Genomic DNA, 57,671 nt, shown 5'->3' on the forward strand with positions numbered 1-57,671 from the left:
CGAAGTCGAAGCGCAGACGCAGCAGCAGGCCGCGCTCCAGGACACCGCTGGGGACGCTGGGGTCGCCGACGGCGCCCAGGAGGATCGCCTCGTGTCCGCGCAGTTCCTCCTGGACCGGCTGCGGCAGGGTCTCGCCGGTGCGGTGCCACAGCTTCGCGCCCAGTTCGTACTCGGTGGTCTCGAAGGCGAGGTCGTACTGGGAGGCCGCGGCCTCCAGGACCTTGAGCCCCTCCCCGACCACCTCGGGGCCGATCCCGTCGCCGGGGATGACGGCCAGTTTCACCGTGCGCGCTGCCATACGGACTCACTTCAACTCGGATGCGACCTCGCACGTCTCACATGGCGAGATCTGAATGAACAGTGGATGAGACAAGACTAGGGCATACGCGATGGCGGCCGGCCTGGTCCCCCGACCCGGCCACACGGGTGGTCCGGGCCGACACCGTTCAGAACCGCATCGGGTCGCTGTTGTCTCGGCGGTCCAGTGCAGCCTGGAGCGCACGGCGGACCTCGTCCTCGGAGTCGGGCGTGGACGGGTACTCGACCATGTCGTACATGTGATCCTCCGGTTGCGGCCGGTGACGCCGGGAGGCCCGGTCCGTCACGAACGTCGGTGCGAATACGCGGCGCGGGAACGGCGGCGCGGGCCCGGGCGCTCGGGGGCGCCGGGCGGTGCGAGCGGCGGTGGCCGCGGAAGGAAGGAGCGGGGCGCCCCGGCGGGATCGCCTGCCGGGTGGCCGCCCGCGCGGCAGGGCGGTCGACCCCGGTCCGCACGACTCCTAGGACGACAGAATATCGGAAGTCCAACTATACGGCCAGGATTTCTCAGTATCTGAGAAACACGGGTGTCCTCACCGCTCAGCGGCGGTACGCGCAAAGCCCCGGGAGACGACGAAGGGGGCGCGGGCACTCCGCAGTGCCCGCGCCCCCTGAGCCTGCCGTGAGGGGCTCAGACCTCCAGGTCCGTCTGGCGGGTGATGTCGGCGTCGATCTCCGAGGAGATCGAGGCCAGCGTGCCGTCGGGCACCGCGGAGTCGACCGTGAGCGCGATCAGCGCCTTGCCGCCCTCGGTGTCCCGGCTGACCTGCATGCCCGCGATGTTGACCCCGGCCTCGCCCAGCAGCGCGCCGACCTTGCCCACGATGCCCGGCCGGTCCTCGTAGGAGAGGAAGACCATGTGCTCGCTGAGGCCGATCTCCATGGTGTAGCCGTTGATCTCCACCAGCTTCTCCAACTGGCGGGGGCCGGTCAGCGTACCCGACGCCGACACGCGCGTGCCGTCGGCCAGGACGCCGCGCACGGTGATGAGGTTGCGCCAGTCGCCGCTCTCCTCGCTGGTGGTGAGGTTGACCTCGACACCGCGCTCCTTGGCGAGCAGCGGCGCGTTCACGAAGGTCACGGTCTCCTCGACCACATCGGCGAACACGCCCTTGAGCGCGGCCAGCTCCAGCACCTTGACGTCGTGGGCGGCGATCTCGCCGCGCACCTCGACGTCGATACGGCTGGCGATCGCCCCGGCCAGGGAGGTGAACACCCGGCCCAGCTTCTCCGTGAGCGGCAGACCCGGCTTGATCTCCTCGGCCACACCGGTGCCCTGGACGTTCACCGCGTCGGGCACGAACTCGCCGGACAACGCCAGCTTGACCGAGCGCGCCACCTGCGTGCCCGCCTTCTCCTGCGCCTCGGCGGTGCTGGCGCCCAGGTGCGGTGCCACCACCACGTTCTCGAACTCGAACAGGGGGCTGTCCGTGCAGGGCTCCTTGGCGAACACGTCGATGCCCGCACCGGCCACCCGGCCGTCCTTGAGGGCCCGGTACAGAGCGTCCTCGTCGAGGATGCCGCCGCGCGCGGCGTTGATGATCCGCACGCTGGGCTTCACCTTGCCGAGCGCCTCGTCGCCGATCAGCCCCAGGGTGTCCTTGTTCTTGGGCAGGTGGATGGTGATGAAGTCGCTGCGCTCCAGCAGCTCGTCCAGCGTGGCCAGCTCCACGCCCATCTGCGCGGCCCGCGCGGGCTGCACGAACGGGTCGTAGGCGATGACCTTCGTGCCGAACGCCAGCAGGCGCTGGGAGACCAGCGCCCCGATCCGGCCCAGGCCGACCACTCCGACGACCTTCTCGTACAGCTCCACACCCGTGTACTTGGAGCGCTTCCACTCACCGTTGATCAGCGCGTTGTGGGCGGGGGCGGTGTTGCGCGCGCTGGCCAGCAGCAGGTTGATCGCCTGCTCGGCGGCACTGACGATGTTGGACGTGGGAGCGTTGACCACCAGGACGCCGGCCTTGGTCGCCGCGTCCACGTCCACGTTGTCCAGTCCGACACCGGCACGGGCCACAACCTGGAGGCGGTTCGCGGCGGCGATGGCCTCGGCGTCGATCCTGGTGGCGCTGCGCACGATCACGGCGTCGACGTCAGCGATGGCCGACAGCAGCTGGGACCGGTCGGCCCCGTCGGCACGGCGCACCTCGAAGTCCTCTTCGAGCAGAGCGATTCCGGCGGGCGAGAGTTCTTCCGCGACGAGTACGGCGGGTTTGGACACGAGGGTTCCTTTTCGGGTGGTGCGCAACCCGGTCGAACGGGCGGACGAGTGGTCCCGGACCGGGTGTGATGGCCGATCAAAAGTCTACCGCCGAGGTAGGGAAGCCCGCTGGCGAGTCGTGGACGAAAACCCCGCCCCGGCCGTGGTCGCGCGTGTCGGGGGACGGCTGCGCACCGCCCCCCGACACGCCCGGGGTCAGGCCTTCAGCCAGCTCATGAGCGGGCGCAGCTCGGCGCCCACCTTCTCGATCTTCTCGTTCTGCTCGGCCTCGCGGCGCTTGGTGAAGGTCGGCTGGCCCGCGTCGAACTCGTTCATGAGCTCCTTCGCGTAGCTGCCGTCCTGGATCTCACCCAGGATCTTGCGCATCTCCTCACGGGTCTGCTCGGTGATCAGGCGCGGGCCGCGGGTGTAGCCGCCGTACTCGGCGTTGTCCGACACCGACCAGTTCATCTTGGAGATGCCGCCCTCGTACATGAGGTCGACGATGAGCTTGAGCTCGTGCAGGCACTCGAAGTAGGCGATCTCCGGCTGGTAGCCCGCCTCCACCAGGGTGGCGAACCCGGCCTTGACCAGCTCCTCGGTGCCGCCGCACAGCACGGCCTGCTCACCGAACAGGTCGGTCTCGGTCTCCTCCTTGAACGTGGTCTTGATGACCCCGGCCCTGGTGCCGCCGATGCCCTTGGCCCACGACAGCGCCAGGTCCCAGGCCTGCCCGCTGGCGTCCTTCTCGACCGCGACCAGGCAGGGCACGCCGCGCCCGGCCTCGTACTGGCGGCGCACCAGGTGGCCCGGCCCCTTGGGGGCGACCATGGCCACGTCCACGCCCTCGGGCGGGGTGACGAGGCCGTAGCGGATGCTGAAGCCGTGCCCGAAGAACAGGGCGTTGCCCGGCTCCAGGTGGGGCGCGATCTCCGAGGCGTACAGGTCGCGGTGGATGTGGTCGGGGACCAGGATCATCACCACGTCGGCCTCGCGGGCGGCCTCGGCCGGGGCCGTGACCCGCAGCCCCTCCTCCTCGGCCTTCGCGCGGCTCTTCGACCCCTCAGCGAGACCGATCCGCACGTCGACGCCCGAGTCCCGCAGCGACAGCGCGTGCGCGTGTCCCTGGCTGCCGTAACCGATCACGGCGACCTTCTTGCCCTGGATGAGCGCGAGGTCCGCGGCGTCGTCGTAGTACATCTGTGCTGCCACTTGGCGTTACTCCTTGCTTCTTGCGTTCGTGGCCGCGGGACGGTGCCGAGGTCCCGTCCCCACGGCCGGCTCAGGCGCTGCGGTCGACGGCACGCAGGGAGCGGTCGGTGATCGAGCGGGGCCCCCGGCCCATGGCCACGACCCCCGACTTGACGAGCTCCCTGATGCCGAACGGCTCCAGGTTCTTGACGAGGGCATCGAGTTTGCCGGGGTCTCCGGTGGCCTCGATGACGACGATGTCCGGGCTGACGTCCACGACGGAGGCGCGGAAGAGCTCGGCGGTCTGGAGCACGTGGGTGCGGCTGTTGGCGTCGGCCCTGACCTTGACGAGCAGGAGCTCGCGCTGGACCGACGCGGGGGTGTCCATCTCCACGATCTTGACGACGTTGACCAGCTTGTTCAACTGTTTGGTCACCTGCTCCAAGGGATGGAGGTCGCAGTTGACCACGATCGTCATCCGGGACAGGCCCGGGTACTCAGTGGTGCTGACACTGAGCGAGTCGATGTTGAAGCCACGGCGGGAGAACAGGGCCGAGGCGCGCGCGAGGATCCCCGGAGTGTTCTCCACCAGAACGGAAAGCGTGTGACGGCTCATGGCGGGTAGGGCCTCTCCTAGTCCTCGTGCTCCCAGTCCGGCGCCATGTCGCGCGCGTACTGGATGTTGTCGTTGCTGATACCGGGGCCGACCATCGGCCAGACCATGGCGTCATGGCTCACGGAGAAGTCCACGACGACCGGGACGTCGTTGATCGCCATGGCCTTCTCGATGGTGGCGTCGATGTCCTCCGGACGCTCACAGCGCAGACCGACACAACCGTACGCCTCCGCGAGGCGGACGAAGTCCGGGACCCGGACCTTCTCGTCCTTGGGCGCGGTCTGCAGGTCGGTGTTGGAGTAGCGCCGGTCGTAGTAGAGGGTCTGCCACTGGCGGACCATGCCCAGGTTGCCGTTGTTGACCACGGCAACCTTGATGGGGATGCCCTCGACCGCACAGGTGGCGAGCTCCTGGTTGGTCATCTGGAAGCAGCCGTCGCCGTCGATCGACCAGACCACGCGGTCGGGGTCGCCGACCTTGGCACCGAGCGCCGCCGGGACGGAGAAGCCCATGGTGCCCAGGCCTCCGGAGTTGACGAAGGCGCCGGGGCGCTCGTAGTCGATGAACTGGGCCGCCCACATCTGGTGCTGGCCGACTCCTGCGACGTAGGTGGCCTCGGGGCCGGCGATCCTGCCCAGGCGCTGGATGACGCCCTGCGGGGAGAGGTGGCCGTCGTCGGGCTCGTCGAAGCCCTTGGGGTAGGTGGTACGCAGGCGGTTGAGCTGCTTCCACCAGGCCCCGTAGTCGCCCTCGCGGCCCTTCTCCTGGTCGGCGCGGACGGCGACGACGAGGTCGGCGAGCACCTCGCGGCAGTCACCGACGATCGGAACGTCCGCGTGGCGGTTCTTGGAGATCTCCGCGGGGTCGATGTCGGCGTGGACGATCTTGGCGTCCGGGGCGAAGCTGTCCAGGCGGCCGGTGACGCGGTCGTCGAAGCGCGCGCCCAGGGCGACGATGAGGTCGGCCTTCTGGAGCGCGCCGACCGCGGAGACGTCGCCGTGCATGCCCGGCATGCCGACGAACAGGGGGTGGCCGTCGGGGAAGACGCCCCGCGCCATGAGCGTGGTGACGACGGGGACGCCGGTGAGCTCGGCCAGGACCCGCAGTTCGGCGGAGGCCCCGGCGCGCAGGACACCGCCGCCGACGTAGAAGACGGGGCGTTTGGCCTCGGCGATCATCCGGGCGGCCTCGCGGACCTGCTTACCGTGCGGCTTGGTCACCGGGCGGTAGCCGGGCAGGTCGATGCGCTCGGGCCAGCGGAAGTCCGCCATGCTCTGGAGGGCGTCCTTGGAGATGTCGACGAGCACGGGGCCGGGGCGGCCGGTACTGGCGATGTGGAACGCCTCGGCGATGGTCTTGGGGATCTCCCGGGCGTCCCTGACCAGGAAGTTGTGCTTGGTGATCGGCATCGTGATGCCGCAGATGTCGGCTTCCTGGAAGGCGTCGGTGCCGATCATCGGGGAAGCCACCTGGCCGGTGATGGCGACCATGGGGACCGAGTCCATGTGGGCGTCAGCGAGGGGGGTCACGAGGTTGGTGGCACCGGGTCCGCTGGTGGCCATGCACACGCCGGGGCGGCCGGTGGCGTAGGCGTATCCTTCCGCCGCGTGCCCCGCTCCCTGCTCGTGGCGCATCAGGATGTGGCGCACCTTGGCCGAGTCGTAGAGAGGGTCGTAGGCAGGAAGGATGGCACCGCCGGGAATCCCGAAGACTGTGTCAACGCCGACGTGCTCCAGCGACCTGATCAGCGATTGTGCGCCGGTCATCTGCTCGGTCATCTCAAGATCCTTCAGCGAGGTCCCAGAGCCGCTGCGCGCGCTCTGGTCTGGTGGGTCTGACTCAAGGCCTGGTGTGGCAATAAAAAAACCCCCACCGCCAGTGCGGTTGAGGGGTGGCGCGCAGCAAAACCAGGTCAGCTGGCTGCGCGCCGACCAAGTACGAGAATCAGGGAGTTGCTCTGCACGATGACAACACTGGCGGACGGGGTGGGCGTACGTCAACAAGATCGCAACATTGTCCCACCATGTGGGATGACCGTGTCAGCATCCGGCCCGCAGCGGGGCCCACTGCGGCGTTGATCGGGACGGACACGACAGAGACCCCCGATCCGTGTAACACAGAACACGTTGGCGGGCCCCCGGGCCCGGGGGAGAACGTGGTTGATCTTGCCACCAGTGCAGGCGTCGGCCACCCCTCGGCTTTCGTGGTTTTTGGAGTTCTGTTCGGTTTCACATGCTTTGACATGAATCTGGACAGGCCCCCGCCCCAGGCATGACACAGGGAGCATCGACCAGTCCCGTCTCAAGGCCCGCTGATGCTCCCACACGCCACCGCACCCCCTACCCTGCAACGCCTACTCACCCACTTCTGGCCCTGCTTCACCCGCCCGACCTTCACCACCTTCGCCGCTCTGATCACCGGACTCATCACCCGCACCGGGCCACGCACCGTGTGCGGCATGCTCACCGGATCCGGCCTGGCCCGCACCCGGCCCCACGACCGCGCCCACACCTTCTTCTCCCGCCACCGGTGGAACCCCCACCACCCCGGCCAGATCATGGCCCGCCTCATCGTCGACCTGTGCACCACCCCCGGCCAGGACCTGACCCTGGCCGGCACCCTGATCAAACGCTCCGTGCGCCACGTCCGCCACCACGACGGAGCACGCCCTGCCCGCGAACATGACCTGGACTTTCAGGCTCATGTCCACCGCGGTGCCGTCCGAGGCGCCGCCGACCCCACCGGCTGGGTCGGCGACCCGGCCCGGCCGACCCGCCTGCAGCGGTCAGAAACCGGGCACCCCCGCGCAGACCGCCGGGTCCGCGGACTTCGTCCCCACCGGCGACACCGATGGTCAGGAGATGGCCGCCGTCGACACTCCAAGAACCACGAAAGCCGAGGGGGAGCTGAGCCCTGTGCCGGTAGCAAGGTCAACCACCCATGGAGCCGGTGAGTGCTGGCCAGGAAGGCACGCCACTCGCCGGCGCCGAGGAAGAGCGCGCCCAGCTCGCGGTGCCGGGTGCCGGCCCCAGCCCGTCCACGGCGATGCCGTAGCGGCCCGTGCGGGTCACGAACGGCGTGGAGTCAGTGGACCTTCTCCTTCGCCGCCTGAGCCCCGTACAGGCACGGACGGAGTGCCCTCACTCCAGAATTCCCGGCCTTTCACTACTCTGCCGCCTCCTCCGAGTGCTGACGCAGCCAGTCGGGAATGTGCTCATCGTCCCGGGGGAACATCCGGAGGCCGTGAGCGAAGGTGGCCCGGCCCGGGGCAAAGGCGAAGTCGGGCTGACCGTCGTAGTCGCAGCCGGCCTTGGCCCTACCCGGGCGAACGATGGTGCAGGCAAGGGTGCGCCAGGCCCCCTTTCCCTCTTGGCACATGCCCGCACGAAGCTGTCCAGCCCTTCCGAAAGTGCCATCAGGAGCGCCATGCGTTTCGGTCGTTCCATCCGAGCGCGTCTCGATAAGTCGAGAAGATGCGTAAGCGGCAAGGAGTCAAGCCGTGCAGGTGACGTTCTCCCAGCCATCGCCGACCGCCGCGGCAGTTCCCTGCCGATTCCTGCAAGGATCTCTTTCCACCCTTAGGGGCTAAGACGGGTTTTCTCCCCTGGCTGCACCATACGCCTCCCTTTCGCCCAACGGTTGATGTTCGGAATATTCGGATAAGAAATCGGGTCCCGTTTCACTCCGTTGGAGGACCATTTCACTATGGCCTCTCCAGGAGGCTGACATAGGAGACCGACCGCTTCACCCTGATCATTCTCGACCTCAACAGGCCGGCACCGGGAACGTGGCCGGGCCGATCCTGCCCTGGCCATCGGTGAGCAGGCCTCTCTGCTCCTGGACGGCCAGCCGCGGACCGAGCGGCATCACGGAGGGGGCACCGGGCAGCACCGGAGTTCCAGGAGCCGCGGCCGACGTCCTCCTCTGCGGCTTGCGGGGGCCGGGTGCGGGCCGCCGTTCTCTTCCCCGGGGGCGGAGAGCACGACGTCGAACTTCACGCTCCACCGTCTCATCGGCAGGTCGATCGCCGGGCACGCGGACCCACCCCGTCGAGGGGTGGAACCGTACGTGTGAGTCCTGCTCGATTCTGTCAGGTTTTCAGGTGGTTTCTCATGGGTCGATAGTCCCGAACAGGGCGGCCCACACCGCCCACCACGGTCCGTCACCCCAGGTCAGAAGGGGCGCACGGTGCCCATTGGGCACCCGGGCCGGAACCGGCCACGTTCTACAGGGTGACGTCGGCTTCTCCGCCGACGAGCGCCTCCACCCCGGCGGCGGGCATGGGCCGCGCCACCAAGAACCCCTGGCCGTAGTCGCAGCCCATCGCGCGCAACTGCTCCAGTTGCTCCGGCCGCTCGATGCCCTCGGCGACCACCTGCACGCCCAGCTCGCGGCCGAGCCGGACGATGGTGCGGGTGATGAGCGTGACCGTGTCGTCGCGGCCCAGGTCGGCGGTGAAGGACGGGTCCACCTTGATCTCGTCCACGCTCAGCTCTCGCAGGTGGGCCAGGGAGGCATAACCCATCCCGTAGTCGTCGATGGCCAGCCGCACGCCCAGGGAGCGCAGCTCGCGCAGGCGCCGCACCGCCTCCTCGCCGTCGTCGAGCAGGAGTTCCTCGTCGACCTCCAGGGTGAGCACCTCGGAGGACAGGCCCGTCTCCAGGAGCACGGTCTCCACCGTCTCCACGAAACGCGGCGACAGCACCTGTGTCGCCGACAGGTTCACCGACAGGCCGATGTCCCAGTCCGACACCCGCCACACGGCGACCTTCTCGCACGCCTCCCGGAGGATCCACTCCCCCAGCGGCACGATCAGTCCCGACTCCTCGGCCGCGCCGAGGAAGGCGTCCGGCCCGGCCTCCTCGCCGTCGCGGTCCCACCGCACCAGCGCCTCGACCGCGGTGACACGGGAGGTGCCCAGGTCCACGATCGGCTGGTACTCCAGGAAGAACTCGCCCTCCTCCAAGGCACGGCGCAGCCGGATCTGCAGCTCCACACGGGAGACGACCATGTCGTGCATGTGGGCGGCGAACACCTCCACGTGGCCCGAACCGCGCTCCTTGGCCCGGGTCATGGCCACGTCGGCGTTGCGCAGGAGTTCCCCGCTGTCGCCACCGGGCTCGGCGAAGGCCACCCCGATGCTCGCGGTCAGGACGATCTCCCGGTCCGCCACGTGGAAGGGCTGCGAGGCGATCGACCTCCCCAGGCGCTCGGCCAGGTCAACCGCCTTCTGAGCGTGCGGCATCCCCTCGACCAGCACCGCGAACTCGTCCCCGCCCCAGCGCGCGAGCAGGGCCGAGGAGTCCAGTTCGCCGCGGAGCCGGAGCGCCGCCTGTCCGAGCAGGTGGTCGCCGCGCACGTGTCCGGCCGTGTCGTTGACCGCCGTGAAGCCGTCCAGGTCGAGGAAGACCACAGCGACGTCGTCGGTGGGCTCGTCACTGATCGCCCGGTGGGCGAGCACGTCGCTGGTGCGCTCCTCCAGGTAGGACCGGTTGGGCAGACCCGTGACACCGTCGTGGAAGGTGAGGTGCTTGACCTCGTCCTCTAGGGCCACCTGCGCGCTGATGTCGCGGGTGGTGACCAGCAGGCGCGGCGGGTCTCCCGGCTGTTCGTACAAGGAGACGGTCGACTCGGTGTGCCGCCAGGTGCCGTCCGCCGCCCGCACACGCAGCCGCAGGTGGACGCCCTGGCCGCCGCGTTCGGTGAACAGGTCGTCGACGGCCCGGGTGTGCGCCACGTCCTCGGGGTGGATGAGTGCGGTGACCGGTGCGGCCAGCACGTCCTCCATCCGGTAGCCGAACGCCCCCGCGGTCCCCTGGCTGACGTGGTGCACGGTGCCGTCGCGGTCCAGGATGAGGATGACGTCACCGCTGTTGCGCGCGAGTTCGTGGAAGTGCCCCTCGCGATTGTGCACCATGCGCGAGAGCGTGGCGTTCTCCTCCAGCATCCCCAGCACGCGTACCAGCAGCACGACGACGGCGGTCCCCGCGGCCAGCGGCAGAACAGGGGCCGTACCGGGCGTGCCGAGCGCGGCGCCGGTCAGGACGACGGTGGCCGTGAACAGGGCGCCGATCGCGAAGAGTTCGGGGGCGAACCGGTACAGGCCCTGACCGGTGATCCGCGCCGCCGTCCACCGGCGCTGCGCCAGCCACGGCAGGGCACCCAGCAGGGCCGTCCCCGCGAAGGTGACCACGTATCCGATGCCTCCGGCGACGGGTTGTCCGGTGAGCCTGCCGACCGCGTCGAACAGGTCGGCACCGGTGATGAGGGCCAGCGCCCCGATCGCGGGCAGGACCGCGCGCCGCACACCGGGCGACGCCATGAAGGCCAGGGGGATCACCAGGCACAGCACGGCGATGTCGGCGACCGGGTAGACCAGGGCGAAGCCCAGGGAGCCCGCGCCCTCCCCCAGCTCCTCGTAGAGGGGTGAGAAGACCAGCTGCCACACCAGGGAGAACACGGCGGCGGCGCAGACATAACTATCGGTGATGTGGCGCGTGGCGGTCCTGATGCCCCCCGGCCACGGGGCAAGCCGGGTGAAGCCGACCACGAACAGCGGTAGTGCCGCCAGCGTGAACAGGTCACCGAGTGTGAGGGAGACGACCGAACCCGGTCCCAGGAAACCGGTGACCCCGTAGGCCAGGGCACCCGCGCACCAGGCGAAGGCGGCCCAGGCCAGGTTGCGCAGTGCCGAGCGGACGTCGGGTCCGCCCTCGGCCGGTGCGTCACCGTCGTCGGGGCCGGTGCGGCGGTAGGCGGCCCACAGCAGGGAGCCGCCCGCGGTGCCCGCGGCCAGCGCGATGGGCCACTCGCCCAGAAGCACCGTGAGTGTGGACCCGCCCACGGGGATGAGGACGGTGGCGGCGTAGACCAGGAACAGGGCTCCCATCACCGCCACCCACACCCGGCGTGCCCTGCCGTCCATCACCAACCTCCCAGGGCGCGGTCCGGCGCTTCGTCGCCGTCGCGCTCTCTCCTCGAACATGGGGGCACCGGCTCGATCACGGGTGCGACCGCGGCGCGCTGCCCGCCCGCGGCCACTCTACGCAACCAAGGTCACACACCGATTGAGGACCGGCTGAGAGTTGACGTCGAGACGGTGGCCCCCGGTGAGAGGCGGTTCCCGGCACCGGGATCAGCCCGCGCCCAGCCGCTCCAGGATGAGTTCGCGGGCGCGGCCCGCGTCGGCCTGGCCGCGGGTGGCCTTCATCACGGCGCCGACCAGCGCACCGGCCGCCGCGACCTTGCCGCCGCGCACCTTTTCCGCGATGTCGGCGTTGTTGGCGATCGCCTCGTCCACGGCGGCGCCGAGCGCGCCGTCGTCGCTGACCACCTTCAGGCCGCGGGCCTCCACGACGGCATCGGGTTCGCCCTCACCGGCCAGAACCCCCTCGACGACCTGCCGGGCCAGCTTGTTGGTGAGCGTGCCCTCGGCGACGAGCGCGATGATCCGGGCCACCTGGACCGGGGTGATGTGCAGGGCGGCCAGGTCGGTCTCCTGCTCGGTGGCGCGGCGGGACAGCTCGTTCAGCCACAGCTTGCGGGCCTCCGCCGAGGGAGCGCCCGCCTGGACGGTCGCCTCGACCAGGTCGATGGCATCGGCGTTCACGAGGTCGCGCATCTCGGTGTCGGTGAGCTCCCACTCGGCGCGGATCCGGGCGCGCTTGGCCGCGGGCAGCTCAGGCAGGGTCGTCCGCAGCCGCTCGATCCACTCCTGCGACGGGGCGACGGGGACCAGGTCGGGGTCGGGGAAGTACCGGTAGTCCTGGGCCTCCTCCTTGCTGCGGCCGGAGGTACTGCGGCCGAGGTCCTCCCTGAAGTGGCGGGTCTCCTGCACGACCCGCCGCCCGGCGTCCAGGACGGCGGCCTGGCGCTCGATCTCGGAGCGCACGGCGCGCTCGACCGAGCGCAGGGAGTTGACGTTCTTGGTCTCACTGCGGGTGCCCCACGTGTCGGCACCGCGCTCGTTGACGGAGACGTTCACGTCGCAGCGCATGGAGCCCTCCTCCATGCGCACGTCGGAGATCCCCAGCGATCGGGCCAGGTCGCGCAGTTCGGCGGCGTAGGCGCGGGCGACCAGGGGGGCGAGGCCGCCGGTGCCGGTGATCGGCCTGGTGACGATCTCCAGCAGAGGAATGCCGGCGCGGTTGTAGTCGACGATGGAGTGGTCGGCGCCGTGGATGCGGCCGGTGGCACCACCCACGTGGGAGGTCTTGCCCGTGTCCTCCTCCATGTGGACGCGCTCGATGTCCACCCGGAACACCCGCGGGCCGTCGGGGGTGTCGACGGTGACGTCGAGGTGGCCGTCCACACAGATCGGCTCGTCGTACTGCGAGATCTGGTAGTTCTTCGGCATGTCCGGGTAGAAGTAGTTCTTCCGGGCGAACCGGCCCCAGGGGGCGATGGAGCAGCCCAGGGCCAGCCCCAGCCGGATGGCGCTCTCGACCGCCGTGCGGTTGACGACCGGCAGCGAACCGGGCAGCGCCAGACAGACCGGGCACACCTGCGTGTTGGGCTCGGCGCCGAACGCGGTGGGGCAGGAGCAGAACATCTTGGAGGCGGTTCCCAGCTCGATGTGGGTCTCCAGACCGAGCACGGGCTCGTACCGGTCCAGGGCCCGATCGAAGGGCACCGGGTCGAGGGTGCCGCTGTCGGTGCTGGGAGTTACCGCGTGGGACATCGCCGCAAACCCGTTTCAGTAGAGGACGTGCATTCGTGCCCCAGCCTACCGAGGGCCGGGGGCTGTGCCGTCCCGCGCTGCCCGGATGTCACGGCGCGCACACGATTGGGTCGCTATCACAGGGGTTCGGCGCTCCGCACGGGTCCCCGGCGGTTACGCTGAGGGGTCCGAGACCTCAGGTCCGGCGCACCGCCGCGCCGACCGCCGCCCGACCTTCTGGGAGCGAGCATGTGGAGCATCCCGCACCGGTGCGCCGCCGTGCTGGCGTCGGCCGCCCTGGTGGTGGGCGGACTCGGCGGAGCCCCCGCGGCGTGGGCCGACGACTTCTCCCGGGTGGACCGGGAGCCCGTGGAGGGTGTCGACGTGGTCCTCACCGACGGGAGCGAGGAGGGCACCGCACTCTTCAGCCTCCGTGTGGCCGACAGCCAGTCCGTGGCGGCCTACCGGGCGACCCCCGAGGAGGAAGTGCTTCCGCGCGCAGCATACGTGGAATCACCGTGGAGCGACACCCCCCAATGGAACGAATCCCGTGACGCGGACTCCGCCGGACCGGCGGGCCGGGCCGCCTGGATCGTTGCCCACTCCTACCCGAACGCCGATCCCGCGGAGCTGTCGCTGGCCGCGGAGGTCCTGCTCCTGAGCGAGGGTCAGGCCATCGCCGCCACCCAGACCGCACTGTGGCACGTGCTACACGGGAGCGAACTGGACGAGCGGAGCAACGACGCCGCGGTGGTCGCCCTCTACGAGTACCTGGTGTCCGAGAGCGCCGAGGCGGATCCCGGTTCCACCGTGCGCTCCCTGGAGATCACGCCCGCCCAGATCGACGCCATCGCCCCCGAAGAGCCGCTCGGACCCGTGACCGTGACCGCCTCGGGCACCTCCCCGGTACGCGTCTCGTTGCAGGGCGCCCCTGCCTCCTGGCTCGTGGACGCCGGGGGCGAGCAGGTCAACCAGGTGACGGACGGCGACTCGGTCTACCTGGACGTCGACCCGTCGGTCCCGGCCGGGGTGGTCACCCTCCAGGCGCAGGGCAGCGACGTCCCCCTGCCGGAGGGGCGCCTGTTCACCGGGCGGGACGGGGTACGCACCGAGCCGCTGGTCACCGCGGAGCCGGGGACGACCGCACGCTCCACCACGGCGACCTTCACCTGGAACCCGGAGGAGCCGCTGTCCGCGGCCGGCCCCGAGGCGGCGGCGGCCGCCGCCGAGCCCGAGGAGCCCGAGGAGGCCGAGCCGCGTGCTCCGAGCACCGGCCCCGGCGAGGAGTCCGGGCAGGAGTCCGGGGAGCGGGCCCCGGAAGGCGGGAACGGCGACGGGGGTCTGGCGCTGACTGGAACCTGGGTGTCGGGACTGCTGACCATCGCCGGGGCCCTAGTGGTCTCCGGTCTGCTCATCCTCACTCTGGGTCGCAAACACCGCCGCTGATCAGGTCGTTTCCTTAATAGGGACAGGTCCTGACCCGGTTCCCGGACAGCCGATTTTGACCACATTTTCCGGAGTACCGGTTGGAAGTGCGCCCGGGGATCGCTAGTATCAGCCGCACAGCGGACATTCCAGGCGGTCCTCTCTCGCCACCACCGCGGCACGATCCACCGATGGCGCCCGATCCTCGGCGTACGCGCACCGCGTTCCCCTCATCGGTTCCGCACCCCACGTGGCGACCCGCACAACCTCCGTGGAAGGTTCCCCTCACGCCCCGCTCCGCGTGAGCCGCTCGCAGCATCTCAACGTCCATTCGAGGGTGCCCTCACACAGACACCCTCCGCACACCATGGGACACGGCTTTGACCAACCACATCTCCTCCCCCCGACGCGCCGTACGCGGCGGCCTCGCGGCCACCGCCGCCGCCCTCCTGGCCCTCGGCCTCGCCGCGGCGCCCGCCGCCGCCGACCCCGAGGAGGGGGACAGCGCGGTCCGCGCGCAGTACACCGGCGCTGCCGAGACCGGCTCCTCCGTCAAGATGGACGGCGACAAGGTCGGGACCGTGCTCTTCGAACTCACCCTCGAAGGCGGCGAGACCCTCACCACGTACTGCATCGACCTCGAGACGGGTATCGACTCCCACGCGTGGTACCTGGAGGACGACTGGAGCACCTACCCGGGCCAGGGCCACTTCTCCGACCCGCCGCTGGTCCACTGGGTGCTCCAGAACAGCTACCCCAAGGTGAGCGCCGCTGACCTGTCCGAGGACGCCGGCCTGGCCTCTCCCGCCTCCGACAAGGACGCCCTCGCCGCCACCCAGGCCGCCATCTGGCACTTCAGCAACGGCGCCGACCTGACCGACGCCGACGCCGACGTCGAGGCGATCTACGACTACCTCGTCGAGAACGCCGAGGTGCTGGCCCAGGACGAGGAGCCCGAGGCCACCCTGAGCATCACGCCCGCCGAGGCCTCCGGCGAGGCCGGTGAGACCGTCGGCGAGTTCCTCGTGGAGACCAGCGTCGAGGGCGCCCTCGCCGTCGAGGTGCCCGCGGGCAACCCCGAGGGCGTCGTCCTGGTCGACGCTGAGACCGGCGACCCCGTGACCGAGGTGGAGAACGGCGACACCGTCGGCTTCGAGGTTCCCGAGGGCACCGAAGCGGGCTCGGCCTCCTTCGGCCTGTCCGTGACCGGTATCGTCCAGACCGGCCGCCTGTTCCGCGGTGAGGACGAGAACGACCCCACCCAGACCCTCATCACCGCCACGAGCGAGGAGGTCTCGGTGGAGGCCTCCGCCACCGCCTCCTGGACCGTGCCCACCGACGAGCCCAGCGACGAGCCCTCTGACGAGCCCAGCAACACGCCCAGCCCGTCCGACGAGCCCTCTGACGAGCCCAGCGACGAGCCGTCGGAGGAGCCCTCCGACGAGCCCGACGACCAGAACGAGCCGGAGCTGCCGCTCACCGGTAGCGCTCTGACCGGTCTGATCGTCGCCGGTGTCGCCGTGGTCGGTGCCGGTGCCGGTGCGATCTACCTGAGCCGCAAGCGCAAGAGCGCCGAGTAGGCCGCCCGTAGGTCGAACGGCCCGCACACCGCGGAGCGGTAGGGAACACGGCGAGGGCCCGTCCACCGGACGGGCCCTCGTTTCGTGCGCGGTGGGCGGGAGAGGCCGGTTCAGCCCACGGCGTAGGGGCTGCGGGCGAGCAGCGCGCCCTCGCGCTCGGCCAGGGCCCGCTCCACCGCCGCCGCCACCCGGTAGGTGCGGTCGTCTGCCAGCGGCGGGGCCATGACCTGGAAGCCCACCGGCAGGCCGTCCTCGGGTGCCAGGCCGCACGGCACCGACAGCGAGGCGTTGCCCGCCAGGTTGGACGGGATGGTACACAGGTCCGCCAGGTACATCGCCATCGGGTCCCCGGAGCGCTCACCGATGGGGAAGGCAGTGGTCGGCGTGGTCGGGGAGACCAGCACGTCCACGTTCTCGAAGGCAGCGTCGAAGTCGCGCTTGATGAGCGTGCGCACCTGCTGGGCACTGCCGTAGTAGGCGTCGTAGTACCCGCTGGACAGGGCGTAGGTACCGAGCATGATGCGGCGCTTGACCTCGGGGCCGAAGCCCTTGGCGCGGGTCAGCGACATGACCTCTTCGGCACTGCGCGTGCCGTCGTCGCCCTCGCGCAGGCCGTAGCGCATGGCGTCGAAGCGCGCCAGGTTGGAGGAGCACTCGCTGGGCGCGATGAGGTAGTAGGCCGACAGCGCGGCGTCGAAGCTCGGGCAGGACAGTTCCACGACCTTGGCGCCCAGGGACTCCAGGAGTTCGACGGTCTCCTGGAAGCGCTGTCGCACACCCTCCTGATAGCCCTCCCCACCCAGCTCCTTCACCACGCCCACGCGCAGGCCCTCGACGCCGCCCGCGCGGGCGGCGTCCACGACCTGGGGCACCGCGGCGTCGATGGAGGTGGAGTCGCGGGGGTCATGGCCGGAGAACGCCTCGTGGAGCAGGGCGGCGTCGAGCACGTTGCGCGCGAACGGGCCGGGTGTGTCCAGCGAGGAGGCGAACGCGATGAGCCCGAAGCGCGACGAGCCGCCGTAGGTGGGCTTGGCGCCGACCAGGCCGCACACGGCGGCCGGCTGGCGGATGGAGCCGCCGGTGTCGGTGCCGGTGGCCAGGGGCGCCTCGAACGCGGCCACGGCCGCGGAGGAGCCGCCGGAGGAGCCGCCGGGGATGCGGTCGGTGTCCCACGGGTTGCGGGTCACCTGGTAGGCGGAGTTCTCCGTGGAGGAGCCCATCGCGAACTCGTCCATGTTGGTCTTGCCCAGGATGACGAGCCCGGCCTCGCGCAGGCGCGCGGTGACAGTGGCGTCGTAGGGGGGGTGCCAGCCCTCCAGGATCCTGGAGGCGGCGGTGGTGGGCATGTCCTTGGTGGTGAACACGTCCTTGTGGGCGATCGGGACCCCGGCGAGCGGGCCGAGCTCCTCACCGGCGGCCCGGCGGGCGTCCACGGCTCGTGCCTGCTCCAGGGCGGACTCCCGGGCCACGTGCAGGAACGCGCCGATATCCCCGTCCACGGCCTCGATGCGGTCGAGGTAAGCGGTGGCGGCCTCCTCCGCGGACACCTCGCCGGAGCGGACGGCCGCGCCGAGGCCTGCGGCGGTCAGGCTGACGATGTCGCTCATCGCTACTCCTCCTCCCCGAGGATCCGCGGGACCCGGAAGCGCTGGTCCTCCACCGCGGGGGCCCCGGACAGGGCCTGCTCCGGGGTGAGGCAGGGCCGGGCCTCGTCGGGACGGTAGACGTTGGTCAGCGGCAGGGCGTGCGAGCTGGGCGGGATGTCGCCCTGGGCGACCTCCTGCACCTTGGCCACGGCGGTGAGGATGTCACCGAGCTGGACGGCGAGCGTGTCGAGCTCGCTCTCGTCGAGCGCCAGCCGCGACAGCCGGGCGAGGTGTGCGACCTCATCGCGGGTGATGGCGGTCATCGTGTGTGAACCGTTTCTTCGGCGGACTGGATTTACCGCACCAATCCTAGGGCTCCGCGGCCGCTCCCGGCGCCGGTGGCGGCGCGGGGCGGGCCTCACGGGCTGGTGAGGGTGCCGTGTTCGCGGGCGGCGATCCACCCGGCGACATCGCGCGGGGAGAGAGGAGGGGAGAAGAAGTGGCCCTGGGCCGCGTGGCACCCGGTGTCGCGTGCGGCCGCGGTGAGCTCGCCGGACTGGACGCCCTCGGCGGTGGCCCGCATCCCCATGGCCCTGACCAGGGTGATGGCGGCGGAGACGACGGTGCGGCCGCCGTTGTCGTCAGCGAGGCGGGCGGTGAACGACTCGTGGATCTTGACCTCGTCCAGCGGGAGACCGGCGAGCGCCGCGAGGGTGAAGTGGCCGGTCCCGAAGTCGTCCAGGGCCAGACCGACCCCGAGGTCGCGGAGGCGTTCGACAGCGGCGGCCGCGGCGTTGGCGTCGGCGATGAGGGCCTGTTCGCCGATCTCCAGGACGAGGTCGCGGGAGGAGACGCCGTGTTCTCGCAAGGCGGTGGCCACGGTGGAGGGCAGTTCGGGGTCGAGGAGTTCACGCATGCACAGGTTGACGGCGACCGGCAGGTCGATCTTCTGCTCGCGCCACTCGGCGACGCGGGCGAGGGTGGTGTGCAGGACCTGCCCGGTGAAGGCGCGGAAGAGGTTGGACTGCTCCACGACCGGGATGAACTCGTCGGGTGTGAGCAGGCCGCGAGTGGGGTGGCGCCAGCGGGCCAGGGCCTCCAGACCAACGGGGCGGCCGTCGGCGAGGGAGACCTTGGGCTGGTAGTACATCTCCAGCGCGCCCTCGGCCAGGCCGCGGCGGAGTTCGCTGTACAGGCTCAGGCGGGCGGTGGAGTTGCGGTCCTTGCCGGGGTCGTAGGACTCCACGCCGGTCCGGCCGCCCTTGGCCACGTACATGGCGACGTCGGCGCGCTGCATGAGCAGGGCGAAGTCGGGGGCGTCGTCGGGGAAGAGCGCGATGCCCATGCTGGCCTCCAGGTCGAAGTCCATGCCCTCCAGGCGCACGGGTTCGGCGAGGGCGCAGCGCAGGCGTTCGGCCACCTCCCGGGCGGCTTCGGTGTCGCGGACCTTGGGCAGCAGGACGGCGAACTCGTCGCCGCCGAGCCGAGAGACGAGGTCACCAGGGCGCACGCTGTGGGAGAGGCGCCGGGCGACGGTCTGGAGGAGGCGGTCGCCGGTGGGGTGGCCGAGGGTGTCGTTGACCTCCTTGAACCGGTCCAGGTCGAGCAGGATCAGACCGACCCTGCCGTCCCGCTGACGGGCGTGGGCGATCTCCTCGCGGGCGCGGACGGTGAGGAGCTTGCGGTTGGCCAGGCCGGTGAGTTCGTCGTGGTTGGCCTGGTGGTCGCGTTTGACTGAGAGCAGTGCGCTGGTGTGGAGCGCGGCCAGTGGGACGGCGAACAGCGGTACGTACAGCACCGAGTGGGTCATGGCGGTGACGACCAGCGGAGCGAGGCTGAGCAGGACGGCGTTGACGTAGGCCTGCTGGCCGATCCCCTTGAACAGGACCTGGGCGAGGGGGACGCGTTCGTGCATGGCCACGGCGCAGATGATCAGTACGCGGTTGACGACGAAGTAGGCGGTCCCGGCCAGGGCCATGGCGAGGAGCTCGCCTGCCGCGGAGGGCCAGGGGGCCTGGAGCAGGTACGGCAGGGACAGCCGCAGGACGGCGTCGGTGACACCGAGGGAGAGGGTGTACTGGGCGGCGTTGAACGCGGTGCGGTGCGGTGCGTGGCCGCAGACGGTGCCGCCAACCGCGGTGGCGGCGGCCTGCAGGACAGCGGCGACCGGAAGCCCGAAGAACACCACGACCGCGAAGGAGAAGGGCAGCGAGGTGGGCGTGCCGCTGCTGCGCGGCTGCCCGGGCGAGTAGACGGGCCTGAGCTCCCCCAGGACGATCATGCACAGCAGGACCCAGATGAGCGGCTCGGCGGCCAGACCGCGGAGTTCGGCCAGGCCGATCTCCAGGCTGGCGGACACGAGCAGGACGGTCCCGGCGAGCATGGTGCTCGCCGTGTACCACCATAGGGGTGTCCCCGCCCGGGGACCGATGTCCCGTGAGCTGCTGGGATCCTTCATTCAGGTCCTCTTGAGGGGGCCGCGGAGCGGTCCGGCCCGGGCGGCTGGCGCTCCTGTGTGTCACTGTCCCCGGCCCGGTCGCCCCTCCACGACCGAATCGGGGGTTGGGATGCGTCCGCATCCTCGGTGGTGTCCAGCTTACGCCGTGACATCACCAAACGTCGCATACTCGGGACTATCCGTGAAATACGGTGTGTAACAGGGGCAGGCATCACGGGTACGGCCGACAAAGGCCGGCGTACCCGCGAGGCCCGGGAGGCGTCAGTCGGCGCTCTTTTCGGCGGGCGGGTTGAGGCGCTCCCGCAGCGCGGCCTCGGGCCCCGCCTCCAGCAGGACGCCGAAGCCCCGTTCGTCGAGGATCGGCACACCGAGGGTGACCGCCTTGTCGTACTTGGAGCCGGGCGCCTGCCCCGCCACCACGAACCCGGTCTTCTTGGAGACCGACGAGGCGGCCTTGCCCCCGCGTTCGACGATGGCCTCCTTGGCGCTGTCTCGGGTGAAGCCCTCCAGACCGCCGGTGACCACCACGGTGACACCCGCGAGCGCGTCCAACCGGTGCTCGGGCTCCTCGTCCTCCATCCGCACCCCGGCCGCACGCCACTTGCGGACGATCTCGCGGTGCCAGTCCACCTCGAACCACTCGCGGATGGACCGGGCGATGGTCGGGCCGATGCCGTCCACGGAGGCCAGTTCCTCCTCATCGGCCTCCCGGATAGCGTCCAGCGAGCGGAAGTGGCGTGCCAGGTCCTCGGCCGCGCTGGGGCCCACGTGCCGGATGGACAGCGCGACCAGCACCCGCGACAGCGGGCGGCTCTTGACCTCCTCCAGCTGTTCGAGGAGCTTGTCGACCGTCTTCTTCGGCCCGCCCTCCTTGTTGGCGAAGAAGGACACCACCTTGGGCTCGCCCGTGGCGGGGTCGGTTTTGGGCTCGGTGGTGCCCGGATCGAGCACGTGGGTGCGGATGGGCAGCAGTTGGTCGACGGTGAGGTCGAACAGGTCGCCCTCGTCCCTGAGGGGCGCCTGGGCGGGCTCCAGCGGCTGGGTGAGCGCGGTGGCGGCCACGTACCCGAGCGCCTCGATGTCCAGCGCCTTGCGTCCGGCGATGAAGGCGACCCGCTCGCGCAACTGGCCGGGACAGGAGCGGGCGTTGGGACAGCGCAGGTCGACGTCGCCCTCCTTCTGCTGGCCGAGCCGGGAGCCGCACTCGGGGCAGTGCTCGGGCATGGTGAACGCGCGCTCGGTGCCGTCCCTCTTGTCCAGGACCGGGCCGAGGATCTCGGGGATGACGTCACCCGCCTTGCGCAGCACCACGGTGTCGCCGATGAGCACGCCCTTGCGGGCGACCTCCTGGGCGTTGTGGAGCGTGGCGAACTCGACCTCGGACCCGGCGACGGTCACCGGCTCCATCACGCCGTAGGGGGTGACCCGGCCGGTGCGGCCCACGCCCACCTTGATGTCGACGAGCCTGGTCGTGACCTCCTCGGGCGGGTACTTGTAGGCGATTGCCCACCGGGGCGCGCGGCTGGTGGAGCCCAGTCGGCGCTGCAGCCCGAAGTCGTCGACCTTGACGACGATGCCGTCGATCTCGTAGGCGGGCACGTGGCGGTCGCGCTCGTATCGGGCGACGTAGGCGCGGACCTTCTCCACCGAGTCCACGACCTCGTAGCGGTCGCTGAGCGGCAGCCCCCACGCACCGAGGAGCTCGTAGGTCCGGGACTGGCTGGTGAGAGCGGGGCCGCCGTCCGCCGGTTCGTAGGCCCCCACGCCGTGCACGATCATCGACAGCGGCCGGGCGGCGGCCACCCGCGGGTCCTTCTGCCGCAGCGAACCGGCGGCGGCGTTGCGCGGGTTGGCGAACACGTGCTCGCCCGCGTCGGCCATGCGCTTGTTGAGCTCGGCGAACCCCTGGACGGGGATGAACACCTCGCCGCGTACCTCCAGCAGCACGGGAGCGGGGTGCCCGGACTCGTCGAGGCGCTCGGGCACGGCCTCGATGGTGCGCACGTTGAGGGTGATGTCCTCTCCCACGCGCCCGTCGCCGCGGGTGGCGGCGCGCACGAGGCGGCCCCGCTCGTAGACCAGGTCCACGGCCAGGCCGTCGATCTTGAGCTCGCACAGGTAGGCGTCCACCGGCACCTCGGCGCTCGCACGGCCGGCCCAGGCGCCGAGTTCGTCGAAGTCGAAGGCGTTGTCCAGGCTCTCCATCCGGACCAGGTGCTCGACCTCGGCGAACTCGCCGCTGATGGGGGTGCCGACCTTCTGCGTGGGCGAGTCCTGGGTGACGAGGAGGGGGAAGTCCTCCTCGATACCGCGCAGTTCCCGCATGAGGGCGTCGTACTCGGCGTCGGAGACGACGGGCCTGCCGAGGTAGTAGCGGTAGCTGTGGCCGTCGAGTTCCAGGCACAGCTCCTGGTAGCGGTCACGAACCCCGTCGGGGATGTGGGTGGTGCTCTCGTGGGCGCTCAAGGGCCGCCTTCCTCCTGCTCTCGTGCTCACCTGCTGCGGTCGCGGACGGCGGCACGCCCGCGGGGATCGTCCCGCAGGACGCGGGCTCCGGCCCGCACTGTCTCCAGAGCGGCCCGGGCGTAACCGGGCGAAGCGCCCGCCAGCCCGCACGCGGGCGTGGTGACCACCGCGCGGGAGAGCAGGTCAGGGGTGATGCCCAGCCGATTCCACAACTCGCGTACGGGATCGACGGTAGCGGCGGGGTCGGACACTCCGGGACCTCCGGGGGCCGTCCCCGCGGGCGGCGGGTCGATCCCCGGAACCACCCCGAGGAGCAGCCCGGTGCCCGCCTCCACGGCGGTGCCGAGCGCCTCGTCGTGGTCACGGGTGAGCAGGCGCGCGTCCAGGCCGAGGGCACGCGCGCCGCTGCGCCGCATCAGGTCGACGGGGGCTCCCGGGGCGCAGCAGTGGACGGCGGGGACCGTGTCCGCCTCCTCCAGTGCGGAGAGGAGCAGGCGCAGCACGGCTTCCGCGTCCACGCGGTCGACGGCGGGCAGGCGGCCGTAGCCGCTGGCCGTGGGCAGGGAGCCGAGCAGGACGGCGGGCAGGGAGGGTTCGTCGATCTGCACGAGGAGCCGTGCGCCCGGAACGCGCTTGCGGACGTCGGCGACGTGCGCGAGGACGCCCTCCAGGTGGGACTCGGCCAGATCGCGGCGGGCTCCGGGATCGGAGACCAGGCGCTGCCCGCCGCGCAGTTCGACCGAGGCGGCCATGGTCCAGGGGCCGGCTGCCTGGATCTTGAGGGTCCCCTCGAAACCGTGGGCGTGCTCGGTCAGGGCGTCCAGGTCGTAGGACATGAGGCTGTGCGCCCGTGCCAGGTCCCGGCCGGGGCTGTCGGCCACCCGCCACCCGCTGGGCTGGACCTCGACGGGCAGGTCCACCAGGAGTCCGGCGGTGCGGCCGACCATGTCGGCACCGACACCGCGACCGGGAAGTTCCGGCAGGTGGGGCAGGTCGGGGAGTTCGCCGAGGACGGTGCGCACGGCCTCGTGGGGGTCCTCCCCCGGCCAGGACCCGACCCCGGTGGAGGAGGCGTCGGGCCAGGGATGGGAATGCTGTTCGCTCACGACGCCCAAGGTTAGGGCACCTGCGGTCCGCTCACACGGGACGCGCGGGTTCCGCCTCCTCGGAGGGCTCGGTGCCCGCGTCCTGGCCCCGGGCGGCCCGGAGGCGGGCGCGCACCACCAGCGCACCGACCCCGGCGACGGCGGCCGCGGCCACCCCGGCCGCGGTCCAGGGGGAACGCAGGAACAGCGTCCACCAGGCACCGACCATCCCGGACAGGACCACGCCCCACACGCCGGCCCAGATGAGGGAGCCGACGAACATGGCGGGGAGGTAGACACCGAAGCGCATGCGCATCGCCCCGGCGGCGAGGTTGACCGCCGTCTGCACGCCCACGGTGAGGAAGCTCAGCGTGACGACGGGGGCACCGTAGCGGTCGATGCGGGCCTTGGCGGTGTCGAGTCTGGTACCGAGGCGGCGCCCCATCGGGCTCAGGGACACCCCCGCGCCCAGGCCGCGGCCGACCCAGTAGGTGGCCTGCACACGGCAGAGGATGACCGCGAGCAGCACGAGATAGACGATCCAGAAGGGCCGCCCCTCCAGGAAAACGAACTCAGGCATGGACCAGGTCCCCTCTTCTCGCCTTCAACCATGGTGTGCCTTACCTAAATCTGGCAAGAGCGAAGGTGAAGAAGACACCGCTTCGTCCCTATCCGGCCACCACTGGGCCTTCCACCCTGGCACGCTCCGAGATCGTCGCCGACCCCAGCACGGTGTCGCCGTCGTAGACCACCACGGCCTGCCCCGGGGCCACACCCGACGCGGGCTCGGCCAGTTCCACGTGCAACTCCGGGCCGCCCTCCGCATCCCGCTGCACGACGGTCGCCGGGTACACCTCGCCGTGGGCGCGCAACTGGACGTGGCAGCGGATCGGCTCGACCGGCGGCGCGGCGCCGCTCCACACCGGCCGCACCCCCGTGATCCGGTCCACCCGCAGCGACGCGCGCGGCCCCACGGTCACGGTGTTGTCCACCGGCTCGATCGAGAGCACGTAGCGCGGGTGCGGGGAACCGCCCAGCCCCAGCCCCTTGCGCTGGCCCACGGTGAACGTGTGCGCGCCCTCGTGCCGCCCCACCTCGTTGCCGTCCTCGTCCCGGATCGAACCCGGCCGGGCGCCGATCCTGCCCTGGAGGAACCCTGCGGTGTCGCCGTCAGCGATGAAGCAGATGTCGTGGCTGTCGGGCTTGTCCGCCACCGACAGCCCCCGCCGCTCGGCCTCCTCGCGCACCTCGTCCTTGGTGCAGTCGCCGAGGGGGAACACCGCGTGCGCCAACTGCTCGGCCGTCAGCACGCCGAGCACGTAGGACTGGTCCTTGCGCCCGTCGACGCTGCGCACCAGGCGCCCGTCGACCTTGCGGACGTGGTGCCCGGTGGCCACGGCGTCGAAGCCCAGGGCCACCGCCCGGTCCAGGACCGCCTCGAACTTGATCTTCTCGTTGCAGCGCAGGCACGGGTTGGGCGTGTGTCCCGCCTCGTACTCGGCGACGAAGTCCTGCACGACCTCGCGGTCGAACTCCTCCGACATGTCCCACACGTAGAAGGGGATGCCGATGACGTCGGCGGCGCGCCGGGCGTCGTGGGAGTCCTCCACCGTGCAACAGCCCCGCGCGCCCGTCCGGTAGGACCGCGGGTTCTTGGAGAGCGCCAGGTGGACACCGGTGACGTCGTGGCCGGCCTCGGCCACCCGGGCCGCGGCCACCGCGGAGTCGACCCCGCCGGACATGGCTGCCAGTACACGCAAAGTCATAGTGCGCTCCAGCGTATGCGCCGTGCGGGGGTCCGCGCCACGGGGATACCGGGCGAGGGTGGTCACGCGCTTCTGCGAAAATCAGGGTATGGCTCTGTTCCGTCGTCGCCGCTCCACCGCCGACACCACCACCGCAGTGACCGCCTTCTGGGACGCCTGGCCCGAGCTCCGCGACGCGCTCGCGAGCGCGGTGGAGGCCGGCCGGCCCGCGCCCCCCGATATCGGCGACCGGGTCACCGTCCTGGTCGAGGCGGTCCACGGCGACCTGGACTGGGAGATCGGGCGCGCACCCGAGCACAGGCCCGGCACGGTCGAGGACATCGACCTGTCCCCGGACGTGGACCCGGGCAAGCTCCTCGAACAACTGGCGGCGCTCGACGACCCCTCCCAGCTCACCGGCGGCCCCGCCTACGCGTTCACCCTCCGCCCGGGCACCTCCGACGAAGCACGGGTCATGTCGGAGCGCTGGTCGCGGTCGGCCCCCGACGACGAGCAGTGGGTCTTCCGGCCCGCCCTGCCCGCCGACCACGGGAGGCTGTCCTCCGTCCTGACCCTGGACGACCACGAACTCGACCTGTCGCACACCTCCGTCTCCCTGCGGGTGGACCAGGCCTCCGGCAAGATCGAGGCCGGCGTGTACCACCCCGACAACATGTTCCTGCCCGACGAGGTCCGCCACAAGCTGGCTGAACACGTCACCATGCTGGCCCTGGGCGAGGACGACACCGTGCGGTGGATCGGGAAGGTGGAAGCGCTGGAGGAACGCCCGCTGGACCCGCTCCCGCCCACGTCGATGCCGGCGGTGGCCCGGCAGATGGCGGACATGCTCGGCGGTGTCGACGGCTGGGTGACGCTGGAGGGCGCGCACCCGCTGTTCGGTTCGGTGCGCATCCGGCTCCGGCACCCGCTGACACGCCGCGACTTCCCTGCGTTCTCGCTGTACGTGCAGGTGGTGGTGCCGTTCGCGACGATGGACGCGGACAAGCGCCCGGTCGACGCCTCCGAGGCCGCGCTGGCCGACCTGGAGTCGCGTCTGGAGGAGACACTCGGGGACGACGGCGCGCTCTTCGCGCAGAAGACCGAGCGCGGTGAGCGCCACTACCACTACTACCTCGACCCGGAGTCCGGGGTGCTGCCCTCCTTCGAGGAGCAGTTGCTGGGGTGGCCGGAGGGCAAGGTCAAGCTGCGCAGCCAGCTCGACCCCGAGTGGACCTGGTTCGAGGCGTTCAAGCGGCCCTACCGCCGCACCCTCGGCTCCTGACCGCGGGGCGGGTGCCCCGGCCGATCCGGCCGGGGCCCGCGCCCCGGGGACGAGCGGTCGGACGGCCTCCGGCCGGTGCGCGGGGACCGGCCACTACCCTGGTGCGTCACGGCTCCCGAGGGCAGGAGCGACCTTTGCACCCATGCCGCACTCCTTGCCGTCCGGGCACGGAGCACGATCCCTGTCCCTGGCCGGCGCTGCTCCACTCGCCCTACGCGCGTACCGCCGCCGGCCCCGAGACCCACCTGTGGGAGACCCTGGTCGGCAGAGCCCCCGTCCTCGTCCTGGCCCGCACCTTTACCTCCGCCGTACGTGCCGTCGAGGGCCTGGCCGTCTTCCGGGGCGACGACCGCGTCAAGATCGTCTTCGCCCTCAGCGACAGCACCGCCTTCAACGCCGGGACACGGGATCTGCTCGAATCCCTCCAAGCGGCCCTCGTCCCCTGGAAGCTGCGCCACTGCGTCCGTCCGCGCCTGGTCCTCACCGCGTCCGAGAACGTGGACCTCACCGGTTTCACCTGCCCGGTCGCGGTCCTTCCGCACGGCATCGGATTCCAGAAACTCGTCCCCGACCACCGGACCGGCGGGCGCCGCCTGTCGGGGCTCGTCAGGGAGGAGTCCCAGAGCGCCGGCAACATCCACCTGGTGCTCTCCCACCCGGCACAGCTCGCGCAACTGCGAGAGGCGCGGGTCCCGCAGGCCCTGCTGGACCGCGCCCGCGTCGTCGGCGACCCGGCGCGCGACCGCCTCGTGGACGCCCGGCGCCTGCGTCACGGCTACCGCGCCCGGCTCGGGCTGCACCCCGGCCAGCGCCTGCTCCTGCTCACCTCCACCTGGGGGCCCGAAGGTGTCATCGGCTCCCGCCCCGACCTGCCCGGGGCCCTGCTCGGCTCCCTTCCCCACGACCTCTACCGGGTAGCGGCCGTCCTGCACCCCAACATCTGGTTCGCGCACAGCCCCTGGTCGGTACGGCACATGCTCGCCGACGCACTGGACGCCGGACTGCTGCTGATCCCTCCGCACGCGGGCTGGGGCGCTGCCATGGTCGCCGCCGACTGCGTGGTCGGCGACCACGGCAGCGTCACCCTCTACGGTGCCTCCCTCGGCCTGCCCGTCCTCCTCGCGGCGTTCGGGGAGGAGTCGGTACCCGGCACAGCCGCGGGCGCGCTGGCCCGCAGCGCCGTCCGGCTCACCACGGAGGACCTGCGCGGCCAGGTGGAGTCGGCCATCGAAAACCACACCCCGGAGCGGCACCGCGCCGCCGCGGACCTCGCCTTCGGCCGCCCCGGGCAGGGCGGCCGCGCGCTCGCCGAACTCCTCTACGGGTTCCTGGACCTCCTCCCCCCGGACGAGGACGGCACCGCGCGGACGCTCCCGTACCCCGTCCAGGACGGTTCCGGCACCCCGCCCCGCGCCTTCGAGGTCCACGGCCGGCTGGAGGGGCAGGGGGAGATCGCACTCGAACGCTTTCCCGCGGCCTCCCGACACACACCCGCGCCGCGCCCCGGATCCGTCCGCCACCTGTCGGTCCTCGAAACCGAGGAGCGGCACTCCCTAGCGCGCTCGGCTTCGGTGGTCTGCCGGGACACCGATGCCCACGACACCCCCGAGGCGTGGGCCGAGGAGGCCCTCGAGCTGCTACCGGGCGCCCTGATCGCCGCCTCGCCGACCGGCGACGGCACGCTCGTGGCGATCCGCGGCCGCCGTCCCCTGCTCGTTCGCACCAGCCTGCCCCTGGACCCGGTCCTGGCCTCCGGCGCGGTGTACACCCTCCTGCGCACGGTGGACCGCGCCGAGGGCACCTGGAAGCTACACGTGGGCAGCCCGCCGAGGGAGTGCTCGGTGGAGGCGCTGCCCGTCACCCCTCCTCGGACTCGTCCTCCAGAGTCCGTGTGAGCGCCCTGGCGCGCGGGCTGCCCGCGTCCAGGTAGAGGTCCCGGGCCCGCTCCAGGTGCTCGCGCCGCCCGCGGGGGTCCCCCAGCCGGCCGAGGACGTCGGCGACTTCAGCGTGCGCCTCGGCCGCGTAGTACCCGAGCCCCTGCGAGGTGAGCTCCTCCAGCGCCTCCGACAGGACGCCCGCGGCGTCCCGGTCGCGGCCGGCGTCCGCGCAGGCGCGCCCCAGCATCACCCGGGCGCGCGCCGCCATCCGGCGGTCGGGCCCCTGGGGGAGGGCGAGCAGCGCCCCCAGAGCGGCCTCGATGTCGGCGACGGCCTGCTCCGTGCGGCCCGCCGTGGCCAGGGCCCCGCCCCGGAAGAGCAGGGCGAGCGCCGCGCCGCGCTCGGACTCGGGGGCGTCACTGGCTTTGTTGTGGCCCAGGGAGCGGTCGAAGGCGGCGATCGCCCCCTCCGGGTCCTCCTGCTCCAGGTAGCGCCCGTAGAACTCCCAGACCGAGCCGCGCAGCAACTCGTCATCGACCGGCTCCACCAGTTCGAGAGCCCGCGTGATCCGGGCCCGTGCCCGCTCCCGGCCCTTCCCGTCACGGGCCAGGTCCCGCAGCGGCCGGGACACCAGGGAGGACAGGCGGGCCTCCGCGGCGGCCTCGCCCGCCATCCGCGCGGCGTCGGCACCCGTCTCGCCGGTCACCGCCCAGTCATGCACGAAACGCTGGTCGAGGTAGAGGGCCGAGGCGAGTTCGGCCAACCGCCACGTGTGCCCCCACAGACCGGCGTCGTGACTGCCCAGCACGACCGCCATGAGCGTGGCGCGCTGTCGCAGCAGCCACACCCTGGCCCGTTCGGCACTCCCGGCGAAGGGGTCCTCGGTTCCGTCGAGCAGGGCATCCAGGTCGACCACACGCAGCCGCGGCCCGCGCACCAGGAGTTCGGCGTGTCCGAGCGCAGTCATGTAGGCGTCGAGCATCCGGCGCAGCCAGCCACCGCGCTCCTCCCCCTCCTCGTCCTCGACGCGCTCGCGGGCGTGGGCGCGGATCAGCTCGTGCCGGAACCGCAGGGCGCCGTGTCCGTCATGCGTGATCAGGTTGGCGGCGACGAGTTCGTCGACCAGCCCCTCCTCACCGACGGCCCCGACCACCGAGCGGTCCAGATCCGGCCCCGGCCACACGCCCAGTGCCCGGTACAGTCCGGCGGCCCCGGAGGAGAGCTGGCCGTAGGCGTCCTGGAAGACCAGGGAGAGGTTGCCGCGTCCGTCACCGATGGCGCGCAGCCCGGTCCTGGCGTCCCGCACCCGGGCGGCGAGGGACCCGGCACCGCCCGGGCCCATGCGTGCGAGCTGGGCGGCGACGAGCACCAGCGCGAGCGGCAGCCCGCCGCACACCTCCAGCAGCCGCGCCACGGCCGCAGGGTCCTCCGCGGACAGGTCGCGGTCGGCCAGCTTTCCCAGCAGTGTGCGCGCGGCCCCATCCTGGAGGGGTTCGAGGTCGCGGATCCGGGCCTGGGCGTCGATCGTCAGCTCCCCGAGATCGGGGCCGTCCCCGGAGACGAGGACGAGGCTCCCCGGTCCGCTCGGGATCAGCGCACGGACCTGGGCCGGCTCCCAGGCGCCCTCGACCACGACGAGCAGGCGCAGGCCGCGGGTGCGTGTGCGGTACTCCCCGGGCCAGTCCCCGGGGTCGGCGGGCAGCGCCTCCTTGGCGACCCCCAGGGAACGGAGGAACTGGGCGAGCGCGGCGGCGCTGTCCTCCTGGACTCCGCGCCCGTACTCGAAGGTGAGCTGTCCCCCAGTGAAGTGGGACTCGGTGGCGTAGGCGATCTTGCGCAGCAGGGAGCTCTTGCCGATACCCAGCGGGCCCTCCCACACGACGACCCGGGGCGGGGCGTCGGGGTCCAGGAGGCCGCGGACCCATCCGACGGCGGCCTCGTGGTTGACGAAGTCCGCCGGCGGCGACGGCACCTCCAGCGGCCGGGGAGGTCCGGCCGCAACGTGTTGGTGCAGCTCATCGATCCGCCCGGCCTGGATGACCGGACCGCGGACGCCCCCGTCGAGGGTGTTGTGGGTTCCGCCAAACCTGGGGGTCCTGCCGCTCATACGTCTCCTGGGGATGGGGGGCGGAAGATCCGGATCGACCGCTCCCACGGTACGGGAAGGCGGCCGTCGGTGTCCGGACAGGCGGCCTATGCGGCGCACGCATGAGGGGGCGGGGCGGGCGGTCAGGGGCTCGGGGCCGGACGGGACCCGGCGGGCGGGGAAGGGCGGGCGTCGACGCCGCCCTCGGCAAGGACCAGGTGCCGTCGACCCGGCACGGTCTGAACGGTCTCCATGATGTGGATGAGCAGGAGCGACATCGCCGCCCGCAGGTGCGGCAGCGCGCGGCCCAGGGCCTCCTCCGCGTCGGGCTCCAAGACGCGCAGGTGACGGCCGATCCGCTCGGGGCCGCCGTGGAGGACGAGAGGCGGGTCGAACCGCTCCGACTGCTCCTCGCCGAAGGCCCAGCCGGTGTGGATCAGGATCGAGGTGCGGTCCGGCCCCGGTGTGGCGCGGACCCCCTCGGCGGCCAGTGAGGCGATCAACTCGTCGTACAACTCCTCGTCGGTGAGGTCGTCCATGACTCCCCCCGTGGCCGAAGAAGCCTGCTTGAAGGCCGGTTTCCCCTGGTCTGCCCGGTAGAGCGCCCCGCCAACCCGGGGCCGTCGGCACGGATCAGTTCGGCGGATCGATGGTGAAGTGCCGGCCGGGTTTGGTCTCGACGGCCGCCATGATGTGCACGAGGAAGAGGGACATGGCCGCACCCAGCGGCGACAGCGCCTGTCCCAGTGCGTCCTGGGCCTCCGGCGCGATCGCACGCAGATGACGGCCAAGCATCTGCGGACTCACCGCGAGTTCGAGCGGCGGGTCGAAGCGTTCCGGCGCCTCGTCACCCAGGGCCCAGTCGTTGTGGATCAGGATCGAGGCACGGTCCAGCCCCGGTGTGGCGCGGACCCCCTCGGCCGCCAGTGAGGCGATCAACTCGTCGTACAACTCCTCATCGGTGAGGTCGTCCATGACTCCCCCTGCGCCCGGTGGGGCATGTGAGTTACCCGTGCTCACTGGTGTTCCCTCTGGTCAGGGCACCTGAACACACGCGCACGGGCCGCGGGCGATGCACGTTTCGTCTTTCTCACCCCCTCGCGGAAGGGGGCCGCAGACGAATCGGCGTGGCGTTTCCCGAAGTGCCACCCGCGAGGCGCATAGGGGCAGTACTGTTGGTCATCAGATCCCGACGGGAGCGCTCCACGCCGGAACAGGCGGAGGACCCGTGCGGGATCGGGACCGGCGCGGTGGCCTCGCCGCCGTCCCGGCCCACACGAACCACTCCCGGAAAACCGGTGCGCCGCCGTGAGCGCCGCGCACCGGGGGAACGCCCTCGAGCGGTGAAGCAGGGGTGCCGCTCGATGGATTCCCAGGAACCGGGGGCCGGACGGCATGGGGGTACGTCCGGCCCCCGGAATCACTCCTGGCGATCGAATGGACACATGGAGTCGTGCCGGGGGCCCGAGGGCCCTGCCCCCTCGGTCAGCGCCCCGGCTCGGCGGCCCCCTCCGACACGACCGGCCCGACGGTCGGCGGGCGGTCCCCCTCGCGCTCCCGCAGCAGGTGCTCCAGGCGCTCCACCTGCCGCCCCAGTTCGGCCATCCGCTCCATCACCTCCCGGTGCTGGACCTCCTCCAGCCGCTGGTCCTCGTCCCAGCGGTTGCGGTCGACCTCCTCCTTCATCGACGCGACGATCACACCGATCACCAGGTTCAGGACGATGAAGGCGGTCACCACGATGTAGAGGACGAAGAAGATCCAGCCGCCCGAGTGGTGGGCGGTCACGGCGTCGGCCACGTCCGGCCAGTTCTCGGTGGTCATGACCTGGAAGAGCGTGTACAGCGACGTCCCGAGGTCTCCGAAGTATTGCGGCACGCTCGCGCCGAACAGCAGTTGGCCGAGGATCGCCGCCGTGTAGACGATGACCAGGAGGAGGGCGATGACCGTCCCCATTCCCGGGAAGGAGCGGAACAGCGCGGAGACGATCATCCGCATCTCGGGGACGGCGGTAATGATCCGCAGGATCCGCAGCACGCGCAGGACCCGGAAGACGGAGAACGGGCCGGCCACCGGGATGACGGAGACCAGGACCACGGCGAAGTCGAACCAGTTCCACGGGTCACGGAAGAAACCCCGGCGCCACGCGTAGATCTTGAGCGCCATCTCGACGACGAAGAAGACGACGAGAACGTGCTCCACCGCAAGGAGATAGGGAAGAGCAGAACCGCCATAAGTGGCCCATCCTAAAATAACCGCGTTGGCCAGGATGACCAGAAGTATCGCGGTGGAGAACCGTCGGCTCTCGACCAGCCGGGCGACCCGATCACGCCGCAACGTCCCGTCCCCTTTCAAGCCGCCCTCGATTCGGTCGGGCGGCGACCCACTTATACCGGAATGTCGGCCAACGCGGTCACGTGCCCTATCCCACACCGGCTCAGCCGAGCAGAATGACTTTCCGGAAACCGGACCGTCGAAACCCCGTGTGAGGATGGAGCACCGGGGAGGCGGCCGACGCGGTGCGCGGAGCGACCGGCTCCGCTGGTACCTTCGCTGTCGGCCGAGGCGAGGACCCCGAACGGCCGGAGCACGCCCGCGATCGAGGAAGAGGCATGGCGGAGCTGAAGTACTTCACCGGGTCGATGAACTCGGGCAAGAGCACCATGGCCCTCCAGGAGCACCACTCTCGGGGCGGCGAGGGCGTGCTGTACACGAAACAGGACCGGGCCGGAGAGGGCATCATCTCCTCACGACTGGGCCTGGAGTCACCCGCCGTCGAGGTCGGCGACGGCCTGGACCTGTACGACGACATCGCCGAGCGCAAGGCCCGGTACGTGATCGTGGACGAGGCGCAGTTCCTCTCAGCCAAGCAGGTGGGGCAGTTGGCCGGCGTCGTCGACGGGATGCGGATCGACGTGTACTGCTACGGCATCCTGACGGACTTCCAGGGACGACTGTTCCCAGGCTCCCAGCGGCTGGTGGAACTGGCGGACCGGATCGAGGTCCTACCGGTGTACGCGCGCTGCTGGTGCGGCGACCGCGCCACCCACAACGCCAGGGTGGTCGACGGGGTGATGGTCTACCAGGGCGAGCAGGTGCACATCGGCGGGAACGAGTCCTACACCACCCTGTGCCGACACCACTTCATGGCCGGCGTGGCCTGAGCCAGACCAGGTTCACTCAGGAACGAGCACTTGAAGACTCGTCTCAAAATAAGAAGCCACATGCCTTGCCTCACCAGAAAATCGCTCCTTAGTTATTTCACCATTGGATGCAGGAGAAAAGAAAGACATCACATAAACCGTACTCCTAGTTTTACCTACCAAGAAATAAGCATACCCCCCAGAAGGACTCTTCTCATAAAAGAAGTGCGACCTCTCACTTAAACTTCCTTCACCAGAGTCAATCACTTCACCCCTACTTGAAGAAAGTTCTTCAACGAGCTCGTCGAACCTCTCTCTGGCAAGATGATCGGGATCTAATTCCCCCGGGGAATCGATCACAGATTCATAAGAGTATGAGAATTCCCAGGGCTCGAACTGGCCAGGCGCAGATCCAGTTGGCATGATTTCCCAGACGCACCGATCCCGAACAGTGCGGTCCTCCCAATTTCCATCCAAGGCCGGATCTTCATAGTTTCCACTATAGTAATCACTATCCACTGGAGGATACGCATGCTGAACATCCTGGACGCAAAGATTCATCTCACCCGGGTCCAGATCTGGAATTGGATCACCTGTCAAAACAGCTTGCGGATGATTCGACGAACCATCGATTCCGCTAGATAGGCTAGAAAGCACCATGTTTGCTACTCCCAGCAGCACACCAAAGGTGCCGAAGGCCGCAAGTGTTCCGCAGCCGAAGACCGCACCTGCGGCCTTCCATCCGTGCAGCCCCTGCTTCTTCTGAGGCGGTTCCTTCACATCAGCCACGGCTATCCAGCGCCTCCAACTGGGCGATCACATCCGGGTGCTGCAAGGGACGTGTGAACCCCACGATGTCCGAACGATTGGGGTCATCGTACTCACGGACCGCGATCGGACCACAGTTGGTGCACCAGGCCTCGACCATCAGCCCGTTGCCGACCACCATTCCCACATGGCCGGGGCTCGCTTGTCCTCGCGGCCTCGTGTCGAAGAACACCAGGTCACCCGGCTGTTCCTCACCCATCGGAATCTCAGGGCCGAACTTCCACTGGGTCTGAGACACCCGGGGAATGGCCGCACCGATGCTCTCGTAGGCCTTGTACATCAGTCCTGAGCAGTCGAAGCCACTCGGGCCTGTTCCGCCCCAGACATAGGGCTTCCCACGCTGGGCCAATGCCCAGTCAACCACCGCCTGGGTCAGATCGTCCGGCGCACGCCCGATGAGCATTCCGTCCTCGTTCAACTGGCACAGCACCGCGGTACGCACCGAGCCCGAGGTGTCGAAATCACCGTCGGCGTACTGACCAGCCCATTCCAGTACGTCGTCCACATACCACCAAGCGTGGTTGTACCCGTAGATCGCCTGGCGCACGTCGTCCCGCAGTCCGTGCGCGATGAGGTAGTCCGCCGCCGCCGGGATCGCGTCCCCGGGATCGTAGACGTTGACGATGCCGTCACCATTGCCGTCGAGCCCGTATCCATCGTCGGGGCGGTCCCCCACCGGCTGGATGGGTTCGCCGCCCCAACTGTTTCCCGCAGCGGAACCGTCGAGAGCACCGAACTGCATCGGTCCGGCGGCACCCCAGTCATTGTGCCCTTCGGTAATCCCCGGGCCGTCCCATCGACCGTGGTGGGACTCCACCTGTCCGACCCCGGCGAGGATGTTCCAGGGGATGTCACGGTCCTTCCCGACCTCCTGGTACAGCTCCAGATAGTTCTCCGGGATGGAGTCCATCGCGTAGCCGCTGGCGTCGGGCTGCTGGGCGTCGGCGTTGGGTCCGCAGACGAGTCCACTGGAGAGCAGGCTGCCGAGTTGTTGCGTCGAGTTCGAGACCAGGGGGACGACGACCATCGTCACCAGGATCGTCAGAGCGGCCAGGCCAGCGGCGATCATGGCGACCCAGAATCCGGACGCGCCTCTGTCCGAGAACCTCAACGAGAAAACGGGGGTGGGGGCGGGGTGTGGGTTCAAGCTCTATTCCTCCCCGAACTGTCCTACGTCCGCGGGCTGGAAGTCGAAGACGCGCCATGTGCCACCGCCGCGGACCACGGTGATGGCGAACTCACCGAGTTCCTCGTCGAATTCGGCGTTCCCGGTCTCGGTGATGGACTGCGCCGTCACCACGAAGGTGACGGAGTCCTCGCCGAAGCTTCGGATGGTGTCGATCTCGGCGCGCCCCTCGGCGACGGCCTCCGCCTCCGACATCTCCTGCCAGAATGCCCCGACCCGACTCGGGTCGGAGAGCACATCCGCGTACTCGTCGGTGGCCAGGCCCTCCAGCGCGGCGAAGTAGGACTCGGGCGACCGGGTGTAGTCGATGGTCCCGTAGGACTCTGAGAAGGCCTGGGCGGTCGCACCCGCCGCACGGAGTTCGTCCTCCGTGAACGGAAACCATGTGAGGACGTCCGTGTCCTGGACGTCGCTGGTCTCGATCGGGCTCGGCGCGACCGTGGACAGGACGTCCGGTCCGGACCGGGGGGCAGGGTCCTCTGTCGTTCCCGTTCCGGTCTCAGCGGGGGCGGCCACGGATTCCTCCGTCTCCTCACCACCCCCGAAACCGCCGAGGCTGAGGTAGATCCCGAATCCCACCAGGATCACGATCAGGCTGGCGAAGATGAGCCTCTGGGCACGTTCGGGCAGTGAGTTCGGCATCGCTCGGGGCTTTCGTCAATCAGTCGTCGTTCAGCCAGAACGGGACGTCGCGTCGGCGGTCCCTGTTCCTGGAGGAACTGCTCTCGCCCCAGAACGGGGTGATAGGTGCGTCGTTCCCGCGTCGACCGGGCCCGGAGAGCCAACTGCCCTCACCGTCTCCACGGCGGCTCGTGCTGTCGGCCGGTGCCGGCCGCTGGGGGGCGGTGCGGTCCCGGCGATCCCTCGGTGCGCCCCACCGCGAACCCCGGTCACCCACGCTCCCCCTGGGCGGGGTGGCTTCACGCCCGCCGAAGATACCGCGACCTGTACTGGAATCCGGGCGCTCGGTACTGGCGGCCCGGCCACCCCCGAAGAGGGAGCCGCCACCGCCACCGCCGTGGTCGTCTCGCCGAACGGTGGCCCCGCCACTGCCTGAAGCGGTGCCGAACACGGAGGCCCAGCCGCTGTCCCCGGTTCCGGTGTAACCACCGCTCGGCCGGGGCGGGATGGAGCCCCCGCCACCGCCCAGACTCGGTGCTTCGTCGACGCTCCTGCTCTTCTCCGCAGGGCGTGTTCCACCAGTGGTGGACGACGAAGGGGTTCTGGTGACGTTGAGCGGAGGCGGTGCGCCGTCGCCACGGACCCGGCCGTACCCGACCTGTCCACGGGCACGTGCAGGGCCACCCTCACCGACGTTCTCCTCACCGGTGACGCTCTCGATGGCGGTGCCGTTCGCACCGCCCCCTCCAGCGGGAACCCCCGAAGCGACCGAGGCGATCTGCGAAGACCTGCGCAGCCCCCACGCCTGTGCCCTGAGGTTGGCGATCGGGGGCAGCACCGCCGCGCTTCTTCCGAGGGTCTGGCTCTGAGCGGCGTCGCTGACGATTCGCGAGGTGAAGGTGTTGGCGTTGACCGAGGAGAACAGGTAGGCGAAAGGCTTGCGGTAGATGAACAGGGCCAGGGTGAACAGGGCCAGCAGAATCATCTGGAGACCCCAGCCGAGGGTGCTCGACATGACCAGCCCGTAGCACATGACCAACAGGGCGATCAGCAGCACGACGAAAATCTGTTTGAGCAGGAATCCGACCATCAGTTCCACCCACCGGAGCAAGACCATACGCCCGTATCCGGGGTGGATTCCGATGAGCAGGAAAATCGGCGATAGAAGAAAGAGAAGAATAAATGCAATCTTCAGAACTATAAGGGCCACAGATCCAGCAAGAATCAGACCACCTGCAAAGATTGCCGCAAAAAGAGCCAAGGTTGCTACACCCAGGCGACTCCCTTGATCCTGCCCAGAAAACAACGGATAGACGCTAGGGTAAGAAGATTCCATCCGAACTGCTATTTCTTCGTAAGAATCTTGCTTCGCAGCTATCAGTTCATTCGCATCAACTTCACCATCTGCGATCTGCTGCTGTTCGATACGACTGATTCCCTGTGCCGCAATGATTTCCTCAGCATGACGGCGAGCAGCATTCTGACCCGTGGAATCGTTCCCAAACTGCCCTGCTACCCAGGGCTGGCACACCAGGCTGGACCACAGCATGTCCGCGTTGCGCCGCACCTGGAAGTCCGACTCCGACTCCCAGTCGGCCCTTTCCGGTGCCTGGGCCCCCGCTGGACAGGCACCCGACCCTCCGCCGTAGGGCACCTGGCCGACCGTGCTCGTCACCAACTGGGTGCCGGAGTTCACCAGTCCGCTCGCCAACCCCATGACCTGGGCGGGGTTGACCAGGATCCACATGCCCAACGCGGTGGCGGCGACCATCCACACGGCGGACTCGATCGTGAGCGTCACCCGCTTGCGGATGAGCCCGTACCAGCCGAGCCACACCGCGCCGAGGATGACCACGGTGGGGATGAGCGGACGCCAGATGCCTTCCCGCAAGGTGACCACGACGTTGGTGACGAGCTCGTTGAAGCTCGCGAGCAAGCCGTCGGAGGTGGCCGCCTGGTAGACGGTGATCGTCGACTGGTTGATGGTCTTGGACAGGTCCCACACCGTGTTGGCGAGGGTGGCCTGGGCTCCGTTGGAGATACCGTCGACGCACGACTCGGTGATCATGTGCCACTGGGTTCCGGCCGTGCCGTACTGCCCGTACATGCTGGCGTCGGGCGGGAGGCCGTCGGGCGAGCCCTCGATCGCCGACTGCGACCTGGGGGGTACCAGCAGACCGTCCGAGCCGCTCCCCGCCGACTCCGGCAGCGGTGCGGGCTCCCCCGGGCACAGGGTGTTGGCGTGCGCGGTGGTCGGGAGCAGGACCATGAACCCGACGAGCAGGAGCAGCATCATCAGGGGCCGTCGCCATCCCGGCCGTCGGACATGCTGATGCGTCATCGGATGGGCTCCTACGTCGTGGTCGGCGCCGTGGGTCGTGCTGCGTGGCGGACGGTCGGAGGGGGCCGTCCGCGCACACCCTCTCCCGGCGTACGCGAACCCAGGCCCCCGCATGTCTTTACCCCATCCTCTATGGTGCTCCACCAAAGACCCGCCAGATGGGTGCAACGCCCGGAGATTTCCGATTCCTGCCTCTCTCATGCCACAACGCAGGCATGCAAAGCGGCCGTAGTCCTACGTTTCCGCAGCTAGTGGACATCAACGGCCCTTCCGGAACTCCCATAATCCAGCAGTCCACAATTAAGCACCCCGAGCCTGAGTATGAGGGGCGTCACATGAACTTTACCCCAGAAAAATGGACATTAAGCCATCAAACGGTCTTAACGCCCAGCTGAGGTTCGGCTTCCGAGGCACCCGCAGCCCCTATTGCCGTTGGGCCGAAACCTCCACGCTCCACCGCAGCCGGGGAGACGGCACCACACGCCCCCTCCACAGCGCGCCCGACGGGGCGTACCGCACCGACACGCCTCCTGAGGGGGCTGGACACCGGGTGGATATCGGGACTTAAGACCACAAAAGTGCATCAAGGTGTATTGCACCGAAACCAGCCTCCGCTCCCGCGCGTCTGTCCGCATGGCACGTCAGCACAAGACCAAGGAGGCCGCGATGCGGCAGGTCAGCAGGAAACCGGTCATCGTCGGAGCGGCTCTGGGCGCGCTGCCCCTGCTCCTCACCGGCTGCTCTTTCAACTTCAGCATCGGCGGCCCCGGGGCCGTCGACGCCGAGCAGGTGGCCCAGGAGTCGAGCCGCATCCTGGCCGAGCAGGTCGGTGAGGCCCCGGACGCCTTCACCTGTCCCGAGGACCTGCCCGCCGAGGTGGGTGCCGAGATCCGCTGCGAACTCACCGACGGCAGTGCGACCTACGGGGTGACCCTCACGACGACCTCCGTCGACGGCGGCAACGTCAACTGGGACGTCCAGGTGGATGAGGCCCCGACCGGTGACGCGGCCCCCGCGGACGAGGGCGCGGCCGAGGACACCACCGGCAACGACACCGTGATCGAGGACACCCCCGCCGTGGTGAACGGCTCCGTCCCCGCCGCGACGGTCGCCGAGCAGTCGGCCGCGCAGCTGGAGGCGATCGGCCAGACCGTCGATGACCTCTCCTGTTCCGAGCCCCTCCCCGCGCAGGTGGGCGCCGAGATCCGCTGCACCCTCGTACGGGGCGGCATGAACTACGGCGTGACCGTCACGGCGACCTCCGTCGACGGCGACTACGTCGGATGGGACATCCTGGTCGACGACGCACCGCTGTAGCGGGCGTGCCGTCCGGCGGAGCACCGCGAGAGCGGGGCCGGCGAAGGCGTCGGCCCCGTGTACCCGCCGCACCGGCCCGGTTCCGGTCACGCCGGTGGCGCGGCCGGGGAAGGTCGGTGGCGCGGTCTAGAGTACGCAGAGCCGGGACAACGGCATCTGATATCCCAGGTCAGGCGGAATCACTCTTTTCCCGATAGATTGTGGCCTGCACTTCCCCCACTCCGACCATCCCACCGCCAGAAGGGAACAGGCCGCACATGACTTCCCCCGGTCGCTCCTCCGTCGGCCGTTACGAACTGCGAGAACGACTCGGCGCGGGTGGAATGGGAACGGTCTGGCGCGCCTGGGACCCCTCCCTCCAGCGCGAGGTGGCCGTCAAGGAGGTCCGCCTCCCCGAGGGGATAGATCACGAAGCCCGCACCGAGGCCTACGAGCGCACCATGCGCGAGGCACAGGCGACCGCGCGCATCCACAGTCCGGCGGTCGTGGCCGTCCACGACGTGCTGGAGGAGGACGGCAGCCCCTGGATCGTCATGGAGCTGCTGAGCGGTGTCTCCCTCCAGCAGCGCCTGGAGACCCTCGGCCCGATGCCGGCGGACCGTGTGGAGGAGACCGCGCTCTCGGTACTGCGCGGACTGAAGGCGGCACACGCGGCCGGGGTCGCGCACCGGGACATCAAGCCCGCCAACATCATGCTCACCGATGACGAGCGGACGGTGGTGACCGATTTCGGGATCGCCAACGTCGACGGGAGCACCGCCCTCACCCAGACCGGCGTGTTCATCGGCTCCCCCGAGTACATGGCACCGGAGCGCTTCGAGGGCGAGCGCGCCCTGCCCTCGTCCGATCTGTGGAGCCTGGGCGTCACGCTGTACGCCCTGCTGGAGGGGCGCTCCCCCTTCAAACGGGACAGCATCACGGGGATCATCAGCGCGGTGCTCACCGCCCCGCTGCCGCCCCGCCCCACCGGACCGGACCTGCCCGAACCCGGTGACAGGGCCGGGGCGCCCCTGCGCGCGCTCATCGCGGCGCTGCTGGACCGCGACCCCTCCGCGCGGCCGACACCGGACGAGGCGCTGGACCTGTTGCGGCGTGAGAGGGCGGCCCTGGCTACGGGCGGAGGCCCCGCGGAGGGGGCGAGCGGACCCCAGGCTCCGCAGAGCGGATCGCAGCAGCCGCAGAGCGGCCCGCAGCGGCCCCCGACACCCGGGACCCGGCCGGTGCCGCCCACGACGCACCCGCCGCACTCCCCCGTACCGCACCCGGTGTACCCGGGCGGTGGCGGGCAGCCGCAGCACCCCTCCGGACCGCAGGGGCCGCCGCGCACCGTCCCCACCGGCAGGGTCGGACCGGGCGCCCCCGTGGGCGGCGGTACGGGGTACGTCACCGCGGGACCGCGGTACGGCTACCCGGGTTCGACCACCGGCGGCGGGCCGCTCCCCAGCGGGTCCGGCGCAGGCAAGCCCGGCACGCTGATCGCCGCCTCGGGCATGCTGGGGGTCAACGCGCTCTACCTGATGGTGATCACGGCCCTCCAGGCCTTCTCCGTGGCGAGCGGCTCCGGTTCCGCTGACTGGGGCCCGGTCCTGCTCGTCGGAGCCTGGGGCCTCTTCTCGGCGTTCTCCGCGCTGGGCCTGATGACGGGCTCCCGGTCCCTGTTCGTAACGGTGGTGGCCGTCCAGGTCCTGATGTCGGTGCTGGTGCTGTTCAGCGTGTTCTCGGTGCTCGTCTACTCGACCGAACTGGTGCCCTGGTACCTGTTGCTCCTGATCTTCAACCTGGTGATCGGCGGACTGCTGCTGCTCCCGTCCCGCTCGCGCGCCTTCTTCGGGGTGGGGGCGGCCTGAGGCCCTACCACCAAGCGGTGCGGGTGGCCTCGTCCTCGCACCCGGCGGTCCCGGAGACGACACAGGCACGGAACGCGTGGCCGGCCTGCGCGGCGAGTCCCCACGTCCATCCGGTGCCGCCGCTCGCCAGGTAGTGGGCGGCCCGGTCGTCCGGGACCCGGTCCCCGTCGAGGTCGACCTCCAGGACGATCTCGTGCCGGCTCGTTCCGTTCAGTACGCGCGCCCAGACGTACCGGGTGCCCTCGCCGTCGACGCCCTGGCGGACCTGGACGGTTCCGACCGGGGTCTCCCGCTCCAGGGCGGTCCGCGGGCCGCTGATGGCGTTGACCCGATCCCGGTCGATCCAGGCCCCGTCCGCCGACGCCGGAGCCGCTGTACCCACGACACTCGTGACGGCTAGGGCCGCCACCGCTACCGAGGCCATCCGCTCGACGATACCCATCCCGCTCCTCACGTTCGCGTGGCCGCCGACCACACAATGATCACGACAAGTAATTGAAATGCTACCCAAGAGGGTGCATCCTCCCGGGAGGCGCGAGGCGCACTCGCCACAGAGGGCGAAGACGAACTCCTACCGCAAAAGCCATCCATCATGGCGAATCCGACAAAAAATAACAAAGCCCACATTTCACCCAGAAAGATGGGGCCGCAGTGGCTACAAAGAGATAAAAGTCATGTACAGGAAAGTCCGTGAGAGTGGTTGACTAAAGCCGCACCGTGACCATCGCCCTTCCTCACCGGGAGCAATCCTGTGCCCCCCATATCTGGTACTCCCCCCACACTGCCCCTGGAATCCTCAGATCCCAGAATGATCCCACCTTTCGAAATCCACGGCCGGCTGGGATCGGGCAGGACCGGCATCGTCTATGCCGCGAAGGCTCCCGACGGCCGCTGGAGCGCCGTCCGGGTCATCCACCCCGAGCACGCCGACGACCCGGGGTTCCGCCAACGCTTCTCCCGGTTAGTCCAGGCCACGGGACACATCCGGGCACGGTCCCTGTCCCCGGTCCTGTCCGGCGGCCCCAACGCCGCACGCCCCTGGATCGCCACGGCCTACCACGCCGGCCCGTCCCTGGCCGAACAGGTGCAGACCCGCGGCCCTCTGCCCGAGGCCCGGGTCCGCGTCCTCGCCGCGGGCATGGCCGAGGCCCTCGCCGCGATCCACGCTGCGGGGGGTGCACACCACGACCTGAAGCCGTCGAACGTCATCCTCTCCCCGGACGGGCCGAAGGTGGTCGACTACGGCATCGCTCAGGCGTTGGACGGCCCCTCCTCCCCGCCCGAGACCGCCACCCCCTGGACCGCTCCCGAACTCCTCCGGGGCCGCGGCGGCCCGGAGTCCGACGTCTTCGCCTGGGGTGCGCTCGTCGTCTACGCCGCGACCGGGACACCGCCGTTCGGCACGGGACCGGCCGAGCACGTGTCCTACCGCCTGCTCCACGAGGAACCCGACCTGCGCGGCCTGCCCGACCACCTGTGGAATATGGTGGGACGGGCCCTGGCCAAGGACCCCTGGGAGCGCTCCCGCGCCTCCGACCTGGTGCGCGCTCTGACGGCCACCGGTCCTGGCACCGCCCCCGCCACTCCCGAGGAGAGGGCCGACGCGGTCGCAGCACTCGCCGAACGCGACTGGGCCCCCTTCCCCGACACCGTCCGGGTCGGCCCCTCCACACCCGCCGAAGCACCCCCCCGCACACGTGCCGAGGCCCCCGGGACCGAACCCGACCCCTTCCCCGAGAGGCGCGGCCACCGCGGGCGCCGCCGCGGGCGCACCGGCTGGGTCCTGGGTGCCGCCGCAGGCGCGCTCCTGCTGGTCTCGGCGGTCGGCGGCCTGGTGCTGCTGACCGGGGGAGGGGAGAATGGCGCAACCGCGGTGACCACGGACGACGCGCTCACCTTCGGGCTGCTGTATCCGCAGAACGGTGCGCTGGCCGCACCGCACCTGCCCGTCGCCGCGCAGTACGCGATCGACGAAATCAACACCGCGGGCGGTGTGCTAGGCGCACCCGTACCCGACGTCCACACCGCCGATGAGGGCGACGCGAGCGAGGGGCAGCAGGTCCAGGCCGAGGCCGCGGCCGTCGAGGGCGCTCAGCGGCTGCTGGCGGACGGGGCGCACGTCGTCCTCGGCCCGACCCACTCCGCGCTGGCCACCCACACAGCCGTCACCGGCAAGCGGACGGTCCAGTGCGCGCAGGAGAACCTCGACTCCACCGCCGACATCGACGACGGCGGCTACTACTTCAGCAGCAGGCCCGGGGTCGCGTTCCTGGCCCAGGCCTTGGGGCGGACGATCGCCGATAACGGGCACGGCAGCGTCGCCATCCTCATGGACGAGAGCCGCAGCCTGTACGCGGACGCGCTCGCCGCGTCGCTGGACGGGCACGGGGTCTCCTACACCTACCTGCTCCACGACGGGATCACCACCGGCGCGGCCACGATCGCCGGTGACGCGGCCGCGGTCGAGGCAGACGCCTTCGCGGTGCTCTCCTCGGTCATGGGCCCCGAACTCGTCCAGGCGCTGGCGAGGACGGGCGGGGAGACTGTGCCGCCGATCTACCTCGACCACTCCCACCTGTACGACCCCGCAGCGCTGCCCGACGGGGTCACGGGCGTGGCCCGAAACGACGACGGCGGCCAGGGGTTCCGTCAGGAGCTGGCCGCCCTCGGGGCGGACGCGGGGGACCTCCGGCACGCGCCCTACGTGTTCGACTGCGTCACCGTCGCCGCGCTGGCCGCGCAGGCGGCCGGCAGCACCGACCCCGCCGTTTTCGTGGAGCACATGGCGCGGGTGACTCGGGACGGGACCGCGTGCGAGGACTTCGCCTCCTGCCGGGACATGCTCGCCGAGGGCGAGGAGATCTCCTACCGGGGTGCGAGCGGCCGGTTCGCCTGGGACGGGTCGGGGAGCCGCACGTTCGGCGTGTTCGAGGTGTCCGTGGCAACCTCGGGAACCTACGAGACGCGGGTCCTCGAACTGGAGGCCTCCGGGTGAGGTGCGGCCCTGGCGGTCACCCCCAGGGGGTGACCGCCAGGGCGCCCAGGTCCGCCAGGGCGACACGGCCCTCCTCCGCGAGGATCCGTACCATCTCCTCCGCTTCGGAGGCGGTGACGTGGCGGCCGCGTGAGAGCGACTCCTCCGGGGAGGGGCTCTCCATCCACAGCCGGGGTCCGGCCTCCCACACCATCTGGACGACGGCGCCCCCGGGGGCGTCGAACACCGCGAAACTCCCCTCGGCGGGCGTCAGACGGTGGACAAGGTCGCACGCGGCCGCCGTCTCCATGGGTTCGGGGTACTCCACGAACCCGATCCCGGTGCCGCAAGTGTCGCTGTACTTGACGTCGAGCACCCCGGTCCTCGGGGAGGACGCGTCCTCGGCCGGCCAGCAACCGCCGACCGCCCACCGGCTGAGCGGCTCCTCCAGGCGCTCACGGGCCAGCAGCCGCCGCGGCCGGGAGACGCACAGGAGGCCGGCGTCGCGCTCGACGGTGATCACGTGGCCCCGGTCACTGGTCAGCGTGGCCGCGTACCCTCCAGGCAGCCAGGGCAGGACCATGCGGGCGAGTTCGCGGACGGTGACCCGGCCCCGGTAGTGGTCCATCCACTCGGGGACACCGAACGGTCCCGGATCGGTGTAGGCCACCTCCACCTCCGGCTCACCGTCGACGGGGACGCCCGGGCGGGCCGCACCGCGGTCCCGGCGGCGCCGCCGCCAGTCGAGGACCACCTCCAGTTTGCGGTCGGGGTCGCCGTCCCAGGTGACGGTGAGCCCGTGGGCCCGCAGCGTCTGGGCTATCTCGTCGCCGACTGCGGCGTGGCGGATCTCGTGCAGGGCGCCGAACCCGATCCAGAGCGGCCCCCCGCCCATCGCTGCCTCGGCGTCCCGCTCGTGAAAGAAGGCGTAGCCGCGCACGTTCGGCCCCTCGGCGACGGCGCTGTGGGCCTCGGCCTCGGCCTGGACGGCGTCCCGGGCGCACCGGTCGCAGCAGGAGCAGTCCTCGCGGGCGAGGATGCCGGACTCGTCGAGGGCACGGAAGGCCCGGGTGAGGCGTTCGCTGTCGGTACGGGCGGGCCAGAGCCGCTGCCGGTGCAGGTGGTCGTGCAGGGCACGGTCGACGAGGGCGTCGAGTGCGGCGGGATCGGCCAGGGCCACCGCTTCCCACGTCCTGCGGCGGATCTCGACAAACCCGCCCCGGCCCGAGGCGACCATGACGGCCGTGTGCCTGCGTGCACGGGCGAGAGGACTGTCGTCGATCTGCCGTACTCCACTCATACGGTCAATATGCCAGAGGCCTTCGACCCTCGTTCCCGAAGGGACGCACGGGTGCGGCCCTCAGGCGTCCCCTCCCGCCGCGGGTTCGGGGGCCGAAGGCCCGGGACCGGAGTGCGGGAGCGGGTGGCCCGCCAGGGCCCGGACCCGTGCGTCGCGGATGCGGCGTGCGAGCACGGCGGCTGCCGACAGGTCGCCGACCTCGGACGAGGGGCCCTCCAGGAAGGCGGCCGAGGCCACGTGGTCGGTGTACTCGTCCATGGAGTCCAGCGCCTCCTGGCACTGCTCCCACTCCCGGTGGGCCTCCAGTGCCCGTTCCACGGCCGTGCCGTAGGCGGTGATCTGCTCTACCCGGACCCGCACGGCGCCGTCGACGGTGTCCAGGGCCTCCCGCTGGGCCTTGAGAGCCTCCCGGACCCGGGGTGAGGCCGCCCGCTGCCAGCGGCGCAGGTGGGCCCGGCGCAGTTCCCTCTGCCGGGCCAGGAGGGAGGCGATGCGCCACTCCTGGTCGCGCAGCACCGCCAGGGCCCGTACCGCGTCCAGGGAGGCATCGCCGATCTCGTCGCGGGCCCGCTCCACCAGGACGATCACGCGCTGGACGGCGGCCAGGCGCGGGTGGTCGGCGTCGCTGACGTCCTCCGCCGTCAGCACCAGTTCCCCGTAGTCCCGGGGCTTCCGGCGCACACGCCCCGTGGCCGCGTCGGCACAGAGGAGGGCGGTGAAGCAGCCGAACAGCAGCCACGGCAGTCCCGCGGGGACGTCGGCCAGGGCGGTGCTCAGGAACCACACGCCCACGGCCAGGGGGGCTCCCACCCCGGTGAGCAGACCGAGGGTCCGCATGGCGGGGTGGGTGCCGCGACCGCAGCACAGGATGAGGGCGTAGGCCGTCAGGATCACGGCGGCGACGACCAGTCCTGCGGCCGCGCCCGCGACGGCGCCCGCGACGGCAACGGTGAACCCGGCGGCGAGGACGTGGACGGCGCCCTCCCGGAAGCGGGCCGGCCGCGTCAGGGGACCGGGGTCGGCCCACGGTGGGGAGGGGGGCGCGGCGGCCTCCCGCGCGATCAGGGCGCGCATGTCTTCGGGAAGGGCGGGATCGACGACGGGAAGGGGCTGGACGACGTCCTCACTCATGGGCGGCCCTTGTGAGAGGTGGGTCGATCGGGGTGTACCGGGGGAACCCGGTCGGAATAGGTCATCCCCATCCCGGGCGGGGCCCGAACCTGGTACCGGTGTCCCCTTCGCCCCGGCCGCCCGTGGCGGGACAGTGTCAGTCCCCGTAGACCGAGGCGGCCATCACCGGGCCCTCCTCCCCCTCGGGCCGGCGCCGTGTGGGGTTGGTGTCCAGCCAGCGCAGCAGGTCCTGCGAGACCAGGTCGACGCCGATGCGCGCCGCCCTCCCGTCGAGGTCGCGGAACAGGCACTCGCCGTTGCCGAGGTTGCGCAGCACCGCGAGGTGGTCCTCGGTCGGTTCCACGCCGAGCAGCGACATGACGCTCCCCACCTCGTGCCGCTCGCTGGAGCGGAAGGCGAACACCGAGGACAGGCAGTTGGTGACCTGTTCGTTGAGCAGGTCACCGGCGTTCTGCGAGACGAGGATGAGGGCGGTGTTGCGGGACCGGCCCATGCGTGACACCTCGGGGACGAGTTTGGCGCCCTCCGGGGTGGAGGTGACCGCCCACGCCTCGTCGAGGAAGATCGCCTTGGGCAGGCTGCGGTCGAGTCCGTTCATCAGGCGGCGCGCGAACTGGGACACCAGGTACAGCAGGGCGACGGACAGCCGCTGCTCATAGGAGTAGTCGTCGCGTCCGACGCCGGAGTCGGGCAGGGTCAGCCCGCCCAGGGTGAAAACGGTGGTCCAGCCCTCGGTGTCCACCCGCGCGTCGCCCTGGGGGTCGAAGCACAGGCTGGCCAGGCGCATCTCCGACATCGACTGCAGGACCGCACCCAGGTTGCGGGAGGCCGCCCCGGACGAGGAGACGAGGTGGTCGACGACCTTGGCCAGGGAGGGCCGGGGCTGGTTGGCGACCGCCGCGACCGCCTGGATCATGGCGGACTCGCGCTCCTCACTCATCCTCGGCAGGAGGAGGCGGAGGGTCTCGGTGGCCATGGTCTTCTTGGCGGGCAGGTCGTCGCCGAAGGCGAACGGGTCGAGCAGGCCCGGCTGGGCCGACCCCAGGGACATCATACGGGCCTTGCGTCCCCGCCGCTGGAGGAGTTCGACGAGGGACTCGGCGTCGCCCTTGGGGTCGATGGCGGCGACGGTGACGCCGCGCAGGGCGAGCTGGTAGATGAGCAGCAGGGCGAGGGTGGTCTTGCCGCCGCCGGGCTCTCCGGTGATCGCGATGGCCGTGGGGCGGTTGCGCGCCGCGGCAACCATGGGGTCGAAGTGGACGATGGCGCGGGCGCGGCCGATGGTCTCGCCGATGTAGGGGCCCACCCAGCCACCGGAGGAGCGGCCGCCCCGGTCACCGACGTCGACGGTGGCCGTGGGCATGCCGCCCGCGATGGTGCGCAGCGGCTGGCGCTGGGCGTAGGCGCCCAGGCGGATGCGGTCGCCGGGCAGGGACTCGCTGAACAGGGAGAACTGGTCGCCGGTGGAGTTGATGACGTCGATACCGATGTCGCGGTAGTGCTCGATGACCGCTTCGACGTGCTGGCCGAGCAGGCGCTCGCTCGGCGCGGAGACCATGAGCCGGTGCCAGCCGTAGACGAACGGGAGGCGCTCCTTGGTGATGCCGTGTTCGAGCATGCGGGCGGCATCGATCTGCTCGGCGAGGGCGATGGGCGCTTCCACCCCGGCCTCGCGGATGTGTGCGTCCATGTCGCGGGCGTGCGCGAGCTTGCGTCCGACGTCCTTGCTGGCCTTGGCGGGCGGGATGAGTTTCATCCGCAGGGACATCTCGACGGGGAAGGGCAGCGCGTCGGCGTGGTGCATCCAGGGTTCGCCGTCCGGGAAGGGCATGAGGTCCGGGAATCGGGCGAAGGACAGGAAGGCGACGTGGGTGGAGCCCGCGGGCTGTTCGAGGCGCAGGGCGGACCGGCCGTTGTGGACGACCCCGTCGACGAGCGCCTCGATCTCGCCCCGGCCCCAGGTGCGGCGGCCCGCGGCGGAGGGTCTGATCTCCTCGGCCGTGCCGCTGACGGCGTGGCGGACAAGCCAGGCGATCTCGTCGGCCGTGGCGTGGCGGGCGTGCAGGGAACTGGCGGCGAGCGCGCGGCCGAGGCGTTCGGACTGCTCGGTCCAGCGGGAGATCTCCTTGTCGTCGAAGGCGTCGTCGTTGATGCCCAGGGCCTGTTCCGTGCGCTGGTAGGTGCCGAAGAGGTGGGAGAAGAGGCCGAGGCCCGCCCCACCGGTGCGCTGGCCGAGGCGGACGCCGAGGTAGACCTCCTTGGTCCAGAAGTCCTTGGCCCACACGTGGCGGTACGTCTCGTCGAGGTAGTCGTACCAGCCGGGGCCGGAGTCGGAGGTGGCGTCCAGGGCGGTGGCCCACGTGGCGGCCGGATAGGTGCGGTGGGCGATGCGGAGGTGGATCTCGGCGTCGTTCATCCGGATAGCGGCGAGCGCGATGGTGATGTTCGTGGCGAGGGCCTGGCGCTCCTCCGGTGTGGTGAACTCGTAGGACACCGTGGGCAGACGGAAGTAGGCCCAGGCCTCGGTGTCGCTGAAGAGCACGCGGTCGTCGAAGTAACGGACCGCGAGGCGGGTCGCGCCTCGGGTTCCCCAGGTGCCGGCCATCTCGGTAACCCTCCTGATCGCTCTCGGCGGGGTGCCCTTCCCGGGACCTCCCAGGGCCTCCCCCACCGCCTGTGCCACCTTCCCATAGTGGTGCATGGCGCTGCGGCAGAGAAGCGGACGGGGTTCCGGCGTGGCCGAATCCGCAGTACCGAAGTGCCGGGGGAACCCACGCTTTCCGGGCGGAGGCGGACGCGGTGCGGCTCGGTGAGGGCACAGCGGTGTCGGTGCAGAGGGGGCGGCGATAGGCGTGGACCGGGCGACCGGGGGGCTGCGGCGCGCAGGAATCAGACCCGGGGAAGGCGACCACCACCGGAAAACCACGTCCTGTAGCAGATTTCTGTGATGTAGCACACAACAAAAGTGCACCTTGAGGCCCGATCAGACCGCCCGAACACCACCACAACGGGACGACCTGGGAAGACTCTCTTCACGTCGACCAGAGACCGCGGTCCGCACGAGACCCCAGGTAAGGCACACCTTCACACGCCGGACACCGGACAAAAGAAGAGGAGGAAGAAATCCGATATTCAATTTCCGCCCATATAGTATTACTGTCATACCCGCATGACTAATAGGCAAACATCACGCACGGAATTCCCGCCATAAAGCATCCGGGATATTTGTTAAGTTCACGTGTCGCAAGGACAACCGTCTACCCCAGTGAGAGGATGAGACCCGCAAGGGGATCGGCCATGACTCTGCAGATGGATGCTCCGACCACGGCCACGGACGAGTACCCGACCCGGAAGACCGGCGAACCCGCCCTCCTGTACCGCAGGGACCCCGTCGTCTGGGGCTCCGGCGACGACGGCCCCTTCTCCTCCGAGGAGATCGGGGCCTACGACGAGCGTGGCTACACGCAGATCGAGAACCTCGTCACCGCCGACGAGGTCCGCTCCTACCAGACCGAACTGGAGCGTCTCGGCTCCGATCCGCAACTGCGCGAGGACGAGCGGGTGATCGTCGAGCCGGCCTCCGACGAGGTCCGATCGGTCTTCGAGGTGCACAGGATCAGCAGGGTCTTCTCCGGCCTCGTCCACGACCCGCGCCTGGTCGACCGGGCGCGCCAGATCCTGGGATCGGACGTCTACGTGCACCAGAGCCGGGTCAACTACAAACCCGGTTTCGGCGGGGGGTCGTTCTACTGGCACTCAGACTTCGAGACGTGGCACGCCGAGGACGGTATGCCCCGGATGCGCGCCGTCAGCTTCTCCATCGCGCTGACGGACAACTTCCCCCACAACGGCGCCCTGATGATCATGCCCGGGTCGCACCGGACGTTCGTGTCGTGCGTCGGCGAGACCCCGGACGACCACTACCGCTCCTCGCTGAGGAGCCAGCACGTGGGCACCCCGGACCAGGGTTCGCTGACCGTGCTGGCCGAGCGGCACGGCATCGACGTACTGACCGGCGGTGCCGGGGGTGCGACCGTCTTCGACTCCAACTGCATGCACGGCTCCGGGGGCAACATCACGCCCTACCCGAGGTCGAACGTGTTCATCGTCTTCAACAGCGTCGAGAACGCCTGCGCGCGGCCGTTCGCCGCGAGCGGCCCGCGCCCGGAGTTCCTGTCCGCTCGGGACTTCACCCCGGCGGGCCGCTGACCCGGCCGCTTCGCCCCGTTGAGCGGACGCTCAGCGGGGCGAAGCCGCGTGCGGCGCACAGCACACGGCCCCGGGACGCACCGGGGCCGTCCCCCGGCGCAGGGGCCGGATCCTCGGCCGTGCCCCGGCCCGTGCACACCGGCGACGCCTAGGCCTTCGGGCGGGCCAGGGCACTGACCAGCACCCCGCCCAGGGCCGTGTGGGCGCGCCGGGTGGCCGAGCGCAGAGCGTTCACGTCGACCCTGCTGTAGGAAGAGCCGAGGTGGTCGTCCCACGGGATGCGGACGATCGCACGGCACCGGCCCCGGGCCACCCGCTCGGCCGCGTCGACGGCCTCCAGGCTCCTCTTGCTCACCCCGTTGACCACCAGCACGGCGTTGGAGCGCAGGGCGCCGTAGCCGTTGCCGTCCAGCCACTCGAAGGTCATGGAGACGGCGCGCTCCGCGTCGGCGCTGGCCGGGGCCACGAGGACTAGGCCGTCCGCGACGGGCAGCGCCCGCGCCACACCCGTGGCCGCGGGGTCGAGGAAGGTCACCCCGTAGAACCGGCCGAGCAGGTCGGTGAGCTGGCCGTAGTCGCGCTCGTCCAGGGTCTGGACATAGGGGTCGTCGAGGGTCTGGACCACCTCCAGGCCGCTGCCCGTCCGGGCCGTGTAGGCGTCCATCCGCTCGCGGTCCCCGATGCCCTCCGCATTGGCGAGCAGGGCCGTGAGCGTCTCTGAGGTCTGCGCGCCCACACGTCGGGAGAGCCCGTTGGGGCCGGGGTTGACATCGACCGCCACGACCGGATCGTCGCGGTGGGCGGCCAGGGTGTGCCCCGCCAACAGCGCGGTGATGCTCTGGCCCGCCCCGCCGGTGCAGCCGAGCACCACGACACTCCGCGGCCCGGGCAGGGGGGCGCGCAGCCGGGCGGCGTCGCTGTCCGAGACGTCGGAACGGGTCGGCGCGCTGCTTCCGGCGACCACCTTGGCCAGACGGCGCCAGCCTCGTGTGCCACCGGAACCGTCGGAGGCGCCCTCCGTGCGCCCGGGGGCGGAGGGCGCGGGTCGGCTGGAGGGGGCCCCGCGCGGAGCGTCTCCGAGCCGGTCCTGCTCGCCGGTGCCGTGGTCGAGTTCGAGGCCGTTTCCGGAGTCCCGGCCGGGGTCGGCTGAGGCGGAGGGCCGGTTCCCGGTACCGCGCACGGGCTCCTCGCCCGGGACCGGCTCACCGAAGAGGTCTCCGAGGCGGCGCGCGTTCCGTGCGACCCGGTGGAAGGACTCGCTGTCGTAGGGCTCCGGCGCGGCGTCGCGCCCCGCCTCCCTGGAGGCCGCTTCGGCGGCGCGCTGCTGGGCGAGCATGTTCGCCATGCTGGGGTGGGCACGGGGGTCGCGAACGGCGCCCTCCGCCTCCCGGTCGGCCCCACGACGGCGGGCGAGGGCCTCGGCCTCGGCCTGTTCCAGGTCCTGTTCGGTGCGCCGCGCAACCGCGGAGGCGTCGGAACGGGCGTCCCGGTCCTGGTCGGGGTGGACCGGGTGCGCGGGCTCCTCCCGGACCTCGACGAAGCTGGACAGCTCGCCGGTGCCGTGGTCGAGCTGTGTGGGGGGTTTGGCGCTCTCAGCGGCGTCCCCGGCCGCTCCGGCCGTGTCGGGACCTGCGGTCTCGGCGCCCCGGGGAGCGCCGTCTCCGGCCGCGTCGGAACCGGGGCCGACGGTGCTTCCCTCGTAGAGTTCGCTGGCGTGGATGACCGGGTTGCCACGGTCGCCCACCCTGGGCTGGTCGGGGTGGCGCCTCTTGCCGTCCTCGAACCATGCCGGGTCCTCCGCTCCGCGTTCCTCGGCCGGTACGGCGTCGGCGAAGGCGGGGCGGGGCGGAGCGGGGGTGTCGGCCCTGCTGAGGTGCCGGTCGAGCACGGACAGACGCTCGCTCCGCTCCTCCTCCCGGTCCGCGGCGGGCCCGGTACCGCCGCCGTCCAGGACCGCGAGAGCGTCCTGCTCACCGGTGCCGTGGTCCAGTTCCGGAACGGTTTCGGAGGCTGGGGGCACCTCAGCGGCCTCGGCGGTCTCCGTGGGTTCGGCGACCTCGGGCGCGGTGGGCGTCCCGGCTGCGTCGGCGGCGGGGGCGTCCTCTCCGGGACGGACGGTGTCTCGGGGGGCCTCGGCGGGACCAGCCGCCTCAGCGGAGGCCCCCGCCCCGGGGGACGCGGCCCCGGGTAGCAGCCAGGGCGCGGCCGCGGGCTCCTCCTCGGCGGGGCGGCCGGTGGCCGCGGCGAACCGCGCCGCGTAGTCGGACAGGTCACCGTAGGGGCCGTCGTCCGTTCCGGGCCCAGACGGATCGGTCCGCCGTTCGGGAGCGTCCAGTTCCCAGGGCGCGGCGTGCGGGCGCGGACGACGGGCCGGAGGCTCCGCTGGGCTATCGGCGGGCAAAGCGGCTCCCCGGCCCTCTGCCGGCTCTCGGGGCGGGGGTTCGTGCCCGGTGCGGCGCTCGTCCAGTTCCCTGGCCACCCTGATGCCCTGGACACGGCCGCGCAGACGGCGGGCGGGGGTCGGGTCCGCGGGGTCGGGTTCCGGGTCGAGTGCGGACACCACCTCCTCGGCACGGCGGCGCTCGTCCGCGCGCACGTCCTCGGAGGCGACGGCGTCGGCGAGTTCGGCTGAGCTCAGCGCCGCGGTGTCGCCGACCCGGTAGGCCTCTCTTGCGCTGAGTCCTACGGGGGTCTCCCCTGAGGAGGCGCGCAGGCGGGCGAGCCACTCCTCACTGGGACGCTCGTCCTCGCCCTCTCCCGCACCACCGTCGGCGGGCCGGCCGCCGGACGCGGGCGGCGGGGACCAGAAGGGGGGTGCCCCCTCGGGGCCGTGTGCGCGGCGGCCGGAGCGCTCGTCCGGGCCGGTCTCCTCCGTCTCCTCCCGGGAGGCACGGGGAAGGGCGAAGCCGAAGTAGTTCAGGACTCGGCGGCCCACACCGCGCCGGTCCGCGGCGGGCCCGGTGTCGCGGGCCGCGACGGGTGCGGCCGCCGTCCCGGCGTACACGGGCTCCTCAGCGGCGGGGGCCAGAGCGGGGACCAGAGCGGGGACCGGTTCGGGGACGGGAACCGGCTCGGGAGCGGTCCCGCTCTCCGGGACGGTCGGCTCGGGCTGCTCCGCCAGGGGCGGCACGGCCTCCGCCGGGAGGCGTCCGAGCGCCTCCCCGGCGGGGAGTCCGTCGAGCGACACGGCGGGCCGGACCGGCTCGGTTCCGCGCCGGTCGGCCCCGGGCAGCGGCCCGGCGTCCGGATGGCGGTGCCACACCCGTACCGCCACCCGGACCTGGCCGGGTTCGTACTCGGGTGCCAAGCGTGTGTACACCCGGGCCTCGGTGAGGAAGCGGGCCTGGGAGATGAGCAGTTCGGTAAGGCGCTTGCCCTCGATCACCGGCCGGGTCGCCAGGACGGTGATCACACCGGGCGGCACCACCCACAGCACGAGGTGCCAGCCGTTGCCGAAGGTGAACGGGGCGTTGAGGACGCTGAGCAGCACCACCCAGAGCGCGAAGACCCCCAGCGCGACCCCGAAGGTCCCCACGGGGAGCGGCATGGGCAGCCGGAAATCGTAGAGCTTGTACAGCCGCTTCTCGATACGCCAGATGTTGGTGTACGTGGGCAGATCCACGTTCCCGGCCCCCTCGCCTATTCCGTCGTCACACCCATGGCTCGGGCGAGCGCCACCGCGATGACCTCGATGATGCCGGGTACGTAGAAGACGATCCCGATGAAGATCGCCAGGATGATGAACTGCGCGAACCGCGTGATCTCCCGGGTGAAGAGGAAGAACACGGCCACGATGGAGACGATGACGAGGAACAGGGGGCCGAAGAAGCCGCGTAGGAAGTCGGCGAGGCCGCCGGTGTCGGGGGCCTGTGCCGGCGGGCTCTCCGACGCGAGGTGGAGGAGGCCGGGACCGGCCGCCTGGGTGAGGGCGTCGGCGGTGGAGGACAACAGGGGGAGCATGTCAGGCGTCGCCCTCCGGTGTGGTCGCTGCTGTGCGCATGGTTCTCCTCGTCTCCTTGCCTAGGGCCCCGTCAGCCGCCGAACGAGTGCGGGGCACCCTGAATGTCCCGCACGTGCCACTCGTCACCAGAGTCGACGACGGTGACCAGGTAGTCCTGTACCAGTTCGCCCGCTTCTCCACCGTCGGATCCCGGGACCGTCCAGTGGACGGTGACCGGTACCTGTCGTACGTCATCATCCCCGGTCGAGGACCGCACCGGCACCGTGATGTCGGACAGTTCGGCGAATTCCAGGCTGCTTTCCGGGAGCGGGGCGATCGAGGCGCCCTGCTCGACGAAGCGCTCCAGGAACTCCGGCTGGCCCGCGTAGGCCTCGAAGAAGCCGGGCAGTACCTCCTGGAGCTGCTGCGCGGCGAGGGGGTCGGCCTCGAAGGCCGTCGCCTGGGGCAGGGTCGCGGTGGTGGGCGCGGCCAGCAGCGCCGGGCGCCCGGAGACCACCAGTGCGTCGCCGTCGGCGTACACGGGCACGTCGAGACGCATGGGATCGCCGTTGACGTCGGCACGGACCACGACGACGGCGTTGTGCTCGTCGAGGACGTCGACCGCGATCACGGTGAGGTTCTCACCAGTGAGGCTGTCGGCCGCGGTGTTGAGGCCGGAGGCTTCGCCCTCGGGTACGTAGGCGGCGAGTTCGCCGAGGCGCCGCTCGGGGTCGGAGGTGTCCAGGTAGACCTCGGCGAAGCGGAGCGCGAACGCCGCGGAGGAGGTCTCGGGGTAGGCGTCGGGCGGTGGCGGTGCCGACTCCCCCGCACCGCCGGACAGGGCGAGGCCGCCGCGCAGGGGGAACCAGATGCCGTTGAAGACGACGACGATGATGAACGCCCACAGCACGGCCCGTCCCACGCCGACCCACCAGCGTCCGCCCGCCCCCGCCCGGGGCCGTCGGGCCGGAGGGGCGTCGAACCCGGTACCGCTGTCGCCGTACCGCGACGGCTTCGCCATCCCCGCCTCCTGCGCTGTCGTCGCCGCCCGGTGTGGACGGCCCTTCGCCATGCCCTTGTCTACCCCATCCCTATAGTGAGCCATTGTGGGGGTTGGGCACCGACATCGTCTCTTCGCGTTTCCGCAACTGTGGACAAGTCGTGCTTCCCAAAATACGCAAAGCACGCGCAAAGGGTAGATATCTCGGGCAACTGGAACGACCATCCTTCAGGTCAGGCAATTTCGGACATCCAAGATGCCTGTTACTGACTCGATAAAAATGAGCCGTCTCCCCCGTCCGGCGGGAAACCGTTGACCGGATGTGACCCGTCTCCCTGCGCGGACACCCGCGCGCCGATCCGGCCACTGGCCGGATTCGGCCCGGCCCTACCCTCCGTGGTCGACGGCGGGGCACAATGCGCTCATGCGATGGCTGTGGACGGCGGTTCTGGGATCGGTGGCGCTCGTACTCGCGGGGGCCTGGGCACTGCCCCGGCTCCTGCCCGACCTGGACCTGGGACTGAACGACCTCTCCGACCTGTCCGGCATCGGCTCCCTGGCCGTGGGCCTGGCCGCGCTGGCGGTCGCGGTGTGGACGGCGATCAGCCAGCGCAGAGGGGGCGGCGGGCGGAGCGGTTCCGCCGGTGCCGGATCGACGAGGAACACGGTCTCAGGAGACGTGTCGGGCACCGTGGTACAGGCCGAGACCATCCACGGCGGGATCGACCTCGGCGGCTCCGGCAACGCGGACCGCGACTGAACCGCGCGGCGGCCCGATCCGAACCTTTCGGGAACCACGCCAGTGGTGGTACCGGACCGCGATGATGACCTCGCCGCCTGTGACCACGGAGACGATCCGTTGCTCATCGTCCGCCGCGACCAGGCGTCGGGAAGGTGGTACTTCAACGGCTCCGGCTGACCGGTCCCGGAGAAGGGACGGCGGCGGACGCCATCGGTCAGCCTGTTGATGCGGGTGAGCGTCTTCCGGTCGATCCGAGGCCAGGATGCGCAGTCCCCCAGCCTCGGTCCTCGAACACCGGTCGCTTCATTGGAGGTCCCCGGAGCCAGGACCGGCTCGCGCTCGGCGGCCCGCAGCGCGCTGCCGTACGACTCGAGCAGGCGGAGAGCGTTCTCCGGCGGGCACGGAAGGTAGGTGCCCTCCCGAAGCCCGGCACCGTCCTCAGCCGAGACGAGTACCGCGTTGCCGTGCCTCGAGACGATCTCGACAGCGCCGCGGTCCTCGTTGACCTGCTTGCCCAA

At 70.7% G+C, this 57,671-nt stretch carries 40 protein-coding genes and 1 pseudogene (1 of these 41 running past the window's edge); 11 read left to right on the forward strand and 30 right to left on the reverse strand.

The genetic code is table 11. The features are described from left to right. The 5 genes from B042_RS0102555 to B042_RS0102580 form a co-directional block, all read right to left on the reverse strand. On the reverse strand, positions 1-298 hold the beginning of the coding sequence (locus tag B042_RS0102555) for a 3-isopropylmalate dehydrogenase (RefSeq protein WP_028646918.1). The gene continues 767 nt to the left of window position 1, outside the view; 298 of the gene's 1,065 nt are visible here — the first part of the coding sequence; the start codon lies at positions 296-298; its stop codon lies beyond the left edge, outside the window. A 651-nt stretch (positions 299-949) separates the two neighbouring features. Next, positions 950-2,539, reverse strand: a complete 1,590-nt coding sequence (gene serA / locus B042_RS0102565; RefSeq protein WP_028646919.1) for a phosphoglycerate dehydrogenase — start codon at positions 2,537-2,539, stop codon at positions 950-952. A gap of 195 nt (positions 2,540-2,734) precedes the next feature. Next, positions 2,735-3,730, reverse strand: coding sequence for a ketol-acid reductoisomerase (gene ilvC / locus B042_RS0102570; protein ID WP_197024155.1), 996 nt, complete (start codon positions 3,728-3,730; stop codon positions 2,735-2,737). Between the two features lie 70 nt (positions 3,731-3,800). Further along, positions 3,801-4,325 (reverse strand): acetolactate synthase small subunit, encoded by a 525-nt coding sequence (gene ilvN, locus B042_RS0102575; protein ID WP_028646921.1) that lies wholly within the window; start codon positions 4,323-4,325, stop codon positions 3,801-3,803. 17 nt (positions 4,326-4,342) lie between these two features. After that, on the reverse strand, positions 4,343-6,118 hold the full coding sequence (locus tag B042_RS0102580; protein WP_081748558.1) for an acetolactate synthase large subunit: 1,776 nt from the start codon (positions 6,116-6,118) through the stop codon (positions 4,343-4,345). 521 nt (positions 6,119-6,639) lie between these two features. Between B042_RS0102580 and B042_RS0102585 the strand changes: the two genes are divergently transcribed. Continuing rightward, complete coding sequence (locus B042_RS0102585) at positions 6,640-7,278, forward strand: transposase (RefSeq protein ID WP_028646923.1); 639 nt, start codon at positions 6,640-6,642, stop codon at positions 7,276-7,278. A 1,272-nt stretch (positions 7,279-8,550) separates the two neighbouring features. On the opposite strand, the gene B042_RS0102600 is transcribed toward B042_RS0102585, so the two are convergent. Together B042_RS0102600 and gatB are read right to left on the reverse strand one after the other, a co-directional pair. Further along, complete coding sequence (locus B042_RS0102600) at positions 8,551-11,250, reverse strand: bifunctional diguanylate cyclase/phosphodiesterase (RefSeq protein WP_028646925.1); 2,700 nt, start codon at positions 11,248-11,250, stop codon at positions 8,551-8,553. A 210-nt stretch (positions 11,251-11,460) separates the two neighbouring features. Next, positions 11,461-13,005 (reverse strand): Asp-tRNA(Asn)/Glu-tRNA(Gln) amidotransferase subunit GatB, encoded by a 1,545-nt coding sequence (gatB, locus tag B042_RS0102605; protein ID WP_369797658.1) that lies wholly within the window; start codon positions 13,003-13,005, stop codon positions 11,461-11,463. A 228-nt stretch (positions 13,006-13,233) separates the two neighbouring features. Here gatB and B042_RS0102610 point away from each other — a divergent pair, with 228 nt between their 5' ends. Together B042_RS0102610 and B042_RS0102615 are read left to right on the forward strand one after the other, a co-directional pair. Then, positions 13,234-14,430 (forward strand): thioester domain-containing protein, encoded by a 1,197-nt coding sequence (locus B042_RS0102610; protein ID WP_028646927.1) that lies wholly within the window; start codon positions 13,234-13,236, stop codon positions 14,428-14,430. Positions 14,431-14,789: 359 nt separating this feature from the next. Next, the gene (locus B042_RS0102615) at positions 14,790-15,989 is read left to right on the forward strand and encodes a Cys-Gln thioester bond-forming surface protein (protein WP_036553695.1); all 1,200 of its coding nucleotides are present in this window, start codon (positions 14,790-14,792) and stop codon (positions 15,987-15,989) included. A gap of 110 nt (positions 15,990-16,099) precedes the next feature. Here the strand turns inward: B042_RS0102615 and gatA are convergent, their stop codons facing one another. The 7 genes from gatA to mnmA form a co-directional block, all read right to left on the reverse strand. Continuing rightward, positions 16,100-17,596: an Asp-tRNA(Asn)/Glu-tRNA(Gln) amidotransferase subunit GatA gene (gatA, locus tag B042_RS0102620; protein WP_028646929.1), complete on the reverse strand. Its 1,497-nt coding sequence runs from the start codon at positions 17,594-17,596 to the stop codon at positions 16,100-16,102. A 2-nt stretch (positions 17,597-17,598) separates the two neighbouring features. Then, on the reverse strand, positions 17,599-17,898 hold the full coding sequence (gene gatC / locus B042_RS0102625; RefSeq protein ID WP_028646930.1) for an Asp-tRNA(Asn)/Glu-tRNA(Gln) amidotransferase subunit GatC: 300 nt from the start codon (positions 17,896-17,898) through the stop codon (positions 17,599-17,601). A gap of 95 nt (positions 17,899-17,993) precedes the next feature. Further along, complete coding sequence (locus B042_RS0102630; protein ID WP_028646931.1) at positions 17,994-20,033, reverse strand: bifunctional diguanylate cyclase/phosphodiesterase; 2,040 nt, start codon at positions 20,031-20,033, stop codon at positions 17,994-17,996. A 261-nt stretch (positions 20,034-20,294) separates the two neighbouring features. Next, a complete protein-coding gene (gene ligA, locus B042_RS0102635; RefSeq protein WP_028646932.1) occupies positions 20,295-22,499 on the reverse strand; it encodes an NAD-dependent DNA ligase LigA in 2,205 nt (734 codons plus the stop codon). Positions 22,500-22,525: 26 nt separating this feature from the next. Then, complete coding sequence (locus tag B042_RS0102640) at positions 22,526-23,605, reverse strand: methionine synthase (protein WP_036553732.1); 1,080 nt, start codon at positions 23,603-23,605, stop codon at positions 22,526-22,528. A 31-nt stretch (positions 23,606-23,636) separates the two neighbouring features. Next, a complete protein-coding gene (locus B042_RS0102645; protein ID WP_028646934.1) occupies positions 23,637-24,164 on the reverse strand; it encodes a DedA family protein in 528 nt (175 codons plus the stop codon). 88 nt (positions 24,165-24,252) lie between these two features. Continuing rightward, the gene (gene mnmA / locus B042_RS0102650) at positions 24,253-25,350 is read right to left on the reverse strand and encodes a tRNA 2-thiouridine(34) synthase MnmA (protein WP_231493693.1); all 1,098 of its coding nucleotides are present in this window, start codon (positions 25,348-25,350) and stop codon (positions 24,253-24,255) included. A gap of 88 nt (positions 25,351-25,438) precedes the next feature. Here mnmA and B042_RS0102655 point away from each other — a divergent pair, with 88 nt between their 5' ends. Further along, positions 25,439-26,611 carry a hypothetical protein gene (locus tag B042_RS0102655; protein ID WP_028646936.1) on the forward strand — a complete coding sequence of 391 codons (1,173 nt, stop codon included), beginning with the start codon at positions 25,439-25,441 and terminating at the stop codon, positions 26,609-26,611. A 134-nt stretch (positions 26,612-26,745) separates the two neighbouring features. Next, positions 26,746-28,506, forward strand: a complete 1,761-nt coding sequence (locus B042_RS0102660) for a hypothetical protein (protein WP_155988833.1) — start codon at positions 26,746-26,748, stop codon at positions 28,504-28,506. Here the strand turns inward: B042_RS0102660 and B042_RS21705 are convergent. The 4 genes from B042_RS21705 to B042_RS0102680 form a co-directional block, all read right to left on the reverse strand. After that, positions 28,469-30,595, reverse strand: a complete 2,127-nt coding sequence (locus B042_RS21705; RefSeq protein ID WP_036553698.1) for a hypothetical protein — start codon at positions 30,593-30,595, stop codon at positions 28,469-28,471. The genes B042_RS0102660 and B042_RS21705 overlap by 38 nt on opposite strands. Positions 30,596-30,717: 122 nt before the next feature. Beyond that, positions 30,718-31,113: a hypothetical protein gene (locus B042_RS24210; protein WP_051415412.1), complete on the reverse strand. Its 396-nt coding sequence runs from the start codon at positions 31,111-31,113 to the stop codon at positions 30,718-30,720. Positions 31,114-31,207: 94 nt separating this feature from the next. Continuing rightward, positions 31,208-31,549, reverse strand: a complete 342-nt coding sequence (locus tag B042_RS0102675; protein ID WP_028646938.1) for a hypothetical protein — start codon at positions 31,547-31,549, stop codon at positions 31,208-31,210. Positions 31,550-32,059: 510 nt separating this feature from the next. Then, positions 32,060-32,911: an ion transporter gene (locus tag B042_RS0102680; protein WP_231493702.1), complete on the reverse strand. Its 852-nt coding sequence runs from the start codon at positions 32,909-32,911 to the stop codon at positions 32,060-32,062. Positions 32,912-33,186: 275 nt separating this feature from the next. Between B042_RS0102680 and B042_RS0102685 the strand changes: the two genes are divergently transcribed. After that, the gene (locus B042_RS0102685; protein ID WP_028646940.1) at positions 33,187-33,738 is read left to right on the forward strand and encodes a thymidine kinase; all 552 of its coding nucleotides are present in this window, start codon (positions 33,187-33,189) and stop codon (positions 33,736-33,738) included. Positions 33,739-33,750: 12 nt separating this feature from the next. On the opposite strand, the gene B042_RS25520 is transcribed toward B042_RS0102685, so the two are convergent. The 4 genes from B042_RS25520 to B042_RS0102700 form a co-directional block, all read right to left on the reverse strand. Beyond that, on the reverse strand, positions 33,751-34,506 hold the full coding sequence (locus tag B042_RS25520; RefSeq protein ID WP_155988835.1) for a hypothetical protein: 756 nt from the start codon (positions 34,504-34,506) through the stop codon (positions 33,751-33,753). After that, a complete protein-coding gene (locus B042_RS0102690; RefSeq protein WP_369797660.1) occupies positions 34,499-35,572 on the reverse strand; it encodes an NlpC/P60 family protein in 1,074 nt (357 codons plus the stop codon). The genes B042_RS25520 and B042_RS0102690 overlap by 8 nt, the downstream gene beginning before the upstream one ends. Positions 35,573-35,695: 123 nt before the next feature. Continuing rightward, a complete protein-coding gene (locus B042_RS0102695) occupies positions 35,696-36,373 on the reverse strand; it encodes a hypothetical protein (protein WP_028646942.1) in 678 nt (225 codons plus the stop codon). A gap of 19 nt (positions 36,374-36,392) precedes the next feature. Then, positions 36,393-38,648, reverse strand: a complete 2,256-nt coding sequence (locus B042_RS0102700) for a type IV secretion system protein (protein ID WP_231493740.1) — start codon at positions 38,646-38,648, stop codon at positions 36,393-36,395. A gap of 678 nt (positions 38,649-39,326) precedes the next feature. On the opposite strand from B042_RS0102700, the gene B042_RS0102705 reads away from it, so the two are divergent. Beyond that, positions 39,327-40,010 carry a DUF4333 domain-containing protein gene (locus tag B042_RS0102705; protein WP_369797659.1) on the forward strand — a complete coding sequence of 228 codons (684 nt, stop codon included), beginning with the start codon at positions 39,327-39,329 and terminating at the stop codon, positions 40,008-40,010. 257 nt (positions 40,011-40,267) lie between these two features. Then, positions 40,268-41,857, forward strand: coding sequence for a serine/threonine-protein kinase (locus B042_RS21715; RefSeq protein ID WP_081748554.1), 1,590 nt, complete (start codon positions 40,268-40,270; stop codon positions 41,855-41,857). Positions 41,858-41,861: 4 nt separating this feature from the next. Here the strand turns inward: B042_RS21715 and B042_RS21720 are convergent, their stop codons facing one another. Further along, positions 41,862-42,299, reverse strand: a complete 438-nt coding sequence (locus B042_RS21720) for a hypothetical protein (RefSeq protein WP_036553701.1) — start codon at positions 42,297-42,299, stop codon at positions 41,862-41,864. 366 nt (positions 42,300-42,665) lie between these two features. Between B042_RS21720 and B042_RS24215 the strand changes: the two genes are divergently transcribed. Further along, the gene (locus B042_RS24215) at positions 42,666-44,852 is read left to right on the forward strand and encodes a bifunctional serine/threonine-protein kinase/ABC transporter substrate-binding protein (protein ID WP_051415414.1); all 2,187 of its coding nucleotides are present in this window, start codon (positions 42,666-42,668) and stop codon (positions 44,850-44,852) included. A gap of 16 nt (positions 44,853-44,868) precedes the next feature. Here the strand turns inward: B042_RS24215 and B042_RS0102730 are convergent, their stop codons facing one another. The 3 genes from B042_RS0102730 to B042_RS0102740 all read right to left on the reverse strand — a co-directional run bounded on the left by B042_RS0102730 (position 44,869) and on the right by B042_RS0102740 (position 49,867). After that, positions 44,869-46,131 (reverse strand): DUF6891 domain-containing protein, encoded by a 1,263-nt coding sequence (locus B042_RS0102730; RefSeq protein WP_028646945.1) that lies wholly within the window; start codon positions 46,129-46,131, stop codon positions 44,869-44,871. A gap of 60 nt (positions 46,132-46,191) precedes the next feature. Next, positions 46,192-47,262 (reverse strand): hypothetical protein, encoded by a 1,071-nt coding sequence (locus tag B042_RS21730; protein WP_051415415.1) that lies wholly within the window; start codon positions 47,260-47,262, stop codon positions 46,192-46,194. 136 nt (positions 47,263-47,398) lie between these two features. Beyond that, positions 47,399-49,867, reverse strand: a complete 2,469-nt coding sequence (locus tag B042_RS0102740) for an ATP-binding protein (protein ID WP_028646946.1) — start codon at positions 49,865-49,867, stop codon at positions 47,399-47,401. A 692-nt stretch (positions 49,868-50,559) separates the two neighbouring features. On the opposite strand from B042_RS0102740, the gene thpD reads away from it, so the two are divergent. Then, positions 50,560-51,471: an ectoine hydroxylase gene (thpD, locus tag B042_RS0102745; protein WP_028646947.1), complete on the forward strand. Its 912-nt coding sequence runs from the start codon at positions 50,560-50,562 to the stop codon at positions 51,469-51,471. Positions 51,472-51,619: 148 nt separating this feature from the next. Here thpD and B042_RS21735 read toward each other — a convergent pair whose 3' ends face one another. The 3 genes from B042_RS21735 to B042_RS0102760 form a co-directional block, all read right to left on the reverse strand. Next, positions 51,620-55,093 (reverse strand): TcpE family conjugal transfer membrane protein, encoded by a 3,474-nt coding sequence (locus tag B042_RS21735; protein WP_051415416.1) that lies wholly within the window; start codon positions 55,091-55,093, stop codon positions 51,620-51,622. 17 nt (positions 55,094-55,110) lie between these two features. Continuing rightward, positions 55,111-55,431 (reverse strand): hypothetical protein, encoded by a 321-nt coding sequence (locus B042_RS0102755; protein ID WP_028646948.1) that lies wholly within the window; start codon positions 55,429-55,431, stop codon positions 55,111-55,113. Positions 55,432-55,502: 71 nt separating this feature from the next. Beyond that, positions 55,503-56,432, reverse strand: coding sequence for a conjugal transfer protein (locus B042_RS0102760; protein WP_028646949.1), 930 nt, complete (start codon positions 56,430-56,432; stop codon positions 55,503-55,505). Positions 56,433-56,835: 403 nt separating this feature from the next. Between B042_RS0102760 and B042_RS24220 the strand changes: the two genes are divergently transcribed. Then, complete coding sequence (locus tag B042_RS24220; protein WP_051415417.1) at positions 56,836-57,171, forward strand: hypothetical protein; 336 nt, start codon at positions 56,836-56,838, stop codon at positions 57,169-57,171. Positions 57,172-57,338: 167 nt separating this feature from the next. On the opposite strand, the pseudogene B042_RS26315 reads toward B042_RS24220, so the two are convergent. Continuing rightward, positions 57,339-57,671: pseudogene (locus B042_RS26315) on the reverse strand (hypothetical protein); the annotation flags it as partial.

Source organism: Nocardiopsis sp. CNT312 (assembly GCF_000515115.1).
Taxonomy (GTDB): domain Bacteria; phylum Actinomycetota; class Actinomycetes; order Streptosporangiales; family Streptosporangiaceae; genus Nocardiopsis.

What these genes read in the sequence shown, in the direction of transcription:
- ilvN (WP_028646921.1), bottom strand. Translation starts at nt 4,325, where the DNA reads ATGAGCCGTCACACGCTTTCCGTTCTGGTGGAGAACACTCCGGGGATC.
- B042_RS0102585 (WP_028646923.1), top strand. Translation starts at nt 6,640, where the DNA reads ATGCTCCCACACGCCACCGCACCCCCTACCCTGCAACGCCTACTCACC.
- B042_RS0102600 (WP_028646925.1), bottom strand. Translation starts at nt 11,250, where the DNA reads ATGGACGGCAGGGCACGCCGGGTGTGGGTGGCGGTGATGGGAGCCCTG.
- gatB (WP_369797658.1), bottom strand. Translation starts at nt 13,005, where the DNA reads ATGTCCCACGCGGTAACTCCCAGCACCGACAGCGGCACCCTCGACCCG.
- B042_RS0102610 (WP_028646927.1), top strand. Translation starts at nt 13,234, where the DNA reads ATGTGGAGCATCCCGCACCGGTGCGCCGCCGTGCTGGCGTCGGCCGCC.
- gatA (WP_028646929.1), bottom strand. Translation starts at nt 17,596, where the DNA reads ATGAGCGACATCGTCAGCCTGACCGCCGCAGGCCTCGGCGCGGCCGTC.
- gatC (WP_028646930.1), bottom strand. Translation starts at nt 17,898, where the DNA reads ATGACCGCCATCACCCGCGATGAGGTCGCACACCTCGCCCGGCTGTCG.
- B042_RS0102630 (WP_028646931.1), bottom strand. Translation starts at nt 20,033, where the DNA reads ATGAAGGATCCCAGCAGCTCACGGGACATCGGTCCCCGGGCGGGGACA.
- B042_RS0102645 (WP_028646934.1), bottom strand. Translation starts at nt 24,164, where the DNA reads ATGCCTGAGTTCGTTTTCCTGGAGGGGCGGCCCTTCTGGATCGTCTAT.
- mnmA (WP_231493693.1), bottom strand. Translation starts at nt 25,350, where the DNA reads ATGACTTTGCGTGTACTGGCAGCCATGTCCGGCGGGGTCGACTCCGCG.
- B042_RS0102655 (WP_028646936.1), top strand. Translation starts at nt 25,439, where the DNA reads ATGGCTCTGTTCCGTCGTCGCCGCTCCACCGCCGACACCACCACCGCA.
- B042_RS21705 (WP_036553698.1), bottom strand. Translation starts at nt 30,595, where the DNA reads ATGAGCGGCAGGACCCCCAGGTTTGGCGGAACCCACAACACCCTCGAC.
- B042_RS24210 (WP_051415412.1), bottom strand. Translation starts at nt 31,113, where the DNA reads ATGGACGACCTCACCGACGAGGAGTTGTACGACGAGTTGATCGCCTCA.
- B042_RS0102675 (WP_028646938.1), bottom strand. Translation starts at nt 31,549, where the DNA reads ATGGACGACCTCACCGATGAGGAGTTGTACGACGAGTTGATCGCCTCA.
- B042_RS0102685 (WP_028646940.1), top strand. Translation starts at nt 33,187, where the DNA reads ATGGCGGAGCTGAAGTACTTCACCGGGTCGATGAACTCGGGCAAGAGC.
- B042_RS0102690 (WP_369797660.1), bottom strand. Translation starts at nt 35,572, where the DNA reads ATGGTCGTCGTCCCCCTGGTCTCGAACTCGACGCAACAACTCGGCAGC.
- B042_RS0102695 (WP_028646942.1), bottom strand. Translation starts at nt 36,373, where the DNA reads ATGCCGAACTCACTGCCCGAACGTGCCCAGAGGCTCATCTTCGCCAGC.
- B042_RS0102700 (WP_231493740.1), bottom strand. Translation starts at nt 38,648, where the DNA reads ATGATGCTGCTCCTGCTCGTCGGGTTCATGGTCCTGCTCCCGACCACC.
- B042_RS0102705 (WP_369797659.1), top strand. Translation starts at nt 39,327, where the DNA reads ATGGCACGTCAGCACAAGACCAAGGAGGCCGCGATGCGGCAGGTCAGC.
- B042_RS21715 (WP_081748554.1), top strand. Translation starts at nt 40,268, where the DNA reads ATGACTTCCCCCGGTCGCTCCTCCGTCGGCCGTTACGAACTGCGAGAA.
- B042_RS21720 (WP_036553701.1), bottom strand. Translation starts at nt 42,299, where the DNA reads ATGGGTATCGTCGAGCGGATGGCCTCGGTAGCGGTGGCGGCCCTAGCC.
- B042_RS24215 (WP_051415414.1), top strand. Translation starts at nt 42,666, where the DNA reads ATGATCCCACCTTTCGAAATCCACGGCCGGCTGGGATCGGGCAGGACC.
- B042_RS0102730 (WP_028646945.1), bottom strand. Translation starts at nt 46,131, where the DNA reads ATGAGTGGAGTACGGCAGATCGACGACAGTCCTCTCGCCCGTGCACGC.
- B042_RS21730 (WP_051415415.1), bottom strand. Translation starts at nt 47,262, where the DNA reads ATGAGTGAGGACGTCGTCCAGCCCCTTCCCGTCGTCGATCCCGCCCTT.
- B042_RS0102740 (WP_028646946.1), bottom strand. Translation starts at nt 49,867, where the DNA reads ATGGCCGGCACCTGGGGAACCCGAGGCGCGACCCGCCTCGCGGTCCGT.
- thpD (WP_028646947.1), top strand. Translation starts at nt 50,560, where the DNA reads ATGACTCTGCAGATGGATGCTCCGACCACGGCCACGGACGAGTACCCG.
- B042_RS0102755 (WP_028646948.1), bottom strand. Translation starts at nt 55,431, where the DNA reads ATGCTCCCCCTGTTGTCCTCCACCGCCGACGCCCTCACCCAGGCGGCC.
- B042_RS0102760 (WP_028646949.1), bottom strand. Translation starts at nt 56,432, where the DNA reads ATGGCGAAGCCGTCGCGGTACGGCGACAGCGGTACCGGGTTCGACGCC.
- B042_RS24220 (WP_051415417.1), top strand. Translation starts at nt 56,836, where the DNA reads ATGCGATGGCTGTGGACGGCGGTTCTGGGATCGGTGGCGCTCGTACTC.